Below are 57,339 nucleotides of genomic sequence, written 5' to 3'. Positions count from 1 at the left end.
TTCTTGGTGCACCAACGGTTTGGGCTGCTTCTTTCACTGAAAAAGCTTCTGATGCTAAAGCAAACCAAGAAAAGAAAAATGATAACCCTTGGTTAATGTGGTTAGATACATCACTTCTTTTCATCGGAATCGTTGCTCTACTTAACGCCCTTATGGGGTTCTTTAATTCAGCAGCAACTAGCTCTGGACTTTTCTCACTTCTTGCCCTTGGTTTTGGTGGGGGTGCTGCTATGTACGCAACTTACCACTTCATCTATCGCTTCGCTGGTAAACCTAAGAGCGAACGACCAGGTTGGAAAAAAACTTTCCTTGTACTTGGTTTAGCAATGCTTGGTTGGGTTCTCCTATACACAGCAACTGCATTCTTACCAGCCGTTCTTAACCCACAATTACCACCAATCGTCATGTTAATCATCGGTGCTGTGTCACTTGTCGGACGTTATTTCCTACAAAAGAAATACAATATCCTAAACGCAATGACACCACAACAATAAAAATAACCTCACTAAGCATAAGGTTTAGTGAGGTTATTTTTTACTTAGAACGCAAACTCAAAACAACGTCATCTGACCAAGTTGAGGTCATTTTAATCTGATCAAGATTTTCAATCGTAATTTTTTTAGTCTGAGAAATATGTTTTCTTGTGGTAACGAATATTGAAATCATCCTGACTGTCTTCTTTAACATCTGTTAATGATTTGTCATTCAGTAAAAAATCAGTCTTCAGACCTTTTTTCAGATCTTCTTTTGTAAACATGATATATACTGTCCCAGAAAAGTGATTCTCTAAAGGTAAAACCTCGTCTTTATTTACCACCAAAATATTTTTAACATTTAGTTATTCTTCACTTTGATAAGCTTGACTACTTTCAGTTTTTAATGGCACCAGCGGAGCGGTATCATAAGTAGCTTCTGAGATAATGCCACAACCCGATAACAGTCCAAATAATAAAGTCACTCCCAAACCCTCAATTACTTTCACCATAATCTCTCCTATATTCTAAAATATCTCCCGGCTGACAATTCAACTCTCTACAAATACTCATCAAGGTATTAAACCTGACCCCTTTTGCCTTTCCAGTCTTCAGAATAGACAAATTTGCCTCAGTGATTCCTATTTTCTCAGCCAGCTCCTTAGAGGTGATATTTCTTGATTTTAACACCTTATCTAAATGTACTTTTATTTCTTCCATATCAAATAATCTCATCGTGATCTTTTTGCAATTCATAACCACGTTTTAGCACAACAATAGCAATATCATTGATAATGATAAAAACAATATTCACAAGATAATCTTTAAAAGATAAATCAAATAAGCTACTTGTATCTGCTATTTTAGAAAAATTAAGCAAGATATTAACAAGCAATTGAATTCCTGTGAATAAAATCTGATAAAGAAGAACTTTAGAAAGCAAATTGATGTTTTCGGAGCAAAAATACTCTTCATCTTGAAAATTTATCAACAACTTATCCAAAGCTCGCATTATCCTAAATAGAAGATAAAAAATAATCATAGCCATTATTAAGACAACAATCGGAATCCAAACAGAGACCTGAACTCTTTGATAACCATAATCCAAAGTAAATAGGCCACCATGATTTTGCCCAGCAAAAAACACTGCAAAGATACCAAATCCCATCAAAATCATACCTACAATCGATAAATAGCATATTATCTTAACAACTTCTCTTCCAACTTTTAAAGCAATCTCTTTCATAAGTCTCCCTCTAAATTATTGTTTTACAACAATCATATTCTTGAAATTATTATAAAACAATAATTTCAACTTGTAAACTCAAAAAAATTTTTCCACACAAAAAAACGACCTCTTTCGAAGTCGTTTTTTCTGTTCACCGCAACGAATTAGTCTTCGTTTACGAATGGCATAAGAGCCATAACGCGAGCGCGTTTGATAGCTGTTGTTACTTTACGTTGGTTTTTAGCTGAAGTTCCAGTTACGCGACGTGGAAGAATTTTACCACGTTCTGAAACGAAACGGCTAAGAAGCTCAGTATCTTTGTAATCAACATATTCAATTTTGTTAGCTGCGATGTAATCAACTTTTTTACGGCGTTTGAATCCGCCACGACGTTGTTGAGCCATGTTTTATTCTCCTTTATATTATTGTTGTTTCAAGTTTAACACTTGAGGTGTCCATATCCATTAGAATGGAAGATCGTCATCTGAAATATCCATTGGGTTTGAATTACCAAATGGGCTTTCGTCACGACCGAAGTTAGGTGTTTGTTGTGAAGATTGTGATGAGAAACCACCATTAGAAGATCCATCCAATGATGAATTGTTGTTAAATCCACCGTTGTAAGAACCACTTGATTGACCTTCACGTGTAGCACGACTTTCCAAGATTTGGAAATTATCTGCAACGACCTCAGTTATGTAAACACGTTGGCCTTGTTGGTTTTCATAGTTACGAGTCTGAATACGACCAGTAACACCAACCAATGTACCTTTTTTAGCCCAGTTAGCCAAGTTTTCAGCTTGCTGACGCCAAATAACACAGTTAATAAAATCTGCTTCGCGTTCACCATTTTGATTCTTGAAGTTACGGTTTACAGCAAGTGTAAATGTCGCAACTGCTTGATTAGATGGTGTGTAACGGAGTTCTGCATCGCGGGTCATGCGACCGACAAGTACTACATTATTAATCATAAAATACCTTCTTACGCGTCAAGTTTAACGATCATGTGACGAAGAATGTCACCGTTGATTTTTGAAAGACGGTCGAACTCGTTAAGAGCTACAGCATCTTCTGCTTCAACGTTAACAACGTGGTAAAGTCCTTCGCGGAAATCTTTGATTTCGTATGCAAGACGACGTTTTTCCCAGTCTTTTGATTCAACAACAGTTGCACCGTTGTCAGTCAAGATAGAGTCAAAGCGTGCTACCAAAGCGTTTTTAGCTTCTTCTTCAATGTTTGGACGAATAATGTAAAGAATTTCGTATTTAGCCATTGATATTTTTCCTCCTTTTGGTCTAATGACCCGTGACCGAAATCACGAGTAAGTGAGGTATACTCACAATAAACCATTATACTATAGCTTCAGAAATTGCGCAAGAGATATGCGGAAAAGAAAGTGTTTTTATCCTAAATTTTTTACCATTTTATTTTCCCAAAAATCCCCAAAACAAAAAAGCAGGTGTGCTCTGCTTCTTTGCTTAAAAATCGCCTTTATTAGAAACGGCTAAGTTTGTCTCATAAATCTCCGTTGCAAAATCTAATTCTTTTCTAAAAGCATTTGCTTCTTCACGACTTTCAAAAATCTTTTGTGCTTGAACGAACTGCTGACCACTGCGCCAGTACATCTTCCTAACAACCCACATATTCTTACCTCGCTTTTCGCTAGTATAACTCCAATTATAGCATAAATTTTATGAATTGTTGCAAAATTAAGTCTTGTATTTAACTTTTAATATAAACTTCAAATTGACTTAACAAAAACTTTGTGAAAGCGTAACAAAAAAAGATGAGCTTATCGCTCATCTTCAATTCTTTTTTAATCATCCTTAAAAATTATTTTTAATTGATTAATCGTTTCTTGGTAGTTTTTAGAGTTCATTTGTGGTCGTTTAAGTCCCTTTTGACTGAGGTATTTACCAACTCGGTCACCATGACGTTTGAGGTACCTGCTACTTGTTGTAACAAAGATATAGATAACAATAACAAGGCAGATTGGAATACCGATAAACGGTGCAATATATAACGCATTGAGCTGCATGGCATCGGAAGTGGTCTTAGCTTCACCATCAGCATTTGGAATGCGGTGCCCGCGTACCAGTAGACGTTGGGTATTTATCCCGTAAGGTGTACATGTCACTAAAGTCAGATAATCTTGATTGGGAAGACTGAAATTATTCCTCCATCGACAATTTGTGCGGTTGCCATTTCATGTTCAACACCTGCATTATCAGTGTACTTGAAGGTCACATTATGAGTAGTTGTTGATCTCGGACCACCAACTTTATTAAGATTTGCTTTTGACTCAGAAGGATTGCTTGATGTTACCAAGGCATAAGCTGAAAATTGACTATTATCAAAAGAAACTGATGTAATCTTATGATCGATTTCTTTGACATCTTTTTGCGAAATATTTTCTTGTGAACCATCATCAGGAAAATGCAAAACATCAAAGTTATCTTTGGCATTCACAGCTTCTTTCGGTGTGATTGTCACCTTAACGTCAGCTTTTGGTTCAACCTTTTGACCATTTGATTCAAAAGAAATATCGTAGAGAAGAACACTTTCGATGTTCTTTCCTACTAGAGAATTTTGTACTTTTTCATAATTCGCTTGATAAGCAGCATCGTCATTTTTGATTTCCTTGACGGTCAATGTCGTATCCTTAGGCAACTGTGCCTTTTCATCAACATCAGCTTTAATCGTGTAATCTTGATTTTGTGCTGTCAAGGTTGTCGCTTGTGTGATCAAATCAGGCTCATCACTTGCTGCTTGTGTAGCACCGCTATTTGACGTATCAACTGAGGAACTTTCTGTTGCAGATCCTAACTGATTATCCTGTGGTGCCGGTAGTGATGGCGGCGACTGACTACTTTGTTCAACTTCTATACCAGGATCTTGCAAAGCAGTCTTATTATCAAGAGTGATAGCTGGTAAAATCAAAAGATAAGCTGTCACCAGAGCTACTATAACGGCAAGGAAAGTAGCGAGTTTTTTATGATTCTTGATTAAATCTTTTCGTCTAAAAAAATTTCTCATCGATTTTTCACTCTCCTTCCCTCCTAAAACATCAGTGAAAATATGTCGACAATTACTTTTAATTTAGAGTACCAATATCTGATAAAGGCCAGATTCTAAAAATTAGTTTACCAACTAATTGTTCATAAGAAACTGTACCAACAGAAGTATTTCGTGAATCAATCGAAACGCTACGGTTTTCTCCCAAAACGAAAATACGGTTTTCTGGAACTTGGTAAGGAAACTTAATGTTTGTCTCACCATAAGATTTGTGTTCGATATAAGGTTCTTTTATTTTTTTGCTATTGACATAAACCGTTCCATCCTTGGTGATGTTAACCCAATCACCCGATTCTGCAATAACTCGTTTTACCAAAATATTGTTGTTGTAATAAAAAGCGACGATGTCTCCTGTCCTAAAGTGATTACTTTTAACTGTCAAGACCACATCTCCACTATCTAGCATCCCCTTCATGGATTTCCCATAGATCCTGAGGGTTGGAAGGTAAAGCATAGCTACCAAAATCGCAAAGGCGGCTACTACAATTAACATAAAAACCGTGCTTCTTATCTTCTCGGTAAAAAGTTTATGGTATTTCGCTTTTTTATATAACTCTTCAATCTCACTGGTTGTGGGAAGAGTAATTTCGTTATCCTTTTTCATACTCCGCTTCTCCATTCATTTGTTTGACATTCTTAAGATACAAGTCTGCTGCTTTTTGGCTTTCTTCAAAAACATTCGTCAAACTAAGGGAAGCTTCTGCGATAGAACTAGCGTTGGCTAGTTTTATCTCTTGATTTTCTAATTTTTCATTGGCTTTTGCCAATTCATCTCTTAATCGGTCGATTTCTTTACTCTGAGCTAGCATGATTTCATATAGTTCGATACGTTTTAATCTTCGAAATTTTTCTTTTCCCACATAAATCGCCTCGTTTCTACTTATTATAAAGCGCTTTCTATTAACTTTATTGTAATCTTTTTTTCTCTCAACGATTTTCTGTAGATTTTCTAAAGTTTTTTCATTGATTTTTCGATAATGGCAATTCTTTAATTTTAAAGCCATAAAAAAGAAGCCGAGAATTTTTATCTCAGCTTCAAAAAAATTTTTTCGTATGTTATCTAACATACCATTCTCATAAGGAGTTAGTCTGTTAGATTATTATCTCCGTTTTTATAGCGATTTAAATTCATTTTCAGCATTGTACATATACCTCCATGAGTTTTTTGTCACTACTTTTTTACATTGGTATCACTCCTTTAGCTATTTTATGCAATTAGCTAAAGTATCACCATTTTTATATCTTGCTACGTTCATAAGATACCTCCATTAATTGAAAATACTCACATAACAACGATAATAATCAAATTTTTTCTGTTTTTTTGATAGGGCGACTGACTCGTCGCCATATCTTTTTTGAGTCTCCATTTTTGTAACGGCCTACATTGATTGCTTTCACATCTATCACAACTTTCATTAAAAAATTAAAAGCTTTTTTCAAACATGGAAGCAATATGATTAGAAGCCCTTTCGATTACTACTGTTACTAGCAACAAGATCAACCGGTATTATTTCTTGCACCAGCTATTTCTAATCGTTCACTTCCAATTAATATCTTCATCTAAAATGTGACATCACTCCTTCATTGACCTAAATTCAACTAGTTGTTAGTCTCCATTTTTGTAACAACCTACATTCATCATCAACATAAGACGTTCCTCCGATGTTTCTTTTGTTACAAATTTTTTTGAGATTTGAGGTATAAATCTTTATGGCTAATCAAAGTGACTAATCACCATTTTTATAGCGTCCTAAGTTTAATTTCAACATAAGCGCCACCTCCATAACGTAAAGTTAACTGTGCCTACTTAACTCCGACTAGAGACTTTATCACCATTTTTATACCGGGCGACATGTGGTTTCATCATAAGAACTGTTACCTCCTTACTTCGTTTCTTTTGTCATCCTTCTTTACACTTTTATTATAATGTAACCGCTTACCTTTTGTCAAGAGATATGTGCTTTTTATTAAAAATTTTTTCCAAGAACTTTTATTACCCTTAAGATATGAACTTTGCTAAAATGGAAACATGATTAATTTAACTGATTATGGGATTGAGATGTGGGACGATGAAAAGATTGCTTCTTTTCGCCGTACCCTGCTCAATTGGTATGATAATGAAAAACGCGACCTACCTTGGCGCAGAACTAAGAATCCTTATTTTATCTGGATTTCTGAAATCATGCTGCAACAGACGCAAGTGGTGACGGTAATTCCTTATTACGAACGCTTTTTAAAATGGTTCCCGACGATTGAAGATTTAGCCAATGCTCCTGAGGATAAATTGCTAAAAGCTTGGGAAGGGCTTGGTTACTACTCTCGCGTGCGCAACATGCAAAAGGCTGCGCAAGAAATCATGGTAAAATTTGATGGTGTTTTTCCAGATAATCACAAGGATATTCTTTCTTTAAAAGGTATTGGTCCTTACACTGCTGGAGCTATTTCTAGTATTGCTTTTGGACTTGCTGAACCTGCTGTTGATGGGAATGTTATGCGCGTCATGGCGCGCCTTTTTGAAGTCAATTATGATATTGGTGAACCCAAAAATCGCAAGATTTTCCAGGCAATTATGGAAATCTTAATTGATCCAGAACGTCCTGGGGATTTTAACCAAGCACTGATGGATCTGGGGACTGATATCGAATCAGCCAAGAATCCTCGTCCAGATGAGTCTCCGATTCGCTTTTTCAGTGCAGCTTATTTACACGGGACTTATGACAAATACCCCATTAAACTGCCTAAGAAAAAGCCCAAGCCGCTACAGCTTCAAGCTTTTGTCATTCGAAATAACGGCGGTGATTTCTTATTAGAAAAAAATCTTGATGGGCGCTTGCTTGGCGGCTTCTGGTCATTTCCAATCGTGGAGACAGACTTTATCGGACAGCAGCTAGATTTATTTGAAAAAAATACTGCTTCTCTTAAAACCGTCTCACAAAAAGCACTTTTTGAAAAGGATTACCAAGTCACTCCTGATTGGACTAAGCGAGAATTTAGCCCAGTCAAGCACACCTTTAGCCACCAAAAATGGACTATTGAGCTCATTGAAGGCATGGTAACTTCAGATGAAGTTTCCAAAGACAAAGAACTCCGATGGGTCTCACTAGACCAACTTCAAGATTATCCCATGGCTACACCACAAAAGAAGATGCTGGCAGAATATCTTAAGAAAATTGATTAAGACCAATTTAAGGAAAGCCTTCTATAATATAGCCATTCCTAATGATAATATCTCAAGATGAATCGTTCACAGATATTAAAAACGTATCCTTAAGTAAGAGCCCTGATGTTTCAGGGCTCTTTTTCTTGTCATACTATATTCTTAAAAAATGATACTTTCCTCTCCTATAACAAAAACGTTTTCAATTATTTTGAAAAAGGAGTATGATAAAGGTAATTATTTGTGTAAAAGGAGTTGACTATATGAAATTAGTTGCTATTGTTGGACAAATTCAACTCGTTCAACAAACCGTAAGTTGTTAAAATTTATGGCTAAGCATTTTGCTGATGTGGCCGACATTGAACTGCTTGAAATCAAGGATTTGCCTGCCTTCAATGAACCTGAGGATAAGATTGCTCCTGCTGTTGTTGCTGCATTTTCTGAAAAAATTGCTAGCGCAGACGGGGTTATCATCGCTACACCTGAGTATGACCATACCATTCCAGCACCGCTATCTTCTGCTCTTGAATGGATTGCCTACACAAGTCGTGCGCTAATCAATAAACCAACCATGATTGTAGGAGCTTCTCTTGGAGCACTAGAAACATCACGCGCACAAGCACATCTTCGTCAAATCTTGGATGCCCCTGAATTGAAAGCTCGCATCATGCCTGGCACAGAATTTCTTCTTGGTCATTCCGAACAAGTGTTAGATGACAATTTTAATCTCAATAATCCTGAAAAAGTCGCTGAACTTGAAGATAATTTCAAGGAATTTCTAGCTTTTGTAGATATTACCAATCAAGTTGTCAGCAAAGCTAATACCAACCGTAAAAAAGCTTTTGCTTGGGAAAAAGACTAGGAGGTTTATTATGAAATTAGTTGCCATCGTCGGAACAAATGCCAAACACTCATACAACCGACTTCTACTCAAATACATGGCAAAACATTTTGCCAAAGAAGCAGACATTGAGATTCTGGAAATCACTGATGTTCCAATGTTTAATGAAACTGATGACCAAACAGAGTCTGCTGTTATCCAAACTTTCAACACTAAAATCACTGAAGCTGATGGGGTTATCATCGCTACACCAGAACACAATCACACCATTCCATCAAGCCTAAACAGTCTTATCGAATGGTTGTCATTTAACATTCACCCTTTGACAGGCAAGCCAATTATGATTGTGGGAGCTTCATATGATGTTCAAGGTTCTTCACGCGCACAACTTCACCTACGTCAAATTCTAGACGCCCCAGGAGTTAATGCTGTTGTCATGCCTGGTAGTGAATTTTTACTTGGGCGTGTCCAACATGCCTTTGATGAAAATGGCGACCTTAAAGACCAAGGAACCATTGATTTCCTAGAATCTTGCTTCTTCCGCTTTATTCGCTTTGCCAATATTGCTAATCAGCTCAACCAACCTGAAGACGTACGATTTGAACCCGGTACTTATCACGTCACTACTGTCGGTCACAACGGTGACCTACCAATGTCAGTAACCCTTTCAGAAGAACGCATCGAAGCTATTGATATTGATTCTTCTGGTGAAACTGGCGGTATTGCTGATGTGGTCTTCACCCGTATTCCAGACGAAATCATCGAAGGTCAAACCCTTAATGTCGATGCCATTTCTGGTGCTTCAGTTACTTCAAAAGGTGTCCTAAATGGGGGCGCGCGTGCGGTGCGCCAAGCTGGTGCTAATCCTGACGCCCTTCGTTCACGTCCAAAAGCTCCTTCAGCTCTTGATAAAGAAGACAAAACTTACGACACAGAACTTGTCATTGTCGGTGGGGGAGGTGCTGGTTTGATAGCAGCTGCTCGAGCCCTTCAAGCTGGTAAAAAAGTCATCCTCGTTGAAAAATTCCCAGCAGTCGGCGGAAACACTGTCCGCGCTGGTGGTCCAATGAATGTACCTGACCCTACTTGGCAAAATACATTTCCTGCTAATCCTGGTGAAGCTCACAATTTGCAAGAACTTCATGACATTGATAAGTCAACTATTGACCCTGAATTCTTGCCAGATTTCCGTGCTCTTAAGACTGAAATTGAAGAATACCTCAAAGACCCAACTTACCTCTTTGACTCAAAACTTCCCTACCGCATCCAAACTTATCTTGGCGGTAAACGCAAAGACCTCAAAGGTCACGAAATTCACGGAAACTACGAACTCATTCGCGTCTTAACAGAACGTGCTCTTGAATCTGTTTATTGGCTTGAAAATATCGGTGTTGAATTCTTACGTGACGAAGTAACTATGCCAGTTGGTGCTATTTGGCGTCGTGGTCATAAACCAAAAGTTCCAATGGGCGTTGCCTACATCGCTGTTTTGAAAGATTTTGTTTTGAAAAACGGAGGAATCATTCTAACAGATACCCAGGTTAAAGAACTCGTTGTAACCGATGGTGTCATCACAGGTGTCAAAGGTAGCGGACGCAATGGACAAACTATTACCGTCAATGGTAAAGCTGTGATTTTGACAACAGGTGGATTTGCAGCTAATACTAAAATGCTCCAAAAATACAACACTTACTGGTCAGAAATTGATGATAATATTGCTACTTCAAATACCTCTGCTGCAACTGGTGACGGTATCCTACTTGGTCAATCTGTCGGTGCAGACCTTGTTGGTATGGGCTTTAGCCAAATGATGCCAGTATCAGACCCAGTGACTGGTGCTCTCTTCACAGGTTTGCAAGTTCCGCCAGCAAACTTCATCATGGTCAACACCAAAGGTAAACGCTTCGTCGATGAATACGGTAGCCGTGACCAATTATCACAAGCAGCTATTGATAACGGTGGTCTCTTCTATCTCATCGCAGATGAAAACATCAAAGAAACAGCCTACAACACTAGCCAAGAAAAAATTGATGCCCAAGTTGAAGCAGGTACCCTCTTTAAGGCTAATACCTTGGAAGAATTGTCAGAACAAATCAACATTGACCCCGCTACTTTGGTAGAAACAATCACCAATTACAATTCATACGTTGACGCTGGTCATGACCCTGAATTTGACAAAGGTGCCTTCGACCTCAAAGTCGAAAAAGCACCATTCTACGCAACACCACGTAAACCAGCCACACACCACACGATGGGTGGTCTAAAAATCGATACTCACGCCCATGTCATCAACGAAGATGGCAAAATTATCAAAGGTCTCTTTGCTGCTGGTGAAGTTGCAGGTGGACTCCACGCAGGTAACCGACTCGGTGGTAACTCACTAACAGACATCTTCACATTTGGACGTATCGCAACTGATACAGCCATCGCTGAGTATCTTGATTAAATAGTCAACACCAAGGAGAATAGAATTAATATTCTAGGCATAAGAAAAGCACCCTATACGCCAAGATAAAGGGTGCTTTTTTTCGTTATTCACAATCTTTTAACAGCTTAGAAAAAACACCAAATCCTTTTACATACAAAAAATTCCAGATTTAAAATCTGGAATTTCTAGGAGATTCGCAACAGCTACTTTATGTCAACAGCTGCTACAACTATGAAAAAGAAAGTTTATTTAGGATTGACTATAGTATAGCCAGACTAGCTTAAGCCAAACTGAATTTTTTCTTATATAAAACTTAAACTTTTTTCTTTTCAATGTCCCCGCTTTTTCTGATGACGCTTTTCTTGCCTAAGCAAGTATTTTCGTTCCTTTTCTAGCTCACGTTTCACCTTTTGCTTAGACTTTTGAGCTTTCTTGACTTCCTCACGCACTTCCTGCATAGCAAGCTGAGCTTTCGTTGACACCACAGGCTTATACTTTGCCTTATTGATATCACGTTGCACTCGTTTTGGATTTCGTTTTTTCTGTGAAATAGCTGGCGCTGAAAACTCAGAGCTTACTTCAACCTTATCATACCTGCGCAGCCATTTTCCCAAAGAAACATCAATAAAGTTTAGAATATCATCATCCTTTGGCTCTTTACCGAACACGTAACGAAAAGCCTTGTAACGTTTCTTCGAATCCGTAAATTCAATCAAAGCCGACCAAAATGCCCCATCAAAATATACTGTCATTTTCATAACAGCCCCTCCTTAAAAAAATTGACAATGGACGACCTCGGAAGGGGAAGGTTACTGATACATGTTGTACTCACAGACTACCAACTGTGATGTGTTTTTATGTCAGCTTTAGTATAACAAATTTTAAAGAAGTTAACAGATTTTAACTTAAACCGCGAAAAATCCTGCTAGGTCAGCTGTTAGGACATTAGCTACTGCAAACTGATACTTTCCACGAAAATGTGTCAAGTGTGTCATGGTTCTGATATTGTATTTCTTGGCAAATTTTTTGTAAGCAACATAATCAATATCTTTGGTATCAAGGCAATAAATCACTTGGTCAATTTGACTGAGTCTGTCTAAAGCATTTTGAGTATCAACATTATCAAGTCGACCAATCAACAAATAAAAGTCCTCTTTAGCTGCCATTTTACCCTTGACCTCATCAAGACTTACAAATTGAATATTATCTGCCGTTTCAGCTTTAGCATCCCCACAATGAAATAAAGAGGCTAGCAATAACAAGCAAAAAATCGTTACAAGTCGCATCTCTTTTCCTCCTACTTATTTATTCGAAAAAGAAAAGAAAAAACACCAGAAAATCTGGTGATTTTATCAATTTTATTTTTCTGAATAGGGAACCAGGTACAATTTTCCATTTAAGTATTCAGCTAAAAAGATTTCTCTAGGGTTATCAATATTTTGTTCCTTAAGTTTTTCTAGCAGCCACTCTTCATCCTGATTGATTAATTCTAAGACATCATAATTAATGCGACCATTGCTAATCAGTGGAAACTTCGGATTTTCCGAATTTTTATCTAGAACCGTTAGCTTCCCATTTGGCTCCATGATGGCACTCTTGACATCTTGGGTCGAATTCAAACCTTCCATTCTCAAATGGAGCATCAGCTGGTCTGCTGTAACACCTAGTTGTGCACAATTTTCCACATTCACTTTGCCGTCTTTGATCAAAATTACTGGATTTCCCACAACAAGAGATTTAATGTATTTATTGTTAATCAAAAGTTTTACGATAATAACCACCAAAGACCAAATCAACAAAATAATCAAAAAGGTTGAAATTGAAATTGAACTGTTGTAAATCACACCACCGATAATACCACCAAGAACAAAGTTTTGAATCTGATTAAGTGGAGTATTTGCCGAGAATTCATATTTTCCAAGAACATTAATCTGTAGAATGGTCGCCAAAATCCCTAGTAAAAACTTGATACTGACTAAAAGATACATATTCATCAGCTATTTTCCTCCATTAAGGTAAATACGGTGATCAATCACGTGTGTGCGCTCAAGTGTGTAAGAATTATTATCATCATTCAGATGAACAGTATAGTCCTCCTTATTATAGCGTACAATGATACCATCTTTTAAGGTCGTTGAATTGACTAAGACATCCTCAGGTTTTAAATCGTTATCCGTAGCCACACTTTTGATGAATTTGACAAGAACTTGTGACTGCGAAAAATCATGGTTATTTTGCATGTAATCTTCAACTTGAATCCCCAGAAGAATGAACATCAACACCACGATACCAATACTAATATCGCGAAGACGCGTCTTCAGCCTATTTCGCATGTAGTGCAGACTTGTCAACATCACAATAGCAAGCAAGACAATCAAAATCACAGACCTCAAAACCAGATTAAAAGACTGATGCTGCGTAATGTAATCTAAATTATAGAAATTCATCTCACGTCCTCCTAAAATCCTTTTCTTTAGCTTTTTTACCATTATACTATTTCTAACACCAAAAAACTCCCGAAAAATTTCGGGAGTTTGTCATCTATAAATACTTAATTAGCTCAATTCAGCAACGATTGCTTTGATTTGGTCTTTAGTGTGAACACCAGCGACTTGTTTCACAACTTCGCCATCTTTTTTGAAAAGCAATGTTGGGATTGACATGATACCGAATTTTTGAGCTGTTTCTGGGTTTTCATCAACATCGATTTTAACGATTTTAAGCTCGTCCTCATCCATTTCTTCTGACAACTGTTCCAAGATTGGAGCTTGCATCAAGCATGGACCACACCAAGTTGCCCAAAAGTCAACAAGGACAAGACCTTCATTTGTTTCTGCTTCGAATGTAGCATCAGTAATATTGTGTGCCATAATGTAATTACCTTGAACTCCCAGATGGACTGACTTGTTTTTCATGAAAAAACGGATACGAATCAACCAAGCATCCCAAAGTTCTTTTTCCTTTTCTATTAGTTTATGAGCCTATTTTACGGGAAATTTACCATTTTGACAACTAATTGCTACGGAATTTTCTTTTTTTGGAAAAATTATCATTTTCCCCCTATTCTAGCTCATGTGCTATAATAAAATTATCATTACTCAGAGGAAGCCTATGAAAAATTACGCTGATTTTTATGCCAAAATAACTGACCCAATCCGAAAAAATCCACGCGCTGTCCACAGTTTGAGACTTATCAACAGACTATTAACAGCGGTCATGTATCTGGTCTATCCGCTACTGCTTATTTACCTTTTTGTCAAACAGCAAAGCCAACTTATCCCAGCTATCTTTATCCCTGGAGTGTCGTTTATCCTTGTATCCTTGATGCGAAAGATGATTAACGTACCACGTCCTTACGAGGCTTGGCAGATTAATCCCCTCATCCAAAAAGATACCCAAGGGCAATCCATGCCAAGTCGCCACGTCTTTTCAGCAACGATTATCAGCATGGCTGTTTTGCGACTAAATCCGATTTTAGGAATTCTTTTCCTTGTTTTATCGCTAGTCATCGCTATTTGCCGTGTCATTGGTGGAGTTCACTACCCGCATGATGTTGCGGCTGGTTATCTTATTGGCATCATCTGTGGATTATTACTTTTTCTTTTTTAGTTATCAACACAAAATCCCCAACTCAATCGAGCTGGGGATTTTTTTGAACAATAATTTTTTGCCTTAAAACTTATCCACTTATTTATCAACAAACAGGATGCAGATTTTTAAGAGATAAATCCAATATTTTAGCGGAGTGAGTAAGGGCACCACTTGAGACGTACTGAACGTCCAAGTCCAAGTAAGAAGCGACATTAGCCTTAGTCACATTACCAGAAATTTCAATTTCTGCTCTGCCTGCAATCAAAGCAACAGCTTCTTGCATTTGGTCATGGTCCATGTTATCAAGCATGATAATATCGGCACCCGCTTCAACTGCTTCTTTAACCATCTCAAGTGTTTCCACTTCAATTTCAATTTTACGGACAGATGGTGCATAATCTTTAGCAGCAAGAACAGTTTCTTTAACACCACCAGCAGCACCGATGTGATTATCTTTCAAAAGGACACCGTCAGACAAGTTGTAACGATGGTTTTTACCGCCACCGATTTTAACAGCGTATTTTTCAAAAATACGGTTATTTGGTGTGGTCTTACGTGAATCAAGAAGCGTGATCGGACTGTCTTTTAGAAGATCAGCCATTTCATGTGTATAAGTCGCAATCCCACTCATGCGTTGCAGATAGTTCAGTGCTGTACGTTCTCCTGATAGAAGCACACGGATGTCACCGTAGACTGTGCCAAGCTTTTGTCCCTCCTTAACAGCGTCGCCATCTTTCACCAAAACGTCAAACTTTGTTTGTGGGTCAAGCAAATAAAAGACGCGCTCGAAAACAGGAAGCCCACAGATAATCCCATCTTCTTTACAAATCAAGTCAACTTGACCAGCTACATTTTCTGACATGACACTGTTAGTTGACACGTCTTCGTTATTGATGTCTTCTGAAAGAGCGCTCAAAATCAACGGATCAACATTTAATTTTAGGGTAATTGGATCTAACATCATTATCCTTTCTCATATCTCACAACCATTAACCGATAACAGTTTCTAGTTGATTATTTTCTGTTAATTTTTCAACAACTAATTTTTTATAGTCGTCTGCCAAGATATCGTCATCTTGATAATCTAGCAAATCAAGCTCAGCCAAAGTTTTTGGAAGCACGGATACACTCTCATACTTAGCAACCAAGTCCTTAGCTGCGCGTTTTGCAAAAACAAGACTTTCAAGAAGAGAATTACTTGCTAAACGGTTTTGACCGTGAACCCCATTACAAGCTGTTTCACCAACAGCATAAAGGAAGTCCATACTTGTCTTACTATGGTGATTAACCTTGATACCACCCATGAAATAATGCTGTGCTGGCACAACTGGAATACATTCTGTGAATGGGTCGTAACCAGACTCACGACAGTGTGCCAAGATATTTGGGAAATGTTCTTCCAATTCTTTTTTCGGAATGGTACGCAAATCTTCCCAGACGTGGTCTGTCCCGTCTTTTTCCATTTGTTTTAAAATGGCTTGTGCTACCACATCACGCGGTTGCAATTCATCGACAAAACGATTCATATTTTTATCGTAAAGAAGAGCTCCTTCACCACGAACGGACTCAGAAATCAAGAATGAACGTTCTTTTGGATTTTCTTGGTAAAGGGTTGTTGGGTGAATTTGTACATAAGACATGTCCTTAAGCTCAATATCATGTTTTAGGGAAATAGCTAGCGCATCACCAGTCAAATGCTTGAAGTTAGTACTATTTTTGTACAAACCACCAACACCACCACTAGCAAGAACAGTCACATCAGCTGTGATTTTTTGCAAATCACCATTTTCAAGACGGACCACACCACCATAACAACGGTTATCTTCTTCCAAGATATCAAGAAGACAAGTGTGTTCCATCAAGGTAATATTTGGACGTTTTTTGACCGCAGCTAACAATCTGCTTGTGATTTCTTTACCTGTAGTATCTTGGTAAAAAAGAATACGTTTATCAGAGTGAGCACCTTCACGAGTGAAAGCAAGGTTACCATTTTCATCACGTTGAAAATCAACACCGTAACTAATCAAATCTTTGATAACATCAGGCGATGACTTAATCATCAAATCAACAGAAACCTTGTCATTTTTGTAGTGACCAGCACGCAAAGTATCTTCAAAGAATGAGTCGTAGTCAGACTCGTCTTTCAACATGCAAATACCACCTTGTGCCAAGAAAGAATCACTGTGTTCTAATGTATCTTTAGAGATAATAGTAATTTGAAGTTCTTGTGGCAAATTAAGGGCCGTATAAAGTCCTGAACAACCACTACCGACAATAAGTACATTTGTTTTCATACAAACCTTCTTTTTTAACGATTGTTGAATAAACAATCCATTTGGTGAGTCAGATAAAAAAAGAATTCCTAGAATACCATCATCAACTGACCTAAGCATAAGCTTCTCATTTTCTGTATGATATCAATGCGAGGCTTACTTAAATCAGTCTTTAGGAACTTTTTCAATCAACTCTTATCAATTAAGATCATACGACTTAGAACATATTTTACCACTAATCAAGACACATGACAAGACACCCAATTAAAATTTATTTACAGGTGTCTTGACACATTCTTGACTCGGTACTATAATATATAACTAAGACAATCCTAGGAGGATCCCATAAACATATAATGAATACAAGAGAGATGCAAGACGAAATTTTACGTCTCAAAAAAGACAAAGGAGTTTGTATTTTAGCACACGCCTACCAAAGTCACGACATTTGGGAAGTTGCCGATTTTGTAGGCGATTCTTTTGCTTTAAGTAAATATGCTGCCAAAGCACCACAAGGTACCATCATGATGTGTGGGGTGCGCTTTATGGCAGAAACCGTTAAAGTTTTATCACCGGAAAAAACAGCTCTTCTAGCCAACCCAATGGCTGGTTGCCCAATGGCCGCTCAAATTGATAAAAAAATCGTTACTTGGCTAAAAGATGCTCACCCAGACTACACTACCGTTGCTTATATCAACACCACTTCAGAAGTGAAAACAATGGTCGATGTCTGCGTCACATCTTCTTCAGCTGTTAAAATTATCAACAACATTGACAACGATAAGATTCTTTTTGTTCCAGACCGCAACCTTGGTCAATGGGTCGCTGAACAATGTCCTGATAAGCAATTTGAATTTTTCAAAGGTGGTTGCCCAACACACATGCGCATGCGTAAACGCGATGTGCTCAAAGCACGTGAAGCTCACCCAAATGCTAAAGTACTGGTTCACCCAGAATGTCTAGCTGAGGTTACTGAGTTGGCAGATTTTGCTGGAAGTACTACAGAAATCATGGCTTACGCTAAAAATAGCACTGACAAAGAATTTATCATTGGTACTGAAAGCAGTATTGTTGAGCATTTACAATTTGAATGCCCTGATAAACGCTTCTATTTATTATCAACTGAATGTGTTTGTCATAACATGAAAATGACAACTCTAGCTGACATTTACAACTGTTTACTTGGACGAGCAGGTGAAGAGATTGAGCTTGACGAAGACACTATTAAAGGTGCCCGTCATGCCATCGACCAAATGATCCTGCTTGGACAAAAATAAATTTATTTGCATTTTCTACATTTAAAAAGCCTGCAAAATTGCAGGTTTTTGTCTATTCACAGAAAAAACTGTCCACTGGACAGTTTTTTTACCCTAGATTTGCAATGGTACAGCCACTGCCACCTGCGTTTTGTGGGGCGTAGCCGAATGATTTGACGTGTTTGTTGCGACGAAGGTATTTTGTGACCCCTTCACGGATAACACCTGTTCCGATACCGTGAATAATATCAACTTGAGCCATGTTGTTAAGCAAGGCTTGGTCGATAAATTCGTCCAATTCTTGCATGGCTTCTTCATAACGTTTACCACGAAGGTCAAGTCGAGCACGTGGTCCAGCAGATTTCTTGCTTTTCTTAACCACATGAACTTGTTTTTTCTTCGGTTTTTGTTCTTCTTCTTGAACTTTGACAAGGCTAAATTCGTCTTCTTTAAGCGTCATCTTAATAAGACCAACTTGTGCTTCCCATTTACCATTCTTGGTTTGGTTAATCAAGGTTCCGCGTTGACCGTAAGCTGTGACGATAATGTCATCACCCACGCGCGGTGCACGCAATTTCTTGGCTTTCTTAAGAACTTTATTTTTCGATAAATCAACTTCAGGTGCTAATTTTTTCAACTGACTTTTAGCTTCAATGACTTCATGTGGTTTAAGGCTTGCTTTGTGGTGAAGATTTTTAAGGATTTCTTCACTTTCAGCCATGGCTTTATCCACAATTTCTTGTGCCTTAGCAGAAGCCTTTTCAAGTTCTTTATCTTTGGCGTGTGAGAATTCGTTATAAAGTTTCTTGACTGCACGGTTGAATTTGAGGTTATCTTGCTCTACTTCTTTGATGTGGTCAAGACGTTTACGACTTTCATGCGTTTGTTCTTCCAAACGCTCGATGATGCGGTTAACATCTGTATCAGAATCCGTCAAACGCTCTGCTTCATTGACAATCACTTCAGCAAGACCTAATCGACGGACAATTTCAAAGGCATTTGAACGCCCTGGCACACCTTGCATGAAATGATAAGTCGGACTCAAAGTCTCTGTGTCAAATTCCATGCTGGCATTTTCAACAAACTCTGTCTCGATGCCGTAAGCTTTTAGTTCAGGATAGTGAGTTGTTGCCATGGTTTTCACTTGTGTCAAACGCAAATGCTCCAAGATTGAAATGGCAAGGCTAGCTCCTTCTTGCGGATCAGTACCTGCCCCCAATTCATCCACAAGTACCAAACTATCTTTGTCAGCTGCCGCCAAGATATCCACAATATTTGTCATATGGCTTGAGAATGTTGACAAGCTTTGCTCGATAGATTGTTCATCACCGATATCAGCAAAAATCTCATTGAAAACAGCGACTTTACTACCTTTGTCAGCTAGGATTGGAAGTCCTGATTGTGCCATTAGCTGCGCTAATCCCAAAGTTTTCAACATAACCGTCTTACCACCAGTATTTGGACCAGTGATGACGATAACTGTCAATTCATCTAAGAAATGCAAGTCATTTGCGACTGGATTTATCAACAGTGGGTGACGGGCTTGCAAGAGCTGCACAGTCTTATCTGTGGATAACTGTGGAACAACTGCTTTGTTTTCTTGCATGAAGAGGAATTTTGCACGCACAAAATCCAAATGTCCCAAAACCCAAGCATTATTTCGAATAATATTAGTATGAGGGCGAAGCATATTTGACAATTCGCGTAAAATACGAGCCATTTCATGGCGTTCATCTGCGCGTAATTGTGTGATTTCTTCATTTAGTTGCACCACTGCACGCGGCTCAATATAAACCGTGCTTCCTGATGCTGAAATATCATGCACAACCCCTGAGATGCGATTGCGGTAGCTATTTTTCACAGGTAAAACTGCACGGCCATTACGACTAGCAATCAAAGTCTCTGTCAAATGGTCAGCTTGCTTTTTCAAAATGTCCTGCAAGACTTGACGAACTCTGCTTTCATCATGATTGATTTGACGACGAATACGGTCTAATTCATGACTTGCAAAATTCTCAATAAATCCACCATCGTTAATGGCTTGCAAATTTCCTTGCAGACTTGGCAAAAGCTCAATTTTCTCAAAAAGAGTGTTTAAAGCCGTCAAGTTAACATTTTCCAAATCGTTATAGAAATGCTTAACTTCTGCTGATACTTGCAAGATTTTTTTAATATCAATAATCTCTGAAACATTGACATCCGCATCTAATTCCAAGCGGCGCATGCTTTCAGAAATATCACGTAAACTGCCTAAACCAAAGCCATGTTGCTCAACAAAAATCTGCTCCATATCTGACATTTCAGCAAAAGAACGTGAGATACGGTCAGAATCTGTCATCGGAGCAAGCTTACGCAATTCATCTTGCCCTTGTTCAGTTTGTAAATAGCCAGCAAAAAGTTGCTTGACTTTATCAAATTCTAACTGTTCTAAAATTCTGTTATTCATATCACTATTATACCAAAACTTACCTTATTCTAGTGCTCTTTTAGCACACTCATGTTCATACAAAAATAAGGGCTAAACGCCCTTCTTCTTATCCTAAAATGGCTGTTACCCAAAGTGCCTTAATAACACCTGTCAATGGTTGGAAATAATTAATAATCAAACGTGCAATCCAGCTGCTTGAGAGAAGATTTTGAACCATTGACATCGGGACAGTTGCAAGTAATGTCAAGACTAAGCCAAAGAAGACTAAAGCTACCAAAACAGCCATGATGCCGCTAAGACAATTAAGCTTGACACTATCAAAATGGTGAACTGGTGCCAGATGCACCAAAATCCCTATAAAACGAAAGATGGCATAAACTAACATGTAAATAGCTGTGAAAGCCACCCCAGCATAATAAACTCTATCTAAATCAAAAATATTAACGTCCGTGAAAAAATTCATGCTGGCACCTTGCCCTGCATTTGAGTAAGGAATCCATAAAGTAATCTCTTCAGACAATGCTTGATAAAAGCGACTAGCCACGACTAATGACACAATACTTGCTACAAAATAGTAAGCTTGTAAGATAATACCTCGTGAATAGCCAATATAAAAATGCCAAGCTAAAATCAGCAAAATAAAAACTGATAACATATATTATTCCTCATCAGAATCAGATTTGCTGGCTTTCTCCTTAATATCGTCAATCGCCTCAGAACGGAGAGCCGTCAATTCTTTTTCCATTTTTTCAACTTCAATCTCACGACTAAGCTGAGTTGAAAGCGAATTGAGAGCCATCAAAATAGCAATCGTTTCATTATCAGCTTGTGGTAATTTTTCTTTGATTGTATTATATTTTTCTTTGGCTACACGCTCAACTTCCTCCATGAAGAGGTTATCCTTATCTGTTGTCAATGTGAGCGACTTTTCTCCAAAGACGAATTTATAACGATTTTTACTTTCCATATAGTCACCTCTTTGACATTATACCTTAAAATAAACATTTCGTAAAATGAAAGCGTGAAAATCCCAGTTTCAACAGGCTATTTTGCCACCTTGTCATCTTTTTATGTTACAATAAAATTATGAATACAATTGTTATGAAACTAGGGAAAATTGACTTGCAAAACCTCATTAAAACACTAGTTGGCAAACAAGTCACAAACAATAATCCCTACGTCACTTTTGCCGCAAAAGTAAATGGCGTTACAGTCCTTGCTTACACCTCTGGTAAAGTCGTTTTTCAAGGAAATGCTGCACAAGAAGTCGCTAGCCAATTTGGTTATCAAGCGTCAGAAGACACGCAGAATACTAAGGCTGGTCAAGTCATGCCTTTAATCGGTTCAGATGAAGTCGGCAACGGTTCTTACTTTGGTGGCTTAGCGGTTGTTGCTAGTTTTGTAACTCCTGATGACCACGCGCTGCTAAAGAAACTTGGTGTCGATGATTCTAAGAATTTAACGGATAGTAAAATTCGCCAAATCGCCCCAATCTTAGAAGAGAAAATCAAGCATAAAGCTCTGCTATTGTCCCCTCAAAAATACAACCAAGTCGTTGGAAAAGGTAAGATGCACAATGCAGTCTCTGTAAAAGTAGCTCTTCATAATCAAGCTATTTATCTGCTACTGCAAGATGGCGTAAAACCTGAAAAAATCGTGATTGATGCTTTTACTAGCCGTCAAAATTACGAAAAATACCTCAAAAATGAGGTAAATCACTTTGACAATCCTCTAACGCTAGAAGAAAAGGCTGAAGGGAAATACCTTGCTGTCGCAGTTAGCTCCATTATCGCCCGTAACCTTTTCTTGGAGAATTTAGATAAGCTAAGCCAAGAAGTACAGTACAAACTTCCAAGCGGTGCTGGTAGCAAATCCGATAAAGTAGCTAGTCAAATCCTAGCAGCTTACGGCATGCCTGGCTTAGAACACACTGCAAAACTCCACTTTGCAAACACCCAAAAAGCACAAAATTTATTAAAAAAATAACATTGAGGAACCAATTATGAAACAATTCATCAAAGAATGGGGACCCTCTATCCTCTTTTTAATCGCCCTTGGTCTTGTTCGCCTTTTCCTTATCCAGCCTGTGAGTGTTGACGGTCATTCTATGGACCCTACGCTGGCTGACGGAGAACGCCTAATCGTTCTAAGAACTGCCAAAATCGATCGCTTTGATATTGTTGTAGCTAAGGAAAAAGAAGGCAACAAAACCAAAGAAATCGTTAAACGTGTTATCGGACTCCCAGGTGATACCATTACCTATAAAGATGATGTTCTTTACGTCAACGGTAAAAAGACAAGTGAACCTTACCTGGACAAGTACCAAAAAGCTTTTGAAGATGATGATTTACAAGACATTTACTCTTACAACACCTTATTCCAACAACTAGCTGAAAACTCTGATGCCTTCACCACTGCTAAAGATGGCAGCACTGAATTTACCGTCAAAGTTCCAAAAAATCAGTATTTCTTGCTTGGAGATGACCGCATCGTTTCAAAAGACAGCCGTGAAGTTGGTTCCTTCAAAAAATCAGCTATCATCGGCGAAGTCAAATTCCGCTTCTGGCCACTCTCAAAAATTGGAGACGTCAACTAAATTCAACGAAGACTTAACTCACACGAGTTAGGTCTTTTTAATGCGATGTTTGTCTATCACATTGGCGAATGATATAATAAAGCCACTATAACAATCAAGTAAGGATGACTTATGGAATACTTCTTTTCTGGCGCTATTGACCGTATTATTTTTGAAAATGCCAGTAACTTCTTTAAAATCATATTACTCGAAATCGAAGATACCGATTCTGACTTTGATGATTTTGAAATCATTGTCACAGGAACCATTACTGATGTCATCGAAGGCGAAAATTACACCTTCTGGGGAGAATTAACCCAGCATCCAAAATATGGTGAACAGCTAAAAGTTACCCGATACGAGCGAACAAAACCAACGTCTTCTGGACTCATCAAGTACTTTTCAAGTGACAACTTTAAAGGCATCGGTAAAAAGACAGCTGAGAAAATTGTCCAACTCTACGGCGATAACACGATTGATAAAATCTTGGAAGATCCTAGTAAGCTTGAGAGTATTTCTGGACTCTCTAAAGAAAATCGTGATAATTTTGTTGCCAAATTAAAACTTAACTATGGAACTGAGCAAATCCTCTCAAAACTTGCCGAATACGGCTTAACCAATCGTGTGGCTATTGATATTTTCAATCATTATAAGGAAGAAAGTTTAGAGATTATCCAAGAAAATCCTTATCAACTGGTCGAAGATATTCAAGGTATCGGCTTTAAAATTGCGGACCAGCTCGCCGAACAATTGGGCATTGAGGCAGATGCACCGCAGCGTTTCCGTGCCGCACTCGTTCACAGCTTATTTGAAACCTCGGTTGAAAATGGGGATACTTACGTTGAGGCGCGTGATTTACTAGAAAATACTATTACCATTTTGGAAGAAGCCCGCCAAATTGAGCTAGACCCTGCTGCTGTTGCTAAAGAATTATCTACGCTTATCGCTGAAGACAAGGTGCAAAACATCGGCACAAAAATCTTTGATAACACACTGTTTTATGCCGAAGCTGGTATCAAGAAAAATCTAACACGCATCCTTGACACTCCATTAACTAAACAATTTTCAGACCAAGACTTACAAGAAGAAATTGAAGATATCGAAGACACCTTTGGTATTTCTTATGACGCTGTCCAAAAAAATGCCATTAAAGAAGCTCTTCAAAGCAAAGTTTTCATTCTAACTGGTGGACCAGGGACTGGTAAAACAACTGTTATTAACGGTTTGATTGCTGCTTATGCTGATTTACACGGCATTGATTTAGAGAAGAAGGATATCCCAATTGTTCTTGCTGCACCAACAGGTCGCGCGGCACGTCGCATGAACGAATTAACTGGGCTTCCAAGTGCAACCATCCACCGTCATCTTGGCTTAAACGGCGACAATGATTATCAAGCCATGGATGATTATTTGGACTGTGATTTGATTATCATCGATGAATTTTCAATGGTAGATACTTGGCTAGCCAATCAGCTCTTTAGCTCCATTTCATCAAATACTCAAGTCATTATCGTTGGTGATAGCGACCAACTTCCATCCGTTGGCCCTGGGCAAGTGCTAGCTGATTTACTTAAAATCAAAACACTGCCGCAAATAGCACTGACAAAAATCTTTAGGCAATCTGAATACTCAACCATTGTCACACTAGCTAATCAGATGAGACAAGGCATCTTGCCAGCTGATTTCACTCAGAAAAAAGCGGACCGTTCTTACTTTGAAGCTGGCGCTCAATATATTCCTGAGATGATTCCGAAAATTGTCAGCGCAGCTATTAAAAGTGGCATTAGCCCTCAAGAAATTCAAATTCTTGCGCCTATGTACCGTGGTGCTGCCGGCATTAACCGCCTCAATACAATCATTCAAGATTTGCTTAATCCACTCGGTGACCAATTATCCTTTGCTTTTGGTGATATGAATTTCCGTAAGGGGGACAAAGTTCTTCATTTGATTAATGATGCCGAGCTCAATGTCTTTAACGGAGACATCGGCTATATCACAGACTTGATTCCTGCCAAATACACTGAATCAAAACAAGATGAACTCTACATGTCTTTTGACGGGACTGAAGTGATTTACCCTCGTAACGAATGGCACAAAATCACGCTTGCCTACGCCATGTCCATTCACAAATCACAAGGGAGTGAATTCCAAGTAGTTATTCTGCCAATTACGCACCAAAGTCGTCGTCTTTTGCAACGCAATCTGATTTACACAGCTATTACCCGCTCTAAGAGTAAATTAGTCATGTTGGGAGAGATTGCTGCCTTTGATTACGCCATAAAAAATGAAGGCTCTAAACGCAAGACTTATCTCGTCCAACGCTTCACAACAAATCCAGAAGACCTTGACAACTCAGAAACGATAGAAAATCCAGACGAAGCAAAAGAAAGCCAAAATGAGCCACTAGAAGATAAAGCAATTTCTTCTTCTGCTCACATTGAAGAAGAAAAATCCGAAAAAGTTGTTCAACTTAGCCTTGATTTTAACGAAGACAAACCAGATAACGTCAAAGAATACCGTCTAACAGAAGAAAATCTTCCATTTATTGATCCAATGATTGGTATCACTCAAGAAGATATCGAACAATTTTTCAAAAAGTAATAATAAAAAACTAGGTTAATTTAGCACTAAATTCCTAGTTTTTCTTATGCATTTATTTTGTATAAATATGAATTTTCAGATGATAGAATAGCTTTACACTTAAAACATTTAGAGGCTTAAAACGATTTAATCCTTGAAACTAAAGGGTTTCTTGATATAACATCTCTTGACAGAAAAGTGTTTACATATAAGGAAATTGTGTTATAATATCTGTACTATCATAATAGGATTACCATTGTTTTTAGGAGGTTTGAAATGGTTTCTTATGAAAAAATTCGTCAATCTTTGCGTTCTTGGACGCTTTTTATCGCTTGGGTAAATGTTCTTGCTGCGCTAAGCAAAGTTTGGAGTGTTATTAGCCATTATATCGTCGTTAATAACCTTGATAAGTTTAAAGAACAACTTGATGCTGAGAAATTCCGAATTCTTGAAGCTTCTACCAATGTTGGCATTGTTATCATTGCAGTTATTGCTCTTGTTATTAACATCATTGTAGCTGTTTTAGCATTCAAAAACTTATTAAAAATCAAAGACAATGCTCCAAGTTTATCACCTTACCGCATTGCCTTGATTTATACTGTTGTTTACAATCTTGCAAGCTTTGCCTTGAGTGTATATCTTAATATTCCACTTTCACCATTCAATATCGTTTTGCCACTTGTCTTTTTGGGGCTTTATGCTTATGTGTACAACAAAGCAGCACAGCTATTAGACAAAGAAGACGATGAGACTGATTCTGAAAGTGTTAATCAATAACTTTTAAGAAATCAAATACCGTCTCAGAACTTGAGCTAAGACGGTATTTTAATTTTTAAAAGAGATTTAATGGACGAATATTATCTTCTAATCCCGTGATAGTAACCCCCAGAAGACGCACACCAGATTTTGATTCTTCTAAGCTGTCAAATATCGCATGAGCAGATTGGTCAATCACCTCAAAATCATTGGTGACTTCATCTAGTGTTTTACGCTTGGTTAAAGTCGAAAAATCCGCGTATCGAACCTTCAAAACAACAATGCGACCAACTTTATTATTTCGCATTAAGCTGTCCACAACTCGACGTGTATTTTTTGAAATCTCCGACTTAATATCAGCATCCTTGTACAGTAATTTACTGTAGGTCCGTTCACTCCCAATAGATTTTCGAATACGATTGGGTCTGACTGGTGAATTTGAAATACCTCGCGCTTTACGGTACAAATCATAACCAAAGCGCCCGAAATGATCAATCAAGGTCATCTCTGGTATTTCTAATAAATCCGCCCCCGTAAAAACACCCATTTGATGTAGTTTTTCAACTGATTTTTTACCAACACCATGAAACTTTTCAATTGGTAATTTTTTCAAGAAATCCTGCGCATCTTCTGGCAATACTAAGGTTAAACCTTTCGGTTTATCATAATCCGAAGCTAGTTTAGCTAGAAATTTGTTATAAGAGACACCGGCTGAACAAGTCAAGCGAACTTCTTGCCAAATATCATATTGAATCATTTTAGCGATTTTAATCGCTGACTTGGTGCCACGCTTATTTTCAGTCACATCCAAGTAAGCCTCATCAATCGACATGGGCTCAACAAGATCTGTGTAACGTCTGAGAATCTCACGAATTTGCATTCCGATTTCTCGGTATTTCTGATAATTTCCAGAAATAAAAATAGCCTGTGGACAACGCTCGTAAGCTTCTTTTGAAGACATGGCAGAATGAACGCCGAATTTTCTGGCTTCATAGTTACATGTCGATACGACGCCTCGTCCACCTGTCTTACGCGGATCAGAACCGATAATCACAGGCTTCCCTTTGAGGTCTGGATTATCTCTTTCTTCCACTGATGCAAAAAAGGCATCCATGTCAATGTGAATAATTTTTCGAGAAGTGTCATTAATTAATGGAAAAATAAGCATCATCCAGTCCTTTCTAACTCTATTATAACAATTTTCATTGCTTTCAAGCAAAACTTACAAATTTCTAGTACAGCTACCCGATTTTATGAAACTGTACTATAAAAGATTCTTGTTTTCCCAATTTTTTCGATTGGGAAAACGCTTCCTTTGTGCTAAACTTATACTTGTAAATGTAATAGATGACTTGTTACTAGAATTTAAGGAGAAATCTCATTATGGCGACTGTTAAAACAAATGCAGATGTTTTTGAAAAAGCCTGGGAAGGCTTTAAAGGTACTGACTGGAAAGAAAAAGCCAGCGTTTCTCGCTTCGTTCAAGCTAACTACACACCATATGATGGTGATGAAAGCTTCTTAGCACCAGCTACTGAACGCTCTCTTAAAATCAAGAAAATCATTGAAGACACTAAAGCTAAATACGAAGCAACTCGTTTCCCAATGGACACTCGTCCAACATCAATCGCAGATATTCCTGCCGGCTATATTTCAAAAGACGATGAATTAATCTACGGTATTCAAAATGATGAGTTGTTCAAATTGAATTTCATGCCAAAAGGTGGTATCCGTATGGCAGAAACAGCACTTAAAGAACATGGTTATGAACCAGATCCTGCTGTTCATGAAATTTTCACAAAATACACTACTACAGTAAATGACGGAATTTTCCGCGCTTATACATCTAATATCCGCCGTGCCCGTCACGCTCACACAGTAACTGGTCTTCCAGATGCTTACTCACGTGGACGTATCATCGGTGTTTATGCTCGTCTTGCTCTTTATGGTGCAGACTACTTGATGCAAGAAAAAGTTAACGACTGGAACGCTATCACTGAAATCGACGAAGAATCTATTCGTCTGCGCGAAGAAGTTAACATGCAATACCAAGCTCTTGGTGAAGTTGTTAAACTTGGTGATCTTTACGGTGTTGATGTCCGTAAACCAGCCATGAACGTTAAAGAAGCTATCCAATGGGTAAACATCGCCTTCATGGCCGTATGTCGTGTTATCAACGGTGCTGCTACTTCTCTTGGACGTGTGCCAATCGTTCTTGATATCTTTGCTGAACGTGACCTTGCTCGTGGTACTTTCACAGAATCAGAAATCCAAGAATTTGTTGATGACTTTGTCTTGAAACTTCGTACTGTAAAATTTGCTCGTACTAAAGCTTACGACGAACTTTACTCTGGTGACCCAACATTCATCACTACGTCTATGGCTGGTATGGGTGCTGACGGTCGTCACCGTGTTACTAAAATGGACTACCGTTTCTTGCACACACTTGACAACATCGGTAACGCTCCAGAACCAAACTTGACAGTTCTTTGGACTGATAAATTGCCATATTCATTCCGTCGCTACTGTATGAAAATGTCACACAAACACTCTTCAATCCAATACGAAGGTGTAACAACAATGGCTAAAGACGGTTATGGTGAAATGTCATGTATCTCATGTTGTGTATCACCACTTGACCCAGAAAACGAAGAACAACGTCACAACATCCAATACTTTGGTGCTCGTGTAAACGTCCTTAAAGCTCTTCTTACTGGTTTAAACGGTGGTTACGATGATGTTCACAAAGACTACAAAGTATTTGACATCGAACCAGTTCGTGACGAAATCCTTGATTTCGAAACTGTTAAAGCTAACTTTGAAAAATCTCTTGATTGGTTGACTTCAACTTACGTAGATGCTCTTAACATCATTCACTACATGACTGATAAATACAACTACGAAGCTGTTCAAATGGCATTCTTGCCAACTAAACAACGTGCCAACATGGGATTCGGTATCTGTGGTTTCGCTAATACCGTTGATACTTTGTCAGCAATCAAATATGCTACCGTTAAACCAATCCGTGACGAAGATGGTTACATCTACGACTACGAAACAACTGGTGACTTCCCTCGTTGGGGTGAAGATGACCCTCGTTCTAACGAACTTGCCGAATGGTTGGTAGAGGCTTACACTACTCGTCTTCGTAGCCACAAACTCTACAAAGATGCAGAAGCTACAGTTTCACTTCTTACAATCACTTCAAACGTTGCTTACTCTAAACAAACTGGTAACTCTCCAGTTCACAAAGGTGTTTACCTCAACGAAGATGGTACCGTAAACCTTTCTAAACTTGAATTCTTCTCACCAGGTGCCAACCCATCTAACAAAGCTCGTGGTGGTTGGTTACAAAACTTGAACTCTCTTGCAAGCCTTGACTTCTCATATGCTGCAGATGGTATCTCACTTACAACTCAAGTTTCTCCACGCGCTCTTGGTAAGACATTTGATGAACAAGTTGATAACTTGGTAACTATCCTTGATGGTTACTTCGAAAACGGTGGACAACACGTTAACTTGAACGTCATGGACCTTAAAGATGTTTATGACAAGATTATGAATGGTGAAGATGTTATCGTTCGTATCTCTGGATACTGTGTAAACACTAAATACCTCACTCCAGAACAAAAAACTGAATTGACACAACGTGTCTTCCACGAAGTTCTTTCAATGGATGATGCTTTGGGATAAAATGAATAAAGAGCTCGCAATAGCGAGTTCTTTTCTTTTTGTAAAACACTTGCTTTTCATTATAATTTTCTAAATAAACTATAATTTATATTCGACTATCTTTCATATTATCTATAAAATAAAGGTGTTTCTGTTCGGTTTCTCCAAACACTTCACTTTCAGAAGTACCTTAGAGAAATAACACCCTGTCACCGTCTGACTGCTAGTTTACAAATAACAGGTCAACTAGCAGTCATGACAAAAATAACAGCCTATAGGGAGAAAAGATGAATAAGAAAAGTTTTAAGCTAATTGGATTATTGTCTCTTATAGCAGCTACCATCCTACTCGTAGCCTTCCAGTCTGAAACTAAAAGTAAAACCTCTAAGTCTTAAGAGGTCCAATGGGGCTATACGGGTATAACTGGTCCTGAACATTGGGGTGACCTTTCTAAAGATTGTGAACTCAGCAAGACGGGTAAGGAACAATCTCCCATTAATATCACAGGAGCTGAGGACGTTGATCTTCCAGAACTAAACCTTAATAATCAAGAATCAGAAGCCCATGTTAAGAACAATGGTCACACCATTGAAGTCAGCTTTAAAAATCCAAAGAATACCCTAACAATTGGTAAGGAAGTTTACAAGTTGCAACAATTCCATTTTCACGCACCAGCTGAGAATGAAATAGATGGCAAAACCTATCCTCTCGAAGGGCATTTCGTCTACAAGACGGATAATGGAAAAATCACAGTTGTCTCAGTTCTCTATAACTATGGAGATAAAAGCCAAGCCTTGCAATTAACCTGGGATAAAATGCCTCAAGCCGCCAATACTGAAACGGATTTATCTCAGGCTATCTCACTTGATGATTTCTATCCTGAAAACAAGGACTATTACAACTTTGAAGGCTCATTGACAACACCACCTTGTACTGAAGGTGTTAACTGGATTGTCTTCAAAAGCCAAGAAACTGTCAGTAAGGAACAGGTGGAAAAATTCTCCCAAACTCTTGGATTTGAAAATAACCGTCCTATCCAAGATGCAAACAGCCGAAAAATTAAAGCATAAAACCTATCAAAAACTTGATGATAGACTATAATCTTTGCTACACTATTCCTATGATTATCAAACATACAAGAGATACACTTTCAGAGACTTATCTAGATGCTGTGGCTATTCGAAACACCGTTTTCGTTAAGGTCCAAGGAGTTCCTCGCTCCGTCGATATTGATGCCAATGAAGCCTACTGCATTCACTTTGTCCTCTATGATGACAAGGGCCAGGCTACAGCAACCGTACGACTACTTCCTAACATAGACTTGACACAAGTTACACTCCAACGCATGGCCGTGCTCGATAACTACCAAGGTCAAGGTCTGGGTAGCATCCTCCTAAAAGAGGCTGAAGATTTCGCTCAAGAGCAGGGCTTCAAATCTATTTCTCTCCATGCTCAACTAAGGGCACTTAAGTTCTATCTCAATAATGGCTATCAAGAAGTCGGCCAAATCTTCGAAGAAGCTGGTATCCAACACATTACGGTTGAAAAATCCTTAATAAGTAAAAAAGCTTAAGCAGTAGATCAACTCTGCTTAAGCTTCTTCTTTTGTTGAAAATATAGAATAGCCATGCTCGATATCAAGAACTGCCACATTTTCTTTTTTTTAATACCTCTACAATCTTTTTCCAGTATTTCTACCCTTTTAAAAAAAGTACAAACACTCCCATGTAAACCAAAAAAACAAGAGACAAGCTTTCTTTTCTTAGAATGTCTACTCGACCTTTTTTGTCTAGACATACGTTTTCTCCTATCTAGGGAGTATTATATCATTTTATAAAAAAACAACCCCCATTACCTGGTAACTGGATAACATGGGCTTCTTTAATAGTCTTTTTGAGGGGTTATTATGTAATTATAGACCTTTTTCAAATTCAAATGTAGCGACAACCTAGTCTGGTAACTAGTACATAACCAGATAATTATAAATATTCCTTTTCATTGTTAATAGTATTAAAGTTGATTTTAGATAAATACTTTTTATGTGGACGGCGCTGATGTCAAGATTATTTTCCAAAGACAACTTGTCTATTACTAATTATTTTCACTCTATTTATAACTCTTTTATCCAAAATTAAACTTATACTTAGAAAATATCTCTTATAAGTCTTGTGCAATTGTTCGTGTGTAACCCCACAACGAATGATGTTTTTATTTTATTTCAATACATTCAATTAAATAATTATGGTCGTGTTCAGGATAAATAGGATAAGTTGATACTTCAATAGGCAGGGACTTATAAGGAATCATATTATTTCCACGATACAAAGGATTTAGCCAATTTTCATTCGGTTTGTATCCGCGATTTAACATCTCCGTCATAACTAATTTGTGGTATCTAAACAATTTATATGGAGAGTAAATAAAGACATAATCCACTGTTGCGTGCCTTTTCCCCCACCCGCCGCCACGAAGTGCACAGCACTCTCTATGTTGTCCAAGCAATTGTTGACGTGGTAATTTTGTAATTAACGATTCGTGCCATAGCCTCATTTTTTGTCTACCTTTCTAACATTAGAATTGTTAGTAATTTCGAGTTAACATAATGTGCTTTCCTTTACATTAATAGCTGCTAATAGCTTATCGGCTTACCACTCAAAGGGTTCAAAATAAATACTGCTATCCACCACGCCTCTATTTTTCAAAAAAATTTCGCCAATATTTGGTCATGGCATGCGGACCAGCTAGCAAATAGATACCATTTTTTTACATTATGTCCACAATTTGTGTATCAGAAAACCGCCCTACTTGATGTTTGAAATAAATATCGCTTTGATTAAACTTCGTCAATTCATCTAAATAAATAGCATCCTTTTCGTGTTTAGTTGAGTAAAGAAACGTCACTGTTTGTTGTCTTTCCACTGCCATTTGAGCAATAGATATAAACGGTGTAATGCCAATTCCACCAGCAACAATAATCAATGGCTGATCTTCATGATGTTGCTTCAAAAGCTGATGATACTGTCCATAATCTTGACATCAGCGCCCTTTGAATATTCTAACTCTCATACTGTGAAGGTAGCCGCTGAAGCTATTCAATTATTGAAAGGAATCAGCCTTTTAATAAGCCAACAAAGAAATTCTGCTTTAAATCATACTGGGGTATCACAAATACTTTACAAATATGTTTTGCGTCTCAGCAAAAACCAGCAAATTAGACTTAGTATAGCAGAGATAATCAATACGGCTAAAACACCATAAGAAGACTTTTCAAACGGGACATGGACATTGATTCCCCAAAAACCAAAAATCATTGCTGGAATAGTCAAAACAATTGATATCTCGGTTAGGGTTTTCATAATCATGTTTAGCTGATACGAAATCATATTGTTTATCATATTTTCCAAATTATCCAAATATTGGCTGTAACCTAAAATGATTCTATCCATTGTATCACTTGTATCATATAACTCATCAATTATTTTTTTAGTACTAAAATCAATATCGTCAATAGTTGTGAAATTTTTTTAATGAAATCAAGCGCTTTATGGTTAGCTTTATAAGTTGTTGACAAAGCTATCATGTATTTTTGAAGAGTTAATAAATCACCAAACGTTGGTCTGAGTGAACCGGACGTTGATATTTTTGAGTCTAAATCATCAATTTTTTCCTTGACTCCACGAAGGTCGTCAAGCATCACATGGAAATCTTTTTGCATGATCTTTAAAAGTACTTCCTCTACAAAATGATTGACATCACGTAAAACCATATTGGATAAGAGTTCGGGAATGAATTTTAATTTTTGTTTTGTAAAAATTATCAACTTATTTTTAAATACCAAGAAAACAACAGATGTCATCAGATTATCTAGATGCCCACCTTCATGTATCTTGGGAAACAAAAAACTTACAAGCAAACTTTTTTCATCGTTCTGATCGATTATCGTGTCATATGCAACTTGATCATCAAACGTTAGTATATTGTCTATGTTAAAGTCATATTTATGTTCATAAGATTCGATATATTCTCGTTCGTCACCATAAACATAAACAACAGAGGAATTTTCGATATTTGATTCTGACGAAACTAATAATGTATTTTTTGTTAAAGAATAAGTTTTCAGCATTGTAATCCTCCTGCTTTATATTTTTCTCAAAAATAAATGCGTAATTGTTGTGGAATAAATACATTATCAGTTTTAAAAACATTTTGTCTTATGTATGATAACCTGCTAAAAATTTTATCTCACACATTATCTAGACAATCTTGTCTCCAGCTTCTTATGTATTATCTAATTTATAATTACCGCCCCTATTTGTTGGATATAATATTTAGTCCATTTCTACTATGGTAGTGTTAATAACATATATTTCGTCTTTAGTTAGCTTATATTTTTTTATATAGTTGTTGATCAATTTCTGTAATAGATTTAGACCAATCAATATCTGAATATAGTGTAAAGTCTTACATAGGGACAAATTTATAAGTTGATCTAGGGGCATCTTGAGTTGATTTAGCTATACTAATAAGAAATCTAGAGAATTTTGTTTTCAGGTAGTTAGAGAGATTACGAGCAGAATTTAAATTTAAATTTAAATCTATATCTCCACCAATCACCAGGTATATTTCAGTCACGATTTCGTTTGGATAACCAATTTTTGTGTTCAAATTATCATCATGTAGTTCAGTACCAATATTATTCGATCTAGCTGTAAAAACTTTGAATCCTTTAACCCATTCTTTGTGGGCTTTGATTAAATTATTTTCTATAAATCCAACTTTTCTTTTCCCGTAAATTTTTATAGGTTTTATCATTCCGCTTTTTGATAAACGAAAGTTATCATCTCACAGACGGGGCCAATTGAATTGATAAATCGTCAGCATCGTCAGATAGTTATAAAACCAAAAACCAAGGTAAAAAATGACCAGATTCGGAAATACCGTCAAAAAATAACTCACGGGCTGCAGCACATGACTACTCAACAGATAGCCTAAAAATGGCAAAACCAGAATGGCTAGTCCCAAGTACAAGGTCAACATATTCGCCAATGTATGACTCTCATGACGCCACATGTTCCACGCATTCCATAAGAGCAAGAAAGCTTGTAAGGTAAAAATCAGCCCAATCAACAGGATCAGCAACACAAACAACGTCCCACTGATAATGATTAACCAGTGGATATTGCTACCTAAAATTGTAATCGCCAGCATGGTTAAAAACGAATAGAAAAATAGCGAAAACCAAATACCGTTACCTAGGCGAACCTTATCGCGATGATAACGCCAACCAAAAATGGTTCCAAATATGAGTGGTACTAACCAGCACCAGTAAAACATTGCTGGAACTGGAACCCAAACCGCTGCGTCATTTACATCAATACCCCCGCATTAAGTTTTATTTCAGCTTCCATCATAAAGGTCTCCCCGCGGGACTGCAATCAGGAGTCATTACTTCAACTGTTTTTGTTCATTATAGAAATTACGGTAAGCTAAATAGCACGCAATGATTGACCCCAAACTAGTCGCTGATAAGAGCATGAACGTGACCATAATTTGATACCTAATGGCCCGTACTGGATCGACCCCTGCAAAGATCAAACCGGACATCATCCCTGGCAGACTGACTAGACCCACAGTCTTTGCCGAATCAATAGTTGGTGACATCCCCGTACGAATCGCCTCACGCACGATATCAATCGAAGCATCAAGTAGACCAGCCCCTAACGCCAACCGTTCAAGCACACCTTGCCGCTGGTCATGAAACTGACTATTGAGGCTGCGATAAGCCAGCCCAACTGTGACCATTGAATTCGACGCAATCATACCAGAAATGGGAATCATTTGCGATGGCACAAACTTAATCGCACCAGATAGCACGAGGACGCCGAGTGTTACCCCTGTACTAACAAAAATGGATAATAACGAAATGGCTAATGCATGGTCAATCCCCGGCCCCCGTTTTTTCGCATTCCAAGCCGCATTGAAGATAATGAAGCCTATCATCGCCAGCGTTAGCCACAAATTGTTGACTCGGAAAATATACTTTAGCAAGTAACCCACGATAAATAGTTGTACAACAGCCCGCACGACACCAATGACGATGTCCCTATCCAAGCCAAGTTTCTGCCACAAACTAATTCCTAACGCGACAAGCACTAACATTGCCGCCCAAAATAGCGACGTATTATTAATTGCTAAATTCATGCGTGCACCTCCAATCTGCCAGCAATCACTTTCACTAATTGATCTGCCGCAGCAATCTCTGTCGCGTCATGAGTAATCATGATCGTTGTCACGTGATCCTGCTCATTTAACTGTCGTAACCAGGCGTGCACGATTTGCTTATTATTTTCATCCAAACCAGCTGTCACCTCATCTAATAACAACACTTTTGGTAAGAATAAGATGTTGCGAATCAGAGCGACCCGCTGCCGTTCACCACCGGAAAGCTCGATAATCGGCTGATGCAGGGTTCGTTCGGACAGCCCAACATTATTTAACGCCGTTACCACTCGTTTCGTATCCATGACTTGCTTACGAATTTGGTACGGGAAAGCTAAGTTATCTGCCACCGTCTCACCAAATAACGTCGGTTGTTGGAAACAATATGAGACTTGCCGCCGATACATGATTGGGTCATAACTTTCAATCGGCTGCCCATCAAAAATCAAGGTCCCACTTGTTTTAGAAATCATGGCCGCAATGATCTGTAATAACGTACTTTTCCCACCACCGGATGGTCCCGTCAATGTAATATGAGCCCCAGCTGGAATCTGCCAATCAATATCATGTAAAATATGTTGATCAGCGATTTTATAATTAATTTTTTCTAAACTAATCAATGAATTCATACGCCCACCCCCGATCGCACAATGATCGGCGCCGACAACAGCCGGATGAAAAAGTGCTCAGAAGTCAATAAATTGGACTTATCTGTTTGATGTATTAATACCTGAACCTGTGTAGCCATTGGCAAAGCCCTATGAATCATACCTGAGTCAAAGTGTTCCGTATAACTACGGAGGAGTTCTAATTGAACTTTTAATTTATCATTATTTTCCTTGATCGACCGTTTCACAAACCAACTCCTTCTTCATTATCTCAATCAAAGCATCTCTGTCCTTAATCCATTGAGCCCTCTCATCCTTGTAATAGGTACGATTACTGAGGAAAATCCCCGCACGTTGACGAGGGATATTGATAAGCACAAAGGTACCTGTATAACCAGTATGAATAATCCAATCACCTTGAAGGTCCCACGCGACACTACGCTCCTTCTTGGATTGACTGATATTTTGCGTCAGATTTTTAGCAAAATCATCCTTCAAATAATGGTTAACAAAGATTTCCAAGTCCTTTAGAGTTGAAAAGAGACCTGCTGAACCTGTATGCTCTTTGAGCACTCGAGCCTTGGGATCGTGAACAGTTCCTCCCGGAATTCCCTCTACCGTTGGCACAGCACCTTTAAACGGCCCAAAACCTGTCTTAGTCATGTCAAAGGGTTCAAAGACAGTTTCTTTGAAAATCTCATCTAAAGATTTTCCAAAAATACCTTCTAACATGAAACCAAGCAATAAAAAGTTAATATCTGTGTACAAGAAATCTTTTTTATCTTCTACCGTAATGTGATTAATAGCCTCTTTTAACTCCTTGGCGTTAAGTGCATCACGATTCGGAATAAAAGGATTAATTCCACTGCTATGTGTTAAGAGCTGGCGAAGCGTCACTTTTTCCTCATGAAAATCAGGATAATACTGCTTAAGCGGTGCATCAATATCCAACTTTCCTTCACGGACAAGTAAAATAACAACCGTTCCGACACCAACCACCTTAGATACAGAGGCCAGATCATAAACTAAACCAGAAACAACAGGAGTCTTACCATCAATCGTTCCAATATAATGCTCATTCCATTGATTGTCTTTAAAAAGAGCTAAACTAGCTCCATGATAAATATTGCGATCAATTTGATTATTGATAATGTCTAGCAAATCTGTCATTTGATAAACCAAATTTCAACTTGACTAGGATCCGAAAGAACCAAAACACTTTTCTTTTTTATCTAAATAGATAGATTGCCCTTTAGCCTCTAAATCATCAGCCAAAGCTTTAAGATCGTAGTTCTTAGAAACCTTAAATTCTAGGATTTCCAAATCCCAAGTTTTTTGAGGCTCAACAGTTAAATCTGCTCCATTTCCTTGTTCAAACTGAAGATCTAACGGCAATTTACCACCGAATACGGTTTGATAGAAGGCTTGTGTGCCAGCTTTGTCAGCAACATTAAGTGTCAAACTTTCAAAATGGAACTCAGAAACTTCTTTTAAATCATCATTTTCAGGAAATGTTTTGTTCTCAATTTCTCTTAATTCATGGATGTTATCTTCTGAATGCAAGAGGAAAAGGTCACCTTCTGGAGATACTGTCTCAAAAGCATAACCACGTTTACCTTTGAAAAGTCGTTCCACATCGATGCCGTTACCTAAAATACCTTCAATTTCAGCTGCTTTAGGAATTTTAACGACAATTCTATTAATCTTTTTGTCACCTTCAACAGCACGAGTATCTGGTGCAGGTGATTCTTCAATGACAAAATGAGCATTTCGTTGTTTTGTTGAAAATACAGCAATAGCATTTTCTTCATTCACTAACTTAAAGCCTAATTTTTGATAAAAATCGATGTTGTGATCACGATTATTGATACGTAAAACGGGGTGCCTAAACGTGACTCCGTTAAATAAAGTCATAATTATCTCCTCACAGTGTTTTTTGTTAGATGATGTTATACAAGTTCTTACAAAATAAGGACCAGGTCTTTTCTATTTTAGAAAAAAATAGTCAGTTTGACAAGAAATTATGCTCTCCTGGCATAATAAAAAAGAACCCGAAGGTTCTTTTCTGGTTTATTATCTTGTAATCTTATAGGTATAAGAATTTGAACAAGGCAACTGCAGCAACACCAGCAAGGATTGGAGCTACAACTGGTACCCATGAATACCACCATTTAGAATCGCCTTTATATTCACCAAGAATTGATTTTGGAAGCAACGCATGGACGATACGTGGACCAAGATCACGTGCAGGGTTAAGACCAGGACCAGTAGGACCACCAAGTGATGCAACAAGTGTCATTACAAGGAAACCAAGTCCTAAGTGAGCAACAGCAAGTGAACCTGTAGTGTAAGGAGCAACTTGAGTTGCAGCTGTAGAAGCATCATAACCTACAGCAGTCAATTTTACAACTAATTCTGCACCGAAGTAGTTTTTAGTAAGTGCCATAGCACCGAAGAAAAGTACGAATGAACCTAGGAACTCATTCAAGAAACCATTAATCCAAGCAGCTTTGTGACTTTCTTTTGTACCGTCGTCAACAGCTGAGATAGTTGAGAATGAACCAAGGATAGCATTTGGATTTTCAGTTTTAAGGTAGTATGGCTTGTGTGTCATAACGACAAGCAATTGACCAAACATTGCACCAAGTAATTGAGCAGTGATGTACTGTGGAACGTGTGACCAGTCAAACAAACCTGAAACTGCAAGTGCAAGTGTGAAGGCTGGATTAATGTGGTTACCTGAAACGTTACCAAACATGAGTGCAGGAATCATAACACCAAAACCATACCCAAGTGCGATGATAACCCACCCAGAGTTATTCCCTTTTGTCCCCTTAAGTTCCACATTAGCAACTGCACCATTACCAAGAATGATGAGTAAAGCTGTCCCGATAAATTCTGTGATGTATTTCACAGTCCATGAAAAGTCCATGTCTTTTTGTTTCCTCCAAAAAAAAATATAGTTTAGACAACTAACATTTTATCAAGTATAATAGATAATGTAAAGGTTATCTGTAAAATTAAAACGTTTACTTTTAGAAGGAGAAATTTTCATGAAATATAACCAATTCTCTTACATACCAAGGCTTGCCGATGCTTGTGAACAAGAATTACAAGCTCTTGGATTTGAGCTTAACAAACGTCAATCTGATAAAGAGACACTGGAGCACTTCTGTCGTAAGATTTTCTTTAATTATAAAGACACGGATTACCCACTTCACAATCTTATTGCAGATTTTGAGACAGACTTACTGACATTTTTCAAATCTGATCGTCCTCTAACGGCAGATATTTTTTATACCATCGCCCTTCAATTACTTGGATTCACACCACACGTTGATTTTACAGATACAACTGACTTTTTAGAGAAAATCGATTTTCCAATCAATTATCAAAAAGGACACGTTATTGAGGCCCTTTACCACCTCCTTGTTAGCCGCCAAAAAGGCGGAATGACTTTACTTGATGATTTAATCAGTAAAGGTCTGATTCCAGTTGATAATGATTATCATTTCTTCAACGGCAAATCTTTAGCAACCTTTGATACGAATGACTTGATTCGTGAAGTTGTCTACGTTCAATCTCCTCTTGATACCGATCAAGATGGACAATTGGATTTGATTAAAGTCAATATCATTCGTCCAAATACAAGCCATCAAGTACCAACTATGATGACAGCAAGTCCTTACCACGAAGGGACAAATGGCGTTGCTAACGACAAGAAACTTTACAAAATGGAAGGCGACTTAGCCATCAAATCTGCTGGTAAAATCAGTGTGGAGACACGTGACTTCGAGCCACTTGAAACTCCTGAGCTAGACCTTCCAGTCGGTGATGCTGAAGAAAGTTTTAGCTTTATCGATTCTTATACTTTGAATGACTATTTCTTAGCTCGTGGATTTGCTAATATCTACATTTCTGGTGTTGGAACCGCTGGATCAAATGGCTTTATGACAAGTGGTGACTACGCTCAGGTAGAAAGTTTTAAAGCTGTTATTGATTGGTTAAATGGCAGAGCAATCGCCTTTTCTAGCCATCGTCGTGATCAAAAAGTGCTAGCTGATTGGTCAAATGGTTTAGTTTGTACCACTGGTAAATCTTATCTTGGAACTATGTCAACTGCCCTTGCCACAACCGGCGTTGAAGGACTAAAAGTCATCATTGCCGAATCAGCTATTTCATCTTGGTATGACTACTACCGTGAAAATGGTCTTGTCTGCAGCCCTGGTGGTTACCCTGGTGAAGACCTCGATGTCCTTACCGAATTGACTTACTCACGTAATTTGCTTTCTGGTGATTATCTCCGTAACAATGCACACTATCAAGAACTTTTAGATGAACAATCTTCAGAACTTGATCGTACTTCTGGTGATTATAATCAGTTCTGGCATGACCGCAACTATCTTCCACATGCTGATAAAGTGAAAGCTACTTGTGTTTACACACATGGTCTTCAAGACTGGAACGTTAAACCACGTCACATTTTTAACATTTTTAACGCATTGCCAAGCTCTGTTGAAAAGCATGCCTTCCTTCACAATGGCGAACATGTTTACATGCATAATTGGCAATCCATTGATTTTAGAGAAAGCATGAATGCTTTGCTTTGTCAAAAAATGTTGAATCAAGATAATTACTTTGATTTACCAACTCTGATTTGGCAAGACAATAGTCAAGAACAAACATGGACAAGCAACTTAACACAATTTGGTAGTGCTAACCAAGAAACATTGCCTCTTGGAAAAGACCTTCAAATCATTGACAACCATTATGGCAAAGATGACTTTGAACGTTATAGTAAAAACTTCCGCACATTCAAGAGTGACTTATTTGCAGGAAAAGCAAATAGTATCTGCCTTGATATTCCTGTTAATCAAGATTATCACATCAATGGTCAGGTAACATTACATTTGACACTTAAATCAAGTGAAAATAAAGGTCTCTTGTCAGCACAAGTTTTAGATTATGGTCAGAAGAAACGCTTCAAAGACGTTCCAACCAATCGAGCTCTACATGCTATCGATAACGGCCGCAACTTCTCACGTGAAGCACTTAAAGAATTACCATTTGTCAAAACACAAGAACGTGTCATCACAAAAGGTGTTCTCAATCTTCAAAACCGAAATGATTTGCTAACAGTTGAAGACATCAAACCAAATGAATGGATGACACTTGATTTCACTCTCCAACCAAGCATCTATAAACTTAAAAAAGGTGATAGCTTACGTGTTCTTCTCTACACTACAGACTTTGAACACACTATCCGCGACAATAGCAATTATATTTTAACCGTTGATTTAGACCAATCAAGCATTAGTCTTCCGGTAGAAAAATAATTATAAAAAGGTTGAACCCTAGGTTCAACCTTTTTTATTTATGAAATGTTAGTAACATCTGTGTTCCAATATTTTCCTGACTTCTGACTTGGATAGTAGCCTCATGAAGTTTTAAAGCATGTTTGACAATAGACAAACCAAGACCAGTTCCACCAACTTTTCTTGAGCGACTTTTATCAACACGATAGAAGCGTTCAAAAATCCGTTCTTGTTCTTCTTTTGGAATGCCAAGACCAGTATCCTTAATAGTTAAGAAAACGTATTTTTCATCCGATGTTATTGTAACTTCGACGCTTCCTTTATCACGGTTATAAGTAATAGCATTATCGCAGAGATTGTACAAAACTGAGTGAATCAAAGCAGGATTTCCTAGCATCATGGTTGGCTGACCTGTTAAGTGTAAATGGATCTGTCTCTGACTAGCTTTGGTAGACAAACTATCAAGAACATTTTTAGCAATTGCATAGATGTCCAATGTTTCCATAGGTACCTGATCAGTCTCATCCAAATGTGAAAGATTGATAATATCTTCAACTAGTTGAACCATGCGCTTAGATTCTTTGTAAATTTTGCCTGCAAAATAAGGAACATCCTCACTTGAAACCATTCCATTAACCAGCATCTCTGAGTATCCCGAGATAACATGTAAAGGTGTCTTTAATTCATGTGAGACATTAGCCGTAAATTCATGACGCAGCTGCTCAATTTGTAATTGTTCCGTCACATCAAATAAAAGAATGACCAAACCTGTTACATGACCATCAAATAAAATCGGGCGAATCAGAACTTTATAACTCTCTTTGTCAAAATGAATAATTCCCTCTTGCTTATGACCAGCTAGACCTGATTTTAACCATTTATGAAACGACAAGTCTCTCGTAATTTGTAAGATGTCTTTTCCAAGACAAGTTTGATCTGTCTGAAAAAGTTGTTGCGCCGCGTCATTAATACTAATCACCTGACACTTAGCATCCAACAAAATAATACCTTCTTTAATTTTTGAAATGATGGTATCAAATTCTTCTTTTTTCTGGTTTAACAAGGCTTCTTGCTTACTCAACGCTTTTTGATGATGATCAATTCGTCTTAACAAAGGAGAAATTTCATCATAAGCTTCATTTTGCAGTGGCTGATCTAGATCTAAATCATTTAGAGGAGCCACAATACGTTTGGCAGTATATCGCGCAACCCAGATTGATAAAGCAATAGCTAATATGATAATCAAGCCAAATGGTTGAAACATGCGAATATACAGTAATAATAAGCTGTGCTGTGTCACTGATAATCGGATAACCGTTCCGTCATCAAGACGCTGTGCTAAATACAAGGACTTAGTTGTTAAAGTAGATGAATAGCGCGTGCTTTCTCCATAACCATCAGCCAAAGCTTCCTTGAATTCTTTCCGATTGGCATGATTATCCATCTTCTTTGCATTAGAATGACTATCATAAAGAACATCTCCTTTATGGTCAATCCAAGTCATTCGAACTCCTGATACCTTAAGGTGATTAAAATAGCTTTTTCCCTCAAGATTGACCCCTTGGGCAACTAAGGACGTCTCTGTCTGAAGTTGTTCTTTTTGTACTTGAGCAAAATAGCTATAGAGAACTCCCATAATCAGCATAATTGCTAAAAAGAGAATTCCCAAAGTTACCATAAGTGTCGAACGAAAAATTTTCTTAACCATTATCATCCTCCAGACGATATCCTACGCCACGAATGGTTTGAATATAGTGACCTGCATCGCCAAGCTTTGTTCGAAGCGTCCCAATATGAACATCCACAGTTCTCGTTTCACCTAAAAAATCATCTCCCCAGACTTGTTTAAGTAGATCTTGTCTGGTAAATACACGATTGGGATTTTTCAGCAAAAGAGCAAGAAGTTCAAACTCTTTTAGGGTTAAATGAATCACTTGATTATCTTTTTTTACAACATAATTTTGAACATCTAGTGATAAATTTCCAAGTTTCAAGATCTTAGAAACATGTCCTTTTTCGCTTCGACGCAAAACTGCCTTAATTCGAGAAATCATCTCCATCATACCAAATGGCTTCACAAGGTAATCATCAGCTCCCATATCTAAACCTTTTACCTTGTCATATTCTGTTCCTTTAGCTGTTGCCATAATGACTGGGATACCTGCAGTCGTAGGTGTTTGTTCTAACTTTTCTAAAATGGCTAAACCATCACTTCCAGGCAACATAATATCTAATAAAATCAAATCTGGTTGTTGGATAGATATAGCTTGCCAAAAATCATCTCCATCAGGAAATCCCTGAGCTTCAAAGCCAGCTGTTTTTAAAGTATAGAGCATCAATTCACGAATATCATCATCGTCTTCAACACAGTAAATCATATGTCATCTCCATCTAGTTGCCCCGTAATGGAAAAAATTACCCATTTAGCAATATTAACCGTATGGTCTCCAATACGTTCAATGTACTTGGCTACCATCAAGACATCAATAGCATGCTCACCATCAACATCCTTACCTGAGAAATATGTCATCAGATTTACCTTTATTGTATCAAAATCTTGGTTAACTGTACTGTCAGAACAGATAACCTGATTTGCCATCTTTTCATTCTCATATACAAAGGCATCAATACTGGTTGTCACCATTCCTACAACGTGATTAGCCATTTTTTTCAAATATTCTAATTCTGGCCCGGGTTGAATATGTCCTTGGTTCACAATCTCACCAATTTCCGCAGCTTGAGCGCCAATGCGTTTCATATCATAAACCATCTTAAGAGCTGCTGAAACATATCTCAAATCTTTGGCTACGGGCTGTTGACGTAAGAGTAATTTTAAACACTGCTCTTCGATGTCACGCTCAAATTGTTCAATTTTTTGATAAGTTTTAATCACATTGTTAACCAAATATGAATCATCTTTCTTCAAAAATTGAACAGATTTTGAAATGGCATCCTCACACAAAGCTCCCATCAGAATGACATTTTTCGTTAGCTCTTCCAGCTGATTTTCAAATGTTGAACGAATCATCCAAATCTCCCCGTAATATAATTTTCTGTTCTTTCATCTTGTGGCAGTGAAAAGAGCTGACTCGTTTGATTACACTCAATCAACTCCCCCATTAAAAAGAAAGCTGTTTGGTCTGAGACCCTAACTGCTTGTTGCATATTATGTGTTACCATAACAATACTGTATTTATCTTTTAAAGTAACTGCCAAATCTTCAATCTTTGATGTTGATATAGGATCAAGTGCGCTAGTTGGCTCATCCATCAGCAAGATCTCTGGTTCAATAGCCAAAGCACGCGCAATACAAAGACGCTGTTGCTGTCCACCTGATAAGCCCATAGCTGATTTTTTCAAACGATCTTTAACCTCATCCCAAATAGCTGCTTGTTTTAAAGAGCGTTCAACAATTTCATCCAATTGAGCTTTCGCATGAATGCCATGTGTCCTTGGACCAAAAGTGATATTGTCATAAATACTCATTAGAAATGGATTTGGTTTTTGAAACACCATTCCGACTTTCTTGCGCAACCTATTGATATCAACATCTTGGTAAATATCCTCACCGTCTAGAATAACTTTTCCAGTAATGCGGCAATCTTTAACCAAATCATTCATACGGTTCAAACTTTTTAGCAAAGTTGACTTTCCACATCCTGATGGTCCAATGAAGGCAGTAATACCATTTGCTGGAATTTCCAAATTAATCGATTTTAAGGCATGAAAATCACCATAATACAAATCTAAATTATTAACAATTAACTTACTCATCACCCATCTCACTTCCTAAACGTCTAGCCACAAAACTAGATAAAATATTAATACCAATAACCAATCCTAAAAGAACTACCGCTGTTGCATAAGTCTGATTAAGATATAACCCCTCACCAGATATTGCATACATGTGAACTGCTAAAGTTCGAGATGAACTAAAGACACTTCTTGCCACTTCTGCCACAGTCCCAGCTGTAAAAATCAAAGCTGCTGACTCTCCAATAATACGACCAATCGCTAAAATAATACCTGAGAAAATACCTGGTATTGCACTTGGTAAAACTATCTTAAAAATTGTCCGTAATTTTCCAGCTCCTAAAGCAAATGCTCCTTCTCGATAACCATCTGAAACAGATAGCAAAGCTTCTTCTGTTGTACGCATAATCAAAGGAAGAATCATAATACTTAAAGTAATCGCACCAGATAGCAAAGATAATCCAAAGTGCGCATACTTAACAAAGAAAAGTGCCCCAAACAAACCATAAATAATCGATGGAATTCCTGAAAGCGTTTCGGTAGCAATCCTAATAATTGAAACTAATGGATTATCCCTTCTAGCGTATTCCGTTAGGTAAATAGAAGCACCAATTCCAATCGGAACAGCAATCAAAAGAGTCAATAAAGTTATCAGCAAGGTATTAATCAGAGCCGGTAACAAGGAAACATTTTTTGTCGTATAAGTTAAGGCAAATAGCCCTTTACTAAGATGAGGTGCTCCTTTGATTAGAATATAAATGACAATAAAAGCAATGACTGAAAAACTCAGAAATGCCGTTAAATACACCATGCAAAATAAAATCATTGAAAGAGGATCTTTTTTACGAGAGTTAATACTTTGTTTGATATTTCTCTGATTGATATTTTTCATTCTAATCCTCTTTCCGTAACAATGAGAAAATAATATTAACAATCAGAACAAATAGAAATAGAATGACTGCCGTTCCAATTAGAGCCTGCCTATGAAGTCCTGATGAATAACCCATTTCCATAACAATATTGGTTGTTAGTGTTCGAACCCCTGAGGTTAATGAGCTTGGTAAAATCGCCTGATTACCTGCTACCACAATAACAGCCATAGTCTCTCCAACAGCGCGACCAAGTCCGAGAATAACGGATGCCAATATGCCGCGTTTGGCAGCTGGAAGTACCACAAAAAATATACTTCTTTCATGAGAAGCTCCTAAAGCTAACCCTCCTTCGTAATAATGATTAGGCACAACCCTAATCGCTGACTCCGACACACTAACTATAGTTGGCAAAATCATTATCCCCAAAAGAATCGATGCCGTTAGTACTCCCATACCATAGCCACCAATGTAATTACGCACAAAGGGAACAAGGACAACTAAACCAAAGAAACCATAAACAACCGACGGAATTCCTGCCATTAAATTAATAGCTGACTTCAAAAGCTTATAAAGAACAGGTGGACAAAATTTTGCCATAAAAACTGCCGTAAAGATACCAATCGGAACCCCTATGACTAAAGCTCCCAGCGTCACATAAAGTGACCCAACAATCATTGGTAAAATGCCAAATTCATTACTTAATGGACGCCAAATTTCTCCCAGAAGAAAATTTTTAATGCCAATTTCTTTAATAGCAGGTAGTCCATTTGCCAACAAGAAAATGCATATCAATAAAACTGAAACGATTGAAATACAGGCTGTTAAAAAGAATAGCCCCTGCATGATTTTTTCTTTTTTGTGATTCATGACATCCTCTTAATCAGTCAAGTCTTTCCAGGCTGTTATTTTGCCAGAAAAGATATCCTTTACCTGTTGGCTGGTCAAATTTTCTACCTCATTAGCCTTATTGACAACAAGTGCAATGCCATCCATTGCAATAACAGTTGATGAAACACCTTTTGCTTTTTCAACTTCCTCTAATTCACGAGAAGCCATACCAATATCCGATGTTCCATCAATAGTGTCAGTGATACCGGTTGATGAGTCACTTTGTTGAATATCGACTTTAACACCTGGATTAACTTTGCCATAAGCTTCTTTCAATTTTTCCATAACTGGAGTTACCGAACTAGATCCAGAAACCACTACTTTTCCAGTAGTCACACTTGTTTGATAAGGCTCTTTTTGCTCAAGAGGAATATAGCCATTCTCCTTAACAATCTTTTGACCATCACTACTTAAGATATAAGCCATGAAATCCTTTGCTGACTTACTGATTTCTGATTTTGTCACAATATTAAATGGACGAGAAATCTTATAAGAACCATCCTTAATTGTCTCAACACTAGCTTTTTGGCCATCGATATTCAAAACTTTGACACTGTCATTAAGAGCACCTAGTGATGCATAACCAATTGCTGACTTATCTCCAGCAACAGTCGTTAATGTGACCGATGTTGAGCTCGTTACGATAGCACTTGATGTAGTCATATCAACTGTATCGCCTTTACTATTTTTTCCTTTTAAATCAAAAAGCTCAACAAAAGCACCGCGTGTCCCTGATCCTTCTTCACGAGAGACAACATTAATCTGCCCCGTTCCTGACTCAGTTTTAGATGATTTTCCACAAGCAGATAAGACTGAACTTGCTCCCAAACTAAGTAGAGCTAAACCGGCTAACATTTTCCATTTTTTCATGGCTTTCTCCTTTAACATCTTTATAGTCGTCATTATAAGCAGTTAATGTCAAATCCATTACCTGTTTTTTGTAAAGTTTTTGTAAAATCCTCTCTTATCAGACCAAAAACAATAATCATAACCCTAATTCCAAACTTTAAGTTCTATAGGAAAGATGCTATAATATTAATATCTTTTTCAAGATAAATTTCCAAATTAATAAAGGCTCAAACCCTCGCTACGAAAGGAATCTAGATTATTATGATGAACATGCAAAACATGATGCGCCAAGCTCAAAAACTCCAAAAACAAATGGAGAAAAAACAAGCTGAATTGGCTAGCACAACTTTCACTGGAAAATCAGCTCAAGAATTAGTTGTTGCTGAATTCACAGGTGACAAAAAATTGGTTAACATCTTATTCAAAGATGCTATCGTTGACCCAGATGATATCGAAACTCTTCAAGATATGACAACACAAGCTATCAACGATGCTCTTTCTCAAATTGATGATGCCACACAAAAAACACTAGGCGCATTTGCAGGAAAATTACCATTTTAATGACATAATCAAAAAAGCTCGAACCTTTTAAGGTTCGAGCTTTTTAAGCTTCTTTTGCTGTTTCTAAACAATAAGATTTTTCATGACAATGTGGGCAAGTTAATTTTCGCGTTTTAGGAGTATGACGAGCAAATGCGAATTCCCTATACGTTGGTTGGAAAAGTTGATGGCAATTGGGACAGATATAAGCTACTTTACGTGAAAAATGATAAGACAATATTAATAATGTGCCAACATATACTAAGCCAATACCGATACTAACACCTTGCCAAACAACAGATTGTGGACGATTTTCAAGCCAAGCAACACAAATAACAAAAATAAGAATCGTTGCTAGATTACTAATCCACATCCGTTTTTGCAAACGACGCCAAGCTAATTGATTTTTCATGGTAAGAGAAATGTCTGATAAAAATTCTAGCGACTGACCTGTTTGATTTTTTACCCTGTCAAGCAAGTTGACAGTAGTGTCAAGTTTGGCTTTCTTCTCAGCAAGCTCACGCTTTGTTTCCTTGATATGCTCAACAAGCAATAACTCTAAAACTTGCCTTGCATTTTCCTCAGCAAACAGCCGTTTTATCTGTTCAATTGAAAAATCAAGTTCCCGTAAAAAACAAATCATGCGCAACTGTTCCAAATCACTATCCACATAGATTCGCCGTCCACCTTCTGTCAAATCAGATGGCGACAAAATACCACGTTTATCATAATATTGAACCGTCCGAACTGAAACACCTGCCAACTTCGCCAAATCGCCAGTTGTATAAGAGCGAGACATTCCTTTCACCTCCTTTCTGCCCTTATTATAGGACATGCCCCAACGTCACAAGCAAGGGGTTACCCTAGATGATTTTTTATTTTTTGAAAAATAGCAGAGCTTTTAGCTAAAAAAGCCACCTAAAGCAGCAAATGGATTGTCACCATGCTCTTCTTCTTGTTGAGTCAAGTAAGATTTATTCTCATCAAATTCCATGAATTTCTCATAAACTAGTGCTGTCATACGAGCATCTTCCAAAGAATTATGCCCGTGACCAGATATTCCTAAAAAGTCAGCAACACTTGTTAATTTAAGATTAGCAATACCATTTAAATCTGAGCTACGACGTTCATAAGCTTCATCATAAAGATCAACCTTGTAAAAATCTGTCAAGTCTAAATCATTTTCAGCTAACAAAGGAAGGTCTGATTTCAAGGCATTGTAGCCAACGAGAGCTGTTTTCCCAACAAAATCTTTAAAATCAGCCAAGACTTTATCTAATTTTGGTGCCTTAGCAATTTTTTCAGATGTAATACCTGTTAAGCCATTAATAAAAGATTGTAAAGGAATATCTGTGTAAACGTAAGTGTCAAAGTTGTCAACTTCTACACCATCTCGAAATTTTACAGCAGAAACCTGAATAATGTGACTGATCTCAGCAACAGTATTAAATTCCAAGTCAAAGGAAATATACTCAGATAGCTTTTCCATAATTCCTCCCTAAAAACATCATCATTTCTTTATAAAACAAGCTGGAACTTTCGTCCCAGCTCCGCCTAATAAGCCTATTTTTTACCAAAGAGACGAGCAAATAATCCTTTCGGAGTGGCTGCTTGTTCTTCTTGCTCTTGAATAGCTTCTTCTGTTTTTGTTTGAATTTCTTCAAACTCAGCCTTAGCTTCATTAAGTTCAAGTTGAAGACGTTTGCTATCTTCCATAGCAGCTAGTGTCAATTGTTGTTGTTGATCTAGTTGCTTGTCTTTCTCACCGATTTGAACATCTTTCACTCGAAGTTGTTCATCTTTTGAAGCCAATTGTTTGTCCTTAGCTTTTAGTTGCTCATAGAGACGTGTAATCTCTGTATTTTTTTCATCAACTAGAATTTCCAAAAGTTCACGTTGTTTTGTTTCTTCATCAATTGGATCATCTTCAAAAATAGTTTTTTTATAGATTTCCTCTAATTTGATCAAGCCACTACGATTAACTACTGTAACACCTTTTTCATTTTTATCTACATCTTCTTCTGGGAGATTCTTAACACGATTATTAACCGCTTGGCGGCTAACTCCTAGAATCTCAGCAATTTCACTAACTGTTTTCTCGATTGCCATAATATCCTCTTTTACATTGAAATACTTATGAAAAGGATAACACATGAACACTTGATTGTCAATTTTTAGCCAGTTACTTGACTGCTTAAAGCTTGAATTGATAGGCTTTTTTCGCAATCGTGTCAACTTTCTATCATTTTCTGTAAACTCGCTACTCTATTTCAAAAATATCTATTAGCATTTGACTACGGGATAGAAATATTTTATGATACAATGATTATATGAAACTATACGATACAATTATCATCGGCGGGGGACCTGCTGGAATGATGGCTGCTATTTCCAGCAGCTATTATGGCTACAAAACATTACTGATTGAAAAAAATAAACGCCTCGGCAAAAAATTAGCCGGTACAGGTGGCGGTCGTTGTAACGTCACAAATAACGGCACTATCGATGACCTGATGGAAGGCATCCCTGGCAATGGACGTTTTCTTTACAGTGTCTTTTCTCAATTTGATAACCATGATATTATGCGCTTCTTTGAAGAAAATGGCGTTGCTTTAAAAGTTGAAGACCATGGGCGCGTCTTCCCAAAAACTGATAAATCCAAAACAATCATCGATGCTCTAGCACATAAAATTAGCGAACTCGGTGGTACAGTCTTAACAAATACTGAAGTTGTTTCTGTAAAAAAAATTGATGAGCTTTTTCACCTTAAATCAGCTTCAGATGAATTTGTTTGTGGAAAACTTATTGTCACAACTGGTGGTAAAGCTTATCCATCAACTGGTTCGACTGGATTTGGCTATGAAATCGCTCGTCACTTCAAGTTAAACTTAACCGAACTTGAAGCAGCAGAAAGTCCTTTATTAACAGATTTTCCACACAAGGAACTTCAGGGAATTTCTCTGAGCGATATCAGCCTATCTTATAGGAAACATCACATTACACACGATTTACTCTTTACCCACTTTGGACTATCTGGACCTGCTGCGCTTCGCATGTCTAGTTTTATTAAAGGTGGAGAAACTATCACACTCGATGTTATCCCCAATATATCCACAGAAGACCTTCTTGCATTTTTAGAAGAACATCGTGAAAAATCACTTAAGAATACTCTTAAAATGCTTGTCCCTGAGCGCTTAGCAAACTTTTTTGCTCAGCCATTTCCTGAAAAAGTCAAACAACTGACCCCAAATCAAGAAAAAGAGCTTGTGGATAAAATAAAAGCTTTACCAATCAAGGTCGCTGGAAAAATGTCTCTCGCAAAATCCTTTGTAACCAAAGGTGGCGTTGACTTAAAAGAAATCAATCCTAAAACTCTTGAAAGCAAGCAAGTTCCAGGCTTGCACTTTGCTGGCGAAGTCCTTGATATCAATGCCCACACAGGTGGTTTTAATATCACGGCTGCCTTGTGCACAGGCTGGGTTGCTGGAAGTTTACATTATTAACAATTGTTGAGAAATCCAATTTTGGATTTCTTTTTTATATTTTTAAAAATATATTTAACTAGTTAAGGTTTTTCGCTTGATTCTTGACCTAAAAGTGTTATAATTAATTTTGTTAACCAGTTAACTAAAAGGAGATATTATGGCTAAAAAATCAAAAATCGCTAGATACAATAAACAATTAAAACTCATTGAACAATACGCAGACTTGCGTCGCGAACTAAAAGCTAAAGGTGATTACGAAGCCCTTCGTAAATTACCACGCGACTCAAATCCAAATCGCTTGAAAAACCGTGACCGCATTGACGGTCGTCCTCATGCTTACATGCAAAAATTTGGCATGAGCCGTATCAACTTCCGTAATCTTGCTCACGAAGGAAAAATCCCAGGGGTCACAAAAGCCAGCTGGTAATAGATCTAGAAAGAAAAAAGTTTTTATCACCAAAAAGCAGACGTAGTCTGTCTTTTTTAGTTAATGTAATAAGTGTAATAACGGTTATCCACAGTGAAACGTGGAAAATCTTCAGGTAAATCTGCCGAAGTAATTTCTTTTAATCCAGATTTTTGATAAAAATATTGAGCAGCTTCAAAATCTGAGGTTGTTCCAAGAAATATCGACCTTTTACTATTTTCATAACAATAAGTAATAAATTCTTCTAATAACTTTTTCCCTAAACCTAATTTTCGATAAGTTTTTGCAACAAACATTTTCTTTAAAGCAACATTCCCATCTCTAAGTGCAACTAAACCAAGACATCCAATTACATGACCACTGCTGCTATCCACAGCCACCCAAAACTGTCCACCTTTATTTTGGTATGAACGTTCAAATCAGGTTGATCAGATAGCGTGATTGGAAGTAGAAATTCATTTTGTTGAATATCTAAAATCATCTCTTTTACTGACTGATTAAATTTTGGCTCAAAAATTCTGATTTTCATAAACTCTCCCCTTTTATTTAATTGTATTTGCAATAATATTTCTCATATTATAGCGTATTTTATTGTAAATGCAATATTTTTTGATAAAATTTATTCGAGGAGATAAGATGTTTAAAATCATTCGTACTATTGGTGACATTACGCATACTATTCAAATAGATTCTAACAATCACTTTAAAGAATTTGGCTTAAATAATAACCTTTATATCTATATCGTTCGTATCTGTGAACAACCTGGTATGTTTTTAGGGGAATTAGCTGATAATGTCCAAATTGATCGCACAACAGCCTTTAGAACCATCAAAAAACTTGTTAAACTTGGCTATTTTGAATTAAAGAAAGATTCTGTTAATCAAAAAATCAAGCGTCATTACCCAACAGAAAAAGCCATGGACATTTATCCACAACCTCATGAATATGAACAGCAACAATCTGATTTGCTATTATCAAACTTATCCACAGATGAAGTTTCTCAGCTCGAAAAACTCATGTCAAAATTAAACTACTAAACCTAGTAATAAATCAAAAGCCCCTGAAATTTTCAGGAGCTTATTTATATTTAATCCAATGTATCAAAGACAAGACTTGGTTTAGCATTTAAATCAAGTCCTGCAAAATGTCCTTTGTCGTATTCGATAGCTGCAGCTAGTGAAACCATTCCCGCATTATCACCACATAGACGCAGTGGTGGAATAACAACTTCTGCTTCTGTGATTTCATCCGCTAAACGTTCACGAAGGCCTTGGTTTGCCGCCACACCACCTGCTACCACAAGGGTTTTAACTGGATATTTCTCCAAAGCTTTTTTGGTTTTAGCCATTAGAACATCTAAAACAGCTGCTTGGAATGATGCTGACAAATCTTCATTTGATAGAGTTTCACTTTTTTGAGCCGCATTATGATGGAGATTAATAAAGGCTGATTTCAACCCTGAGAATGAAAACTCAAGATTGTCTTCTTTAATCATCGCACGTGGGAAATCATAGATATCTTTTCCTTTATGTGCCAATTGATCGATTTCACGTCCTGCTGGGTAAGTTAATCCCATCACACGACCAACTTTGTCATAAGCTTCACCTACAGCATCATCACGTGTTTCACCAACAATCTTATAATTACCTGGTTCAGACACATAGACAAGTTCTGTGTGAGCACCAGAAACCAATAAAGCCATCAATGGGTATTGAAGTTCTTTTACTTCACGTGCCGCCATTAAGTGTCCTGCCATGTGGTTGACTGGAATCAATGGCAAATTGTTAGCCCAAGCAAAAGCTTTAGCAGCCGCCATTCCAACCAGAATCGCACCAACCAAACCAGGTCCGTATGTGACCGCAACCGCATCTAAGTCGCTAACTTCAATGCCTGCAGTTTCCAAAGCATCCTTAAAGCAAGTTGTAATTACTTCAACATGGTGACGACTAGCAACTTCAGGCACAACACCACCAAAACGCTTGTGACTCTCGATTTGGCTTGCAATGACGTTACTTAAAATCTCACTTTCATTTTTCTAAAACCGCAACACTTGTTTCATCACAAGAACTCTCCACGGCTAAAATATATCTATCTTTCATCAATTAATTCCCTCTTATTTACCTTCGCGCTTCATGATAATCGCATCTTCTACTGGTTCATGATAATATTGCTTACGCTTACCAATAATGCCAAAGCCACATTTTTTATACAAAGCTTGTGCAGGAGTATTTGACGCTCTTACTTCCAAGAAAATCGGGAAATCAACATGGTCCAAATTAGCCAACAATTGACTACCTAAACAATGTCCTTGATAGGCTTTTTTAATGGCAATATTTGTAATTTCTAGTTCTCCAGCCAATTGTGAAATGGCTAAAAATCCTACAATTTTTTCATCTTTTTTGAACAAAAAAGTAATCAACATTATCCTGTTGCATGTCTGATAATATCTGTTTTTCAGACCAAGGAGATACTGGATAAACATCTGACAATATCTCATAAACAGCAGTGACACTTGCCTGTAAATCTTTCATATTAGATGCGATTGACATAGTTTGCACTTGGATTTTCTATGTGTGTTTTAAGCCAATTTTCTTCTGCTTCGACACATTTTAGATAACTTGGCACAAAGCTATCCACATCAACTGGTTGTAACTCTTGACCACGTTTACCAATAGCATAAGCTGACGGCAAAACAGAAAGAACCTTAGCTTGCGGAAGACTCTCAGCAATTTGATTGCTGAAATTAGCCACTTCACCAACAAACATAACAGATTCTTCATCCTTAACTGCTTCAAGAACATCGGCAAAGTTCATGTGTTGGTCGTCTTTAAGAGATTGACCATCTTTGTAAAAACCAGCATACACATTATTACGACGAGCATCAATCACTGGGACAACTAAGCCATCAAAATCAGCTGCAGCGGCAAGCGCGTAAAGACTAGAAACACCTACCAACTCAATATTTAAAGTGTATGCCAGTGTTTTTGCAGTCGCAACTGCCACACGTAGCCCAGTGTATGAGCCAGGACCTTGAGCTACTGAAATTCTATCCAAGTCAGTTGGTTTTAAATCAACTGCTTTCATCAAAAAATCAATCGCAGGCATCAAATTAATGCTGTGATTTTTCTTAATATTGACCGTTACATCGGCTAGTAAATTTTCACCATCCAAGATGGCAACAGACAAAGCCTTACTTGAAGTATCAAAGGCTAAAACTTTCATCATTTAAATTCCCTCACTTGATTATACTTCTTATTTTATGATATAATTTTAATAATTGCAACGAATCAAGCTTAAATCAATTACTCAGAAAAAATTTAATAAGAACTGGTCAAGTAGCAAGTATGTACAAGCTAGTTGACGTGTTTTGTGTAGTTTGATTAACCACAGATATATCAAGAAAGGAAAAAACTATGATTTATAAAGTTTTTTATTCAAGAAACAAAAGAACGTAACCCACGCCGCGAACAAACTAAAGCTCTTTATTTAGAAATTGACGCAGCTAACGAACTTGAAGGACGTATCAAAACTCGTGAACTTGTAGAGGCAAAAACACCTTACAACGTTGAATACATTGAACTTCTTTCAGATAAACACCTAGCTTACGAAAAAAAAACAGGTGTCTTTAAATTAACGGAGTTATAACATGTCACAAATCAATTTAAAACCTGAAGAAGTTGGGGTTTACGCAATTGGTGGTCTTGGAGAAATCGGAAAAAATACTTACGGTATTGAGTACAAAGATGAAATTATCATCGTTGATGCTGGTATCAAATTCCCTGAAGATGACCTTCTCGGAATTGATTATGTCATTCCAGATTATTCTTATATCGTTGAAAATATTGACCGTATCAAAGGGCTCGTTATTACCCATGGTCATGAGGACCACATTGGTGGAATCCCATTTCTCTTAAAACAAGCTAATATCCCAATCTACGCTGGACCATTGGCTCTTGCACTTATCAAAGGAAAGTTGGAAGAACACGGACTTCTCCGTGATGCTAAACTCTATGAAATTAATGCTAATACAGAATTAACATTTAAAAACC

59 protein-coding genes and 9 pseudogenes (2 of these 68 running past the window's edge) are annotated in these 57,339 nt (G+C 37.6%); 20 read left to right on the top strand and 48 right to left on the bottom strand.

What is annotated here, in order from left to right:
* Positions 1-494: the 3' portion of a DUF1129 domain-containing protein gene (locus tag STRINF_RS05140; RefSeq protein WP_006531984.1), read on the top strand. Its footprint begins 163 nt before the window's first position; only the last 494 of its 657 coding nucleotides appear in the window; its start codon lies off the left edge, out of view; the stop codon is at positions 492-494.
* Between the two features lie 125 nt (positions 495-619).
* Here STRINF_RS05140 and STRINF_RS10160 read toward each other — a convergent pair whose 3' ends face one another.
* From STRINF_RS10160 to STRINF_RS10535, 12 genes are all read right to left on the bottom strand, one after another.
* Complete coding sequence (locus STRINF_RS10160) at positions 620-757, bottom strand: hypothetical protein (protein ID WP_155809590.1); 138 nt, start codon at positions 755-757, stop codon at positions 620-622.
* An 81-nt stretch (positions 758-838) separates the two neighbouring features.
* Positions 839-985, bottom strand: coding sequence for a hypothetical protein (locus STRINF_RS10315; RefSeq protein ID WP_006531981.1), 147 nt, complete (start codon positions 983-985; stop codon positions 839-841).
* The gene (locus tag STRINF_RS05130) at positions 969-1,193 is read right to left on the bottom strand and encodes a helix-turn-helix domain-containing protein (protein WP_043878352.1); all 225 of its coding nucleotides are present in this window, start codon (positions 1,191-1,193) and stop codon (positions 969-971) included. Before STRINF_RS05130 ends, STRINF_RS10315 begins: the two co-directional genes overlap by 17 nt.
* Position 1,194: 1 nt before the next feature.
* Positions 1,195-1,719: a heme biosynthesis HemY N-terminal domain-containing protein gene (locus STRINF_RS05125; protein WP_006531979.1), complete on the bottom strand. Its 525-nt coding sequence runs from the start codon at positions 1,717-1,719 to the stop codon at positions 1,195-1,197.
* A 146-nt stretch (positions 1,720-1,865) separates the two neighbouring features.
* Positions 1,866-2,105, bottom strand: a complete 240-nt coding sequence (rpsR, locus tag STRINF_RS05120) for a 30S ribosomal protein S18 (protein ID WP_000068664.1) — start codon at positions 2,103-2,105, stop codon at positions 1,866-1,868.
* A 60-nt stretch (positions 2,106-2,165) separates the two neighbouring features.
* On the bottom strand, positions 2,166-2,672 hold the full coding sequence (locus STRINF_RS05115) for a single-stranded DNA-binding protein (protein WP_006531978.1): 507 nt from the start codon (positions 2,670-2,672) through the stop codon (positions 2,166-2,168).
* An 11-nt stretch (positions 2,673-2,683) separates the two neighbouring features.
* Positions 2,684-2,974, bottom strand: a complete 291-nt coding sequence (rpsF, locus tag STRINF_RS05110; protein ID WP_006531977.1) for a 30S ribosomal protein S6 — start codon at positions 2,972-2,974, stop codon at positions 2,684-2,686.
* A 205-nt stretch (positions 2,975-3,179) separates the two neighbouring features.
* Positions 3,180-3,326 (bottom strand): ATP-dependent protease, encoded by a 147-nt coding sequence (locus STRINF_RS05105; protein ID WP_223903580.1) that lies wholly within the window; start codon positions 3,324-3,326, stop codon positions 3,180-3,182.
* Between the two features lie 191 nt (positions 3,327-3,517).
* Entirely contained in the window at positions 3,518-3,838 is a 321-nt protein-coding gene (locus STRINF_RS10155; RefSeq protein ID WP_006531975.1) for a hypothetical protein, read from the bottom strand.
* Positions 3,839-3,843: 5 nt separating this feature from the next.
* Complete coding sequence (locus STRINF_RS05095; RefSeq protein WP_006531974.1) at positions 3,844-4,737, bottom strand: hypothetical protein; 894 nt, start codon at positions 4,735-4,737, stop codon at positions 3,844-3,846.
* A gap of 58 nt (positions 4,738-4,795) precedes the next feature.
* Positions 4,796-5,380, bottom strand: coding sequence for a signal peptidase I (lepB, locus tag STRINF_RS05090; RefSeq protein ID WP_006531973.1), 585 nt, complete (start codon positions 5,378-5,380; stop codon positions 4,796-4,798).
* A complete protein-coding gene (locus STRINF_RS10535; RefSeq protein ID WP_398577246.1) occupies positions 5,367-5,636 on the bottom strand; it encodes a DNA repair protein in 270 nt (89 codons plus the stop codon). Before STRINF_RS10535 ends, lepB (STRINF_RS05090) begins: the two co-directional genes overlap by 14 nt.
* A gap of 1,169 nt (positions 5,637-6,805) precedes the next feature.
* On the opposite strand from STRINF_RS10535, the gene mutY reads away from it, so the two are divergent.
* The 3 genes and pseudogenes from mutY to STRINF_RS05070 all read left to right on the top strand — a co-directional run bounded on the left by mutY (position 6,806) and on the right by STRINF_RS05070 (position 11,220).
* Complete coding sequence (gene mutY, locus STRINF_RS05080; protein WP_006531970.1) at positions 6,806-7,954, top strand: A/G-specific adenine glycosylase; 1,149 nt, start codon at positions 6,806-6,808, stop codon at positions 7,952-7,954.
* Between the two features lie 242 nt (positions 7,955-8,196).
* A pseudogene (locus tag STRINF_RS05075) lies at positions 8,197-8,795 on the top strand (NADPH-dependent FMN reductase).
* A 10-nt stretch (positions 8,796-8,805) separates the two neighbouring features.
* Positions 8,806-11,220 (top strand): flavocytochrome c, encoded by a 2,415-nt coding sequence (locus tag STRINF_RS05070; RefSeq protein ID WP_006531968.1) that lies wholly within the window; start codon positions 8,806-8,808, stop codon positions 11,218-11,220.
* 311 nt (positions 11,221-11,531) lie between these two features.
* Here STRINF_RS05070 and STRINF_RS05065 read toward each other — a convergent pair whose 3' ends face one another.
* The 5 genes from STRINF_RS05065 to trxA all read right to left on the bottom strand — a co-directional run bounded on the left by STRINF_RS05065 (position 11,532) and on the right by trxA (position 14,072).
* Positions 11,532-11,960, bottom strand: a complete 429-nt coding sequence (locus STRINF_RS05065) for a YjdF family protein (RefSeq protein ID WP_006531967.1) — start codon at positions 11,958-11,960, stop codon at positions 11,532-11,534.
* Positions 11,961-12,107: 147 nt separating this feature from the next.
* Positions 12,108-12,488 carry a hypothetical protein gene (locus tag STRINF_RS05060; RefSeq protein ID WP_006531966.1) on the bottom strand — a complete coding sequence of 127 codons (381 nt, stop codon included), beginning with the start codon at positions 12,486-12,488 and terminating at the stop codon, positions 12,108-12,110.
* 72 nt (positions 12,489-12,560) lie between these two features.
* Positions 12,561-13,196, bottom strand: a complete 636-nt coding sequence (locus STRINF_RS05055; RefSeq protein ID WP_006531965.1) for a DUF421 domain-containing protein — start codon at positions 13,194-13,196, stop codon at positions 12,561-12,563.
* A gap of 3 nt (positions 13,197-13,199) precedes the next feature.
* The gene (locus STRINF_RS05050; RefSeq protein WP_039696312.1) at positions 13,200-13,649 is read right to left on the bottom strand and encodes a DUF3290 domain-containing protein; all 450 of its coding nucleotides are present in this window, start codon (positions 13,647-13,649) and stop codon (positions 13,200-13,202) included.
* 108 nt (positions 13,650-13,757) lie between these two features.
* Positions 13,758-14,072 carry a thioredoxin gene (trxA, locus tag STRINF_RS05045; RefSeq protein WP_015695637.1) on the bottom strand — a complete coding sequence of 105 codons (315 nt, stop codon included), beginning with the start codon at positions 14,070-14,072 and terminating at the stop codon, positions 13,758-13,760.
* 241 nt (positions 14,073-14,313) lie between these two features.
* Here trxA and STRINF_RS05040 point away from each other — a divergent pair, with 241 nt between their 5' ends.
* Complete coding sequence (locus tag STRINF_RS05040; RefSeq protein WP_015695638.1) at positions 14,314-14,811, top strand: phosphatase PAP2 family protein; 498 nt, start codon at positions 14,314-14,316, stop codon at positions 14,809-14,811.
* An 85-nt stretch (positions 14,812-14,896) separates the two neighbouring features.
* On the opposite strand, the gene nadC is transcribed toward STRINF_RS05040, so the two are convergent.
* Together nadC and STRINF_RS05030 are read right to left on the bottom strand one after the other, a co-directional pair.
* The gene (nadC, locus tag STRINF_RS05035; RefSeq protein WP_043878359.1) at positions 14,897-15,754 is read right to left on the bottom strand and encodes a carboxylating nicotinate-nucleotide diphosphorylase; all 858 of its coding nucleotides are present in this window, start codon (positions 15,752-15,754) and stop codon (positions 14,897-14,899) included.
* 28 nt (positions 15,755-15,782) lie between these two features.
* Positions 15,783-17,087: an L-aspartate oxidase gene (locus STRINF_RS05030; RefSeq protein WP_043878358.1), complete on the bottom strand. Its 1,305-nt coding sequence runs from the start codon at positions 17,085-17,087 to the stop codon at positions 15,783-15,785.
* A gap of 335 nt (positions 17,088-17,422) precedes the next feature.
* Between STRINF_RS05030 and nadA the strand changes: the two genes are divergently transcribed.
* Entirely contained in the window at positions 17,423-18,343 is a 921-nt protein-coding gene (gene nadA, locus STRINF_RS05025) for a quinolinate synthase NadA (protein ID WP_006531959.1), read from the top strand.
* Positions 18,344-18,431: 88 nt separating this feature from the next.
* Here nadA and STRINF_RS05020 read toward each other — a convergent pair whose 3' ends face one another.
* From STRINF_RS05020 to zapA, 3 genes are all read right to left on the bottom strand, one after another.
* Positions 18,432-20,768 carry an endonuclease MutS2 gene (locus STRINF_RS05020; RefSeq protein ID WP_006531958.1) on the bottom strand — a complete coding sequence of 779 codons (2,337 nt, stop codon included), beginning with the start codon at positions 20,766-20,768 and terminating at the stop codon, positions 18,432-18,434.
* An 88-nt stretch (positions 20,769-20,856) separates the two neighbouring features.
* Positions 20,857-21,405: a CvpA family protein gene (locus STRINF_RS05015; protein ID WP_006531957.1), complete on the bottom strand. Its 549-nt coding sequence runs from the start codon at positions 21,403-21,405 to the stop codon at positions 20,857-20,859.
* A 3-nt stretch (positions 21,406-21,408) separates the two neighbouring features.
* Positions 21,409-21,717, bottom strand: coding sequence for a cell division protein ZapA (gene zapA / locus STRINF_RS05010; protein ID WP_006531956.1), 309 nt, complete (start codon positions 21,715-21,717; stop codon positions 21,409-21,411).
* A 119-nt stretch (positions 21,718-21,836) separates the two neighbouring features.
* Here zapA and rnhC point away from each other — a divergent pair, with 119 nt between their 5' ends.
* The 4 genes and pseudogenes from rnhC to STRINF_RS04990 all read left to right on the top strand — a co-directional run bounded on the left by rnhC (position 21,837) and on the right by STRINF_RS04990 (position 26,682).
* Positions 21,837-22,736 carry a ribonuclease HIII gene (gene rnhC / locus STRINF_RS05005; protein WP_006531955.1) on the top strand — a complete coding sequence of 300 codons (900 nt, stop codon included), beginning with the start codon at positions 21,837-21,839 and terminating at the stop codon, positions 22,734-22,736.
* 16 nt (positions 22,737-22,752) lie between these two features.
* Complete coding sequence (gene lepB, locus STRINF_RS05000) at positions 22,753-23,346, top strand: signal peptidase I (protein WP_006531954.1); 594 nt, start codon at positions 22,753-22,755, stop codon at positions 23,344-23,346.
* 111 nt (positions 23,347-23,457) lie between these two features.
* Positions 23,458-25,660, top strand: a pseudogene (gene recD2, locus STRINF_RS04995) (SF1B family DNA helicase RecD2); the annotation flags it as partial.
* Positions 25,661-26,181: 521 nt separating this feature from the next.
* Positions 26,182-26,682, top strand: coding sequence for a hypothetical protein (locus STRINF_RS04990; protein ID WP_006531952.1), 501 nt, complete (start codon positions 26,182-26,184; stop codon positions 26,680-26,682).
* A 55-nt stretch (positions 26,683-26,737) separates the two neighbouring features.
* Here STRINF_RS04990 and dinB read toward each other — a convergent pair whose 3' ends face one another.
* Entirely contained in the window at positions 26,738-27,829 is a 1,092-nt protein-coding gene (gene dinB, locus STRINF_RS04985) for a DNA polymerase IV (RefSeq protein ID WP_015695646.1), read from the bottom strand.
* Positions 27,830-28,044: 215 nt separating this feature from the next.
* Here dinB and pflB point away from each other — a divergent pair, with 215 nt between their 5' ends.
* The 3 genes and pseudogenes from pflB to STRINF_RS04970 all read left to right on the top strand — a co-directional run bounded on the left by pflB (position 28,045) and on the right by STRINF_RS04970 (position 31,906).
* The gene (pflB, locus tag STRINF_RS04980; protein ID WP_006531950.1) at positions 28,045-30,354 is read left to right on the top strand and encodes a formate C-acetyltransferase; all 2,310 of its coding nucleotides are present in this window, start codon (positions 28,045-28,047) and stop codon (positions 30,352-30,354) included.
* A 266-nt stretch (positions 30,355-30,620) separates the two neighbouring features.
* A pseudogene (locus STRINF_RS04975) lies at positions 30,621-31,403 on the top strand (carbonic anhydrase).
* 50 nt (positions 31,404-31,453) lie between these two features.
* Positions 31,454-31,906, top strand: a complete 453-nt coding sequence (locus STRINF_RS04970) for a GNAT family N-acetyltransferase (protein ID WP_006531948.1) — start codon at positions 31,454-31,456, stop codon at positions 31,904-31,906.
* A gap of 635 nt (positions 31,907-32,541) precedes the next feature.
* On the opposite strand, the gene STRINF_RS04960 is transcribed toward STRINF_RS04970, so the two are convergent.
* The 10 genes and pseudogenes from STRINF_RS04960 to gla all read right to left on the bottom strand — a co-directional run bounded on the left by STRINF_RS04960 (position 32,542) and on the right by gla (position 40,092).
* A complete protein-coding gene (locus STRINF_RS04960) occupies positions 32,542-32,883 on the bottom strand; it encodes a TIGR02328 family protein (protein ID WP_006531946.1) in 342 nt (113 codons plus the stop codon).
* A gap of 213 nt (positions 32,884-33,096) precedes the next feature.
* Entirely contained in the window at positions 33,097-33,312 is a 216-nt protein-coding gene (locus tag STRINF_RS10530) for a ferredoxin reductase domain-containing protein (RefSeq protein ID WP_015695650.1), read from the bottom strand.
* A gap of 194 nt (positions 33,313-33,506) precedes the next feature.
* Positions 33,507-34,456 (bottom strand): annotated as a pseudogene (locus tag STRINF_RS04945) (magnesium transporter CorA family protein).
* Between the two features lie 338 nt (positions 34,457-34,794).
* On the bottom strand, positions 34,795-35,145 hold the full coding sequence (locus STRINF_RS10525) for a hypothetical protein (RefSeq protein WP_006531941.1): 351 nt from the start codon (positions 35,143-35,145) through the stop codon (positions 34,795-34,797).
* Positions 35,146-35,178: 33 nt separating this feature from the next.
* A pseudogene (locus tag STRINF_RS09950) lies at positions 35,179-35,667 on the bottom strand (YdcF family protein); the annotation flags it as partial.
* 111 nt (positions 35,668-35,778) lie between these two features.
* Entirely contained in the window at positions 35,779-36,534 is a 756-nt protein-coding gene (locus tag STRINF_RS04935) for an ABC transporter permease (protein WP_006531939.1), read from the bottom strand.
* Complete coding sequence (locus STRINF_RS04930; RefSeq protein ID WP_006531938.1) at positions 36,531-37,181, bottom strand: ABC transporter ATP-binding protein; 651 nt, start codon at positions 37,179-37,181, stop codon at positions 36,531-36,533. Before STRINF_RS04930 ends, STRINF_RS04935 begins: the two co-directional genes overlap by 4 nt.
* A gap of 201 nt (positions 37,182-37,382) precedes the next feature.
* A complete protein-coding gene (locus STRINF_RS04920) occupies positions 37,383-38,330 on the bottom strand; it encodes a serine hydrolase domain-containing protein (RefSeq protein WP_006531937.1) in 948 nt (315 codons plus the stop codon).
* Positions 38,327-39,074 (bottom strand): annotated as a pseudogene (locus STRINF_RS04915) (CppA family protein). Before STRINF_RS04915 ends, STRINF_RS04920 begins: the two are co-directional and overlap by 4 nt.
* A gap of 172 nt (positions 39,075-39,246) precedes the next feature.
* Positions 39,247-40,092 carry an aquaglyceroporin Gla gene (gla, locus tag STRINF_RS04910; protein ID WP_006531935.1) on the bottom strand — a complete coding sequence of 282 codons (846 nt, stop codon included), beginning with the start codon at positions 40,090-40,092 and terminating at the stop codon, positions 39,247-39,249.
* 121 nt (positions 40,093-40,213) lie between these two features.
* On the opposite strand from gla, the gene STRINF_RS04905 reads away from it, so the two are divergent.
* Positions 40,214-42,496 (top strand): Xaa-Pro dipeptidyl-peptidase, encoded by a 2,283-nt coding sequence (locus tag STRINF_RS04905; RefSeq protein WP_006531934.1) that lies wholly within the window; start codon positions 40,214-40,216, stop codon positions 42,494-42,496.
* Positions 42,497-42,530: 34 nt separating this feature from the next.
* On the opposite strand, the gene STRINF_RS04900 is transcribed toward STRINF_RS04905, so the two are convergent.
* From STRINF_RS04900 to STRINF_RS04870, 7 genes are read right to left on the bottom strand one after another with little or no spacing between them, the layout of a single operon-like run.
* Positions 42,531-44,183, bottom strand: coding sequence for an ATP-binding protein (locus STRINF_RS04900; protein ID WP_043878349.1), 1,653 nt, complete (start codon positions 44,181-44,183; stop codon positions 42,531-42,533).
* Complete coding sequence (locus STRINF_RS04895) at positions 44,176-44,853, bottom strand: winged helix-turn-helix domain-containing protein (protein WP_006531932.1); 678 nt, start codon at positions 44,851-44,853, stop codon at positions 44,176-44,178. The genes STRINF_RS04900 and STRINF_RS04895 overlap by 8 nt, the downstream gene beginning before the upstream one ends.
* Positions 44,850-45,503, bottom strand: coding sequence for a phosphate signaling complex protein PhoU (phoU, locus tag STRINF_RS04890; RefSeq protein ID WP_006531931.1), 654 nt, complete (start codon positions 45,501-45,503; stop codon positions 44,850-44,852). Before phoU ends, STRINF_RS04895 begins: the two co-directional genes overlap by 4 nt.
* Positions 45,500-46,249 (bottom strand): phosphate ABC transporter ATP-binding protein PstB, encoded by a 750-nt coding sequence (gene pstB, locus STRINF_RS04885; protein WP_006531930.1) that lies wholly within the window; start codon positions 46,247-46,249, stop codon positions 45,500-45,502. Before pstB ends, phoU begins: the two co-directional genes overlap by 4 nt.
* Positions 46,242-47,120, bottom strand: coding sequence for a phosphate ABC transporter permease PstA (gene pstA, locus STRINF_RS04880; RefSeq protein WP_006531929.1), 879 nt, complete (start codon positions 47,118-47,120; stop codon positions 46,242-46,244). The genes pstB and pstA overlap by 8 nt, the downstream gene beginning before the upstream one ends.
* Before the next feature lies 1 nt (position 47,121).
* Positions 47,122-47,967 carry a phosphate ABC transporter permease subunit PstC gene (pstC, locus tag STRINF_RS04875; RefSeq protein ID WP_006531928.1) on the bottom strand — a complete coding sequence of 282 codons (846 nt, stop codon included), beginning with the start codon at positions 47,965-47,967 and terminating at the stop codon, positions 47,122-47,124.
* Positions 47,968-47,976: 9 nt separating this feature from the next.
* The gene (locus tag STRINF_RS04870; RefSeq protein WP_015695661.1) at positions 47,977-48,858 is read right to left on the bottom strand and encodes a substrate-binding domain-containing protein; all 882 of its coding nucleotides are present in this window, start codon (positions 48,856-48,858) and stop codon (positions 47,977-47,979) included.
* 240 nt (positions 48,859-49,098) lie between these two features.
* On the opposite strand from STRINF_RS04870, the gene STRINF_RS04865 reads away from it, so the two are divergent.
* Positions 49,099-49,398 carry a YbaB/EbfC family nucleoid-associated protein gene (locus STRINF_RS04865; protein ID WP_006531926.1) on the top strand — a complete coding sequence of 100 codons (300 nt, stop codon included), beginning with the start codon at positions 49,099-49,101 and terminating at the stop codon, positions 49,396-49,398.
* 43 nt (positions 49,399-49,441) lie between these two features.
* On the opposite strand, the gene STRINF_RS04860 is transcribed toward STRINF_RS04865, so the two are convergent.
* The 3 genes from STRINF_RS04860 to STRINF_RS04850 all read right to left on the bottom strand — a co-directional run bounded on the left by STRINF_RS04860 (position 49,442) and on the right by STRINF_RS04850 (position 51,486).
* The gene (locus STRINF_RS04860) at positions 49,442-50,176 is read right to left on the bottom strand and encodes a MerR family transcriptional regulator (protein WP_015695663.1); all 735 of its coding nucleotides are present in this window, start codon (positions 50,174-50,176) and stop codon (positions 49,442-49,444) included.
* Positions 50,177-50,278: 102 nt separating this feature from the next.
* On the bottom strand, positions 50,279-50,866 hold the full coding sequence (locus STRINF_RS04855) for a 3'-5' exonuclease (protein WP_006531924.1): 588 nt from the start codon (positions 50,864-50,866) through the stop codon (positions 50,279-50,281).
* A 74-nt stretch (positions 50,867-50,940) separates the two neighbouring features.
* Positions 50,941-51,486 carry a DUF536 domain-containing protein gene (locus tag STRINF_RS04850; protein ID WP_015695665.1) on the bottom strand — a complete coding sequence of 182 codons (546 nt, stop codon included), beginning with the start codon at positions 51,484-51,486 and terminating at the stop codon, positions 50,941-50,943.
* 221 nt (positions 51,487-51,707) lie between these two features.
* Between STRINF_RS04850 and STRINF_RS04845 the strand changes: the two genes are divergently transcribed.
* Together STRINF_RS04845 and rpsN are read left to right on the top strand one after the other, a co-directional pair.
* Positions 51,708-52,880 carry a BaiN/RdsA family NAD(P)/FAD-dependent oxidoreductase gene (locus STRINF_RS04845; RefSeq protein ID WP_006531922.1) on the top strand — a complete coding sequence of 391 codons (1,173 nt, stop codon included), beginning with the start codon at positions 51,708-51,710 and terminating at the stop codon, positions 52,878-52,880.
* A gap of 139 nt (positions 52,881-53,019) precedes the next feature.
* Entirely contained in the window at positions 53,020-53,289 is a 270-nt protein-coding gene (gene rpsN / locus STRINF_RS04840) for a 30S ribosomal protein S14 (protein ID WP_006531921.1), read from the top strand.
* 56 nt (positions 53,290-53,345) lie between these two features.
* On the opposite strand, the gene STRINF_RS04835 is transcribed toward rpsN, so the two are convergent.
* Positions 53,346-53,669, bottom strand: a complete 324-nt coding sequence (locus STRINF_RS04835; protein ID WP_223903579.1) for a GNAT family N-acetyltransferase — start codon at positions 53,667-53,669, stop codon at positions 53,346-53,348.
* Positions 53,639-53,818 carry a hypothetical protein gene (locus tag STRINF_RS10520; RefSeq protein WP_223903578.1) on the bottom strand — a complete coding sequence of 60 codons (180 nt, stop codon included), beginning with the start codon at positions 53,816-53,818 and terminating at the stop codon, positions 53,639-53,641. Before STRINF_RS10520 ends, STRINF_RS04835 begins: the two co-directional genes overlap by 31 nt.
* Before the next feature lie 107 nt (positions 53,819-53,925).
* On the opposite strand from STRINF_RS10520, the gene STRINF_RS04830 reads away from it, so the two are divergent.
* Positions 53,926-54,327 carry a MarR family winged helix-turn-helix transcriptional regulator gene (locus STRINF_RS04830; protein WP_043878348.1) on the top strand — a complete coding sequence of 134 codons (402 nt, stop codon included), beginning with the start codon at positions 53,926-53,928 and terminating at the stop codon, positions 54,325-54,327.
* Between the two features lie 50 nt (positions 54,328-54,377).
* Here STRINF_RS04830 and tsaD read toward each other — a convergent pair.
* From tsaD to tsaB, 3 genes and pseudogenes are all read right to left on the bottom strand, one after another.
* Positions 54,378-55,389 (bottom strand): annotated as a pseudogene (gene tsaD / locus STRINF_RS04825) (tRNA (adenosine(37)-N6)-threonylcarbamoyltransferase complex transferase subunit TsaD).
* Between the two features lie 14 nt (positions 55,390-55,403).
* Positions 55,404-55,821: pseudogene (rimI, locus tag STRINF_RS04820) on the bottom strand (ribosomal protein S18-alanine N-acetyltransferase).
* 1 nt (position 55,822) lies between these two features.
* Positions 55,823-56,515, bottom strand: coding sequence for a tRNA (adenosine(37)-N6)-threonylcarbamoyltransferase complex dimerization subunit type 1 TsaB (tsaB, locus tag STRINF_RS04815; RefSeq protein WP_006531914.1), 693 nt, complete (start codon positions 56,513-56,515; stop codon positions 55,823-55,825).
* A 188-nt stretch (positions 56,516-56,703) separates the two neighbouring features.
* Here tsaB and STRINF_RS09945 point away from each other — a divergent pair.
* Together STRINF_RS09945 and rnjA are read left to right on the top strand one after the other, a co-directional pair.
* A pseudogene (locus STRINF_RS09945) lies at positions 56,704-56,935 on the top strand (DNA-dependent RNA polymerase subunit epsilon).
* Position 56,936: 1 nt separating this feature from the next.
* On the top strand, positions 56,937-57,339 hold the 5' end (the start) of the coding sequence (gene rnjA / locus STRINF_RS04810; protein ID WP_006531913.1) for a ribonuclease J1. 1,280 nt of this gene lie beyond the right edge of the window; only the first 403 of its 1,683 coding nucleotides appear in the window; it begins with the start codon at positions 56,937-56,939; the stop codon falls past the right edge of the window.

The sequence above is a fragment of the Streptococcus infantarius subsp. infantarius ATCC BAA-102 genome (assembly GCF_000154985.1).
GTDB lineage: Bacteria > Bacillota > Bacilli > Lactobacillales > Streptococcaceae > Streptococcus > Streptococcus infantarius.
Note: the sequence above shows the minus strand (reverse complement) of the source record. Positions and strands in the feature narration are given on the sequence as shown.

Bases quoted from the DNA above. Each gene is read 5' to 3' on its own strand.
- trxA (WP_015695637.1), bottom strand. From the start codon at position 14,072: ATGGCACACAATATTACTGATGCTACATTCGAAGCAGAAACAAATGAA.
- STRINF_RS04900 (WP_043878349.1), bottom strand. From the start codon at position 44,183: ATGGTTAAGAAAATTTTTCGTTCGACACTTATGGTAACTTTGGGAATT.
- STRINF_RS04935 (WP_006531939.1), bottom strand. From the start codon at position 36,534: ATGAATTTAGCAATTAATAATACGTCGCTATTTTGGGCGGCAATGTTA.
- zapA (WP_006531956.1), bottom strand. From the start codon at position 21,717: ATGGAAAGTAAAAATCGTTATAAATTCGTCTTTGGAGAAAAGTCGCTC.
- STRINF_RS04845 (WP_006531922.1), top strand. From the start codon at position 51,708: ATGAAACTATACGATACAATTATCATCGGCGGGGGACCTGCTGGAATG.
- STRINF_RS05030 (WP_043878358.1), bottom strand. From the start codon at position 17,087: ATGAAAACAAATGTACTTATTGTCGGTAGTGGTTGTTCAGGACTTTAT.
- STRINF_RS05125 (WP_006531979.1), bottom strand. From the start codon at position 1,719: ATGAAAGAGATTGCTTTAAAAGTTGGAAGAGAAGTTGTTAAGATAATA.
- STRINF_RS05065 (WP_006531967.1), bottom strand. From the start codon at position 11,960: ATGAAAATGACAGTATATTTTGATGGGGCATTTTGGTCGGCTTTGATT.
- STRINF_RS05095 (WP_006531974.1), bottom strand. From the start codon at position 4,737: ATGAGAAATTTTTTTAGACGAAAAGATTTAATCAAGAATCATAAAAAA.
- STRINF_RS05115 (WP_006531978.1), bottom strand. From the start codon at position 2,672: ATGATTAATAATGTAGTACTTGTCGGTCGCATGACCCGCGATGCAGAA.
- STRINF_RS04850 (WP_015695665.1), bottom strand. From the start codon at position 51,486: ATGGCAATCGAGAAAACAGTTAGTGAAATTGCTGAGATTCTAGGAGTT.
- phoU (WP_006531931.1), bottom strand. From the start codon at position 45,503: ATGATTCGTTCAACATTTGAAAATCAGCTGGAAGAGCTAACGAAAAAT.
- rpsF (WP_006531977.1), bottom strand. From the start codon at position 2,974: ATGGCTAAATACGAAATTCTTTACATTATTCGTCCAAACATTGAAGAA.
- lepB (WP_006531973.1), bottom strand. From the start codon at position 5,380: ATGAAAAAGGATAACGAAATTACTCTTCCCACAACCAGTGAGATTGAA.
- pstA (WP_006531929.1), bottom strand. From the start codon at position 47,120: ATGAAAAATATCAATCAGAGAAATATCAAACAAAGTATTAACTCTCGT.
- STRINF_RS10160 (WP_155809590.1), bottom strand. From the start codon at position 757: ATGTTTACAAAAGAAGATCTGAAAAAAGGTCTGAAGACTGATTTTTTA.
- pstB (WP_006531930.1), bottom strand. From the start codon at position 46,249: ATGAGTAAGTTAATTGTTAATAATTTAGATTTGTATTATGGTGATTTT.
- STRINF_RS04930 (WP_006531938.1), bottom strand. From the start codon at position 37,181: ATGAATTCATTGATTAGTTTAGAAAAAATTAATTATAAAATCGCTGAT.
- STRINF_RS04860 (WP_015695663.1), bottom strand. From the start codon at position 50,176: ATGTCTCGCTCTTATACAACTGGCGATTTGGCGAAGTTGGCAGGTGTT.
- STRINF_RS04830 (WP_043878348.1), top strand. From the start codon at position 53,926: ATGTTTAAAATCATTCGTACTATTGGTGACATTACGCATACTATTCAA.
- STRINF_RS10525 (WP_006531941.1), bottom strand. From the start codon at position 35,145: ATGATAAAACCTATAAAAATTTACGGGAAAAGAAAAGTTGGATTTATA.
- STRINF_RS05105 (WP_223903580.1), bottom strand. From the start codon at position 3,326: ATGTACTGGCGCAGTGGTCAGCAGTTCGTTCAAGCACAAAAGATTTTT.
- dinB (WP_015695646.1), bottom strand. From the start codon at position 27,829: ATGCTTATTTTTCCATTAATTAATGACACTTCTCGAAAAATTATTCAC.
- STRINF_RS04970 (WP_006531948.1), top strand. From the start codon at position 31,454: ATGATTATCAAACATACAAGAGATACACTTTCAGAGACTTATCTAGAT.
- STRINF_RS05015 (WP_006531957.1), bottom strand. From the start codon at position 21,405: ATGTTATCAGTTTTTATTTTGCTGATTTTAGCTTGGCATTTTTATATT.
- STRINF_RS04905 (WP_006531934.1), top strand. From the start codon at position 40,214: ATGAAATATAACCAATTCTCTTACATACCAAGGCTTGCCGATGCTTGT.
- STRINF_RS05055 (WP_006531965.1), bottom strand. From the start codon at position 13,196: ATGAATATGTATCTTTTAGTCAGTATCAAGTTTTTACTAGGGATTTTG.
- pflB (WP_006531950.1), top strand. From the start codon at position 28,045: ATGGCGACTGTTAAAACAAATGCAGATGTTTTTGAAAAAGCCTGGGAA.
- STRINF_RS04895 (WP_006531932.1), bottom strand. From the start codon at position 44,853: ATGATTTACTGTGTTGAAGACGATGATGATATTCGTGAATTGATGCTC.
- rpsR (WP_000068664.1), bottom strand. From the start codon at position 2,105: ATGGCTCAACAACGTCGTGGCGGATTCAAACGCCGTAAAAAAGTTGAT.
- lepB (WP_006531954.1), top strand. From the start codon at position 22,753: ATGAAACAATTCATCAAAGAATGGGGACCCTCTATCCTCTTTTTAATC.
- STRINF_RS05070 (WP_006531968.1), top strand. From the start codon at position 8,806: ATGAAATTAGTTGCCATCGTCGGAACAAATGCCAAACACTCATACAAC.
- STRINF_RS04870 (WP_015695661.1), bottom strand. From the start codon at position 48,858: ATGAAAAAATGGAAAATGTTAGCCGGTTTAGCTCTACTTAGTTTGGGA.
- STRINF_RS04855 (WP_006531924.1), bottom strand. From the start codon at position 50,866: ATGGAAAAGCTATCTGAGTATATTTCCTTTGACTTGGAATTTAATACT.
- STRINF_RS10315 (WP_006531981.1), bottom strand. From the start codon at position 985: ATGGTGAAAGTAATTGAGGGTTTGGGAGTGACTTTATTATTTGGACTG.
- rpsN (WP_006531921.1), top strand. From the start codon at position 53,020: ATGGCTAAAAAATCAAAAATCGCTAGATACAATAAACAATTAAAACTC.
- STRINF_RS04960 (WP_006531946.1), bottom strand. From the start codon at position 32,883: ATGAGGCTATGGCACGAATCGTTAATTACAAAATTACCACGTCAACAA.
- STRINF_RS04990 (WP_006531952.1), top strand. From the start codon at position 26,182: ATGGTTTCTTATGAAAAAATTCGTCAATCTTTGCGTTCTTGGACGCTT.
- STRINF_RS05130 (WP_043878352.1), bottom strand. From the start codon at position 1,193: ATGGAAGAAATAAAAGTACATTTAGATAAGGTGTTAAAATCAAGAAAT.
- nadC (WP_043878359.1), bottom strand. From the start codon at position 15,754: ATGTTAGATCCAATTACCCTAAAATTAAATGTTGATCCGTTGATTTTG.
- STRINF_RS05060 (WP_006531966.1), bottom strand. From the start codon at position 12,488: ATGCGACTTGTAACGATTTTTTGCTTGTTATTGCTAGCCTCTTTATTT.
- rnhC (WP_006531955.1), top strand. From the start codon at position 21,837: ATGAATACAATTGTTATGAAACTAGGGAAAATTGACTTGCAAAACCTC.
- gla (WP_006531935.1), bottom strand. From the start codon at position 40,092: ATGGACTTTTCATGGACTGTGAAATACATCACAGAATTTATCGGGACA.
- STRINF_RS04920 (WP_006531937.1), bottom strand. From the start codon at position 38,330: ATGACAGATTTGCTAGACATTATCAATAATCAAATTGATCGCAATATT.
- nadA (WP_006531959.1), top strand. From the start codon at position 17,423: ATGAATACAAGAGAGATGCAAGACGAAATTTTACGTCTCAAAAAAGAC.
- STRINF_RS05050 (WP_039696312.1), bottom strand. From the start codon at position 13,649: ATGAATTTCTATAATTTAGATTACATTACGCAGCATCAGTCTTTTAAT.
- mutY (WP_006531970.1), top strand. From the start codon at position 6,806: ATGATTAATTTAACTGATTATGGGATTGAGATGTGGGACGATGAAAAG.
- STRINF_RS10520 (WP_223903578.1), bottom strand. From the start codon at position 53,818: ATGAAAATCAGAATTTTTGAGCCAAAATTTAATCAGTCAGTAAAAGAG.
- STRINF_RS04865 (WP_006531926.1), top strand. From the start codon at position 49,099: ATGATGAACATGCAAAACATGATGCGCCAAGCTCAAAAACTCCAAAAA.
- STRINF_RS05040 (WP_015695638.1), top strand. From the start codon at position 14,314: ATGAAAAATTACGCTGATTTTTATGCCAAAATAACTGACCCAATCCGA.
- pstC (WP_006531928.1), bottom strand. From the start codon at position 47,967: ATGAATCACAAAAAAGAAAAAATCATGCAGGGGCTATTCTTTTTAACA.
- STRINF_RS05020 (WP_006531958.1), bottom strand. From the start codon at position 20,768: ATGAATAACAGAATTTTAGAACAGTTAGAATTTGATAAAGTCAAGCAA.
- tsaB (WP_006531914.1), bottom strand. From the start codon at position 56,515: ATGATGAAAGTTTTAGCCTTTGATACTTCAAGTAAGGCTTTGTCTGTT.